Source organism: Actinosynnema sp. NPDC023794 (genome assembly GCF_040639675.1).
Classification (GTDB): Bacteria; Actinomycetota; Actinomycetes; order Mycobacteriales; family Pseudonocardiaceae; genus Actinosynnema; species Actinosynnema luteola.
Window position 1 is genome coordinate 461,374 of record NZ_JBFAFR010000001.1, and the last position, 57,358, is coordinate 518,731.

General features: G+C 71.2%; 50 protein-coding genes (2 of these 50 running past the window's edge). 24 read left to right on the forward strand and 26 right to left on the reverse strand.

The window, feature by feature from the left end:
• Together AB0H12_RS02000 and yjfF are read left to right on the forward strand one after the other, a co-directional pair.
• A protein-coding gene (locus tag AB0H12_RS02000) for an ABC transporter permease (protein WP_230572986.1) crosses the window boundary here: on the forward strand, window positions 1-531 show its 3' portion. The gene continues 447 nt to the left of window position 1, outside the view; the window shows 531 of its 978 coding nt (coding positions 448-978); the start codon falls outside the window, past its left edge; the stop codon is at window positions 529-531.
• Window positions 532-563: 32 nt separating this feature from the next.
• Window positions 564-1,553, forward strand: coding sequence for a galactofuranose ABC transporter, permease protein YjfF (gene yjfF, locus AB0H12_RS02005; RefSeq protein ID WP_499620791.1), 990 nt, complete (start codon window positions 564-566; stop codon window positions 1,551-1,553).
• Between the two features lie 69 nt (window positions 1,554-1,622).
• Here the strand turns inward: yjfF and AB0H12_RS02010 are convergent, their stop codons facing one another.
• Window positions 1,623-4,037, reverse strand: a complete 2,415-nt coding sequence (locus AB0H12_RS02010) for an NB-ARC domain-containing protein (RefSeq protein ID WP_499620118.1) — start codon at window positions 4,035-4,037, stop codon at window positions 1,623-1,625.
• A 155-nt stretch (window positions 4,038-4,192) separates the two neighbouring features.
• Between AB0H12_RS02010 and AB0H12_RS02015 the strand changes: the two genes are divergently transcribed.
• The 3 genes from AB0H12_RS02015 to AB0H12_RS02025 all read left to right on the forward strand — a co-directional run bounded on the left by AB0H12_RS02015 (window position 4,193) and on the right by AB0H12_RS02025 (window position 9,929).
• Window positions 4,193-4,366 carry a hypothetical protein gene (locus AB0H12_RS02015; protein ID WP_499620119.1) on the forward strand — a complete coding sequence of 58 codons (174 nt, stop codon included), beginning with the start codon at window positions 4,193-4,195 and terminating at the stop codon, window positions 4,364-4,366.
• 210 nt (window positions 4,367-4,576) lie between these two features.
• Window positions 4,577-8,407 (forward strand): galactose-binding domain-containing protein, encoded by a 3,831-nt coding sequence (locus tag AB0H12_RS02020; protein ID WP_499620121.1) that lies wholly within the window; start codon window positions 4,577-4,579, stop codon window positions 8,405-8,407.
• A 196-nt stretch (window positions 8,408-8,603) separates the two neighbouring features.
• The gene (locus tag AB0H12_RS02025) at window positions 8,604-9,929 is read left to right on the forward strand and encodes an esterase/lipase family protein (protein WP_499620122.1); all 1,326 of its coding nucleotides are present in this window, start codon (window positions 8,604-8,606) and stop codon (window positions 9,927-9,929) included.
• Between the two features lie 115 nt (window positions 9,930-10,044).
• Here the strand turns inward: AB0H12_RS02025 and AB0H12_RS02030 are convergent, their stop codons facing one another.
• The 11 genes from AB0H12_RS02030 to AB0H12_RS02080 form a co-directional block, all read right to left on the reverse strand.
• Window positions 10,045-10,983: a pectate lyase family protein gene (locus AB0H12_RS02030; protein WP_499620124.1), complete on the reverse strand. Its 939-nt coding sequence runs from the start codon at window positions 10,981-10,983 to the stop codon at window positions 10,045-10,047.
• A gap of 83 nt (window positions 10,984-11,066) precedes the next feature.
• Entirely contained in the window at window positions 11,067-12,218 is a 1,152-nt protein-coding gene (locus AB0H12_RS02035; protein ID WP_499620125.1) for an enolase C-terminal domain-like protein, read from the reverse strand.
• A gap of 329 nt (window positions 12,219-12,547) precedes the next feature.
• Window positions 12,548-13,834, reverse strand: a complete 1,287-nt coding sequence (locus AB0H12_RS02040; protein ID WP_499620127.1) for an ABC transporter substrate-binding protein — start codon at window positions 13,832-13,834, stop codon at window positions 12,548-12,550.
• Window positions 13,835-13,842: 8 nt separating this feature from the next.
• A complete protein-coding gene (locus AB0H12_RS02045; RefSeq protein ID WP_499620128.1) occupies window positions 13,843-14,733 on the reverse strand; it encodes a carbohydrate ABC transporter permease in 891 nt (296 codons plus the stop codon).
• Window positions 14,730-15,605, reverse strand: coding sequence for a carbohydrate ABC transporter permease (locus tag AB0H12_RS02050; RefSeq protein WP_499620130.1), 876 nt, complete (start codon window positions 15,603-15,605; stop codon window positions 14,730-14,732). Before AB0H12_RS02050 ends, AB0H12_RS02045 begins: the two co-directional genes overlap by 4 nt.
• Window positions 15,602-17,593 carry a pectinesterase family protein gene (locus tag AB0H12_RS02055; RefSeq protein WP_499620131.1) on the reverse strand — a complete coding sequence of 664 codons (1,992 nt, stop codon included), beginning with the start codon at window positions 17,591-17,593 and terminating at the stop codon, window positions 15,602-15,604. Before AB0H12_RS02055 ends, AB0H12_RS02050 begins: the two co-directional genes overlap by 4 nt.
• A gap of 467 nt (window positions 17,594-18,060) precedes the next feature.
• A complete protein-coding gene (locus AB0H12_RS02060) occupies window positions 18,061-19,221 on the reverse strand; it encodes an NsdA family TPR-like regulatory protein (protein WP_499620132.1) in 1,161 nt (386 codons plus the stop codon).
• A 257-nt stretch (window positions 19,222-19,478) separates the two neighbouring features.
• Window positions 19,479-19,886 (reverse strand): DnaJ family domain-containing protein, encoded by a 408-nt coding sequence (locus AB0H12_RS02065; protein ID WP_499620133.1) that lies wholly within the window; start codon window positions 19,884-19,886, stop codon window positions 19,479-19,481.
• A 210-nt stretch (window positions 19,887-20,096) separates the two neighbouring features.
• On the reverse strand, window positions 20,097-21,182 hold the full coding sequence (locus tag AB0H12_RS02070) for a cellulose binding domain-containing protein (protein WP_499620134.1): 1,086 nt from the start codon (window positions 21,180-21,182) through the stop codon (window positions 20,097-20,099).
• Window positions 21,183-21,193: 11 nt separating this feature from the next.
• Window positions 21,194-22,807, reverse strand: coding sequence for a cellulase family glycosylhydrolase (locus tag AB0H12_RS02075; protein WP_499620136.1), 1,614 nt, complete (start codon window positions 22,805-22,807; stop codon window positions 21,194-21,196).
• Window positions 22,808-23,219: 412 nt separating this feature from the next.
• Window positions 23,220-24,245, reverse strand: a complete 1,026-nt coding sequence (locus tag AB0H12_RS02080) for a LacI family DNA-binding transcriptional regulator (RefSeq protein ID WP_499620138.1) — start codon at window positions 24,243-24,245, stop codon at window positions 23,220-23,222.
• Window positions 24,246-24,348: 103 nt separating this feature from the next.
• On the opposite strand from AB0H12_RS02080, the gene AB0H12_RS02085 reads away from it, so the two are divergent.
• A complete protein-coding gene (locus tag AB0H12_RS02085) occupies window positions 24,349-25,317 on the forward strand; it encodes an acetylxylan esterase (RefSeq protein ID WP_499620140.1) in 969 nt (322 codons plus the stop codon).
• Window positions 25,318-25,374: 57 nt separating this feature from the next.
• On the opposite strand, the gene AB0H12_RS02090 is transcribed toward AB0H12_RS02085, so the two are convergent.
• Genes AB0H12_RS02090 through AB0H12_RS02100 form a run of 3 tightly spaced genes read right to left on the reverse strand, consistent with a single transcriptional unit; the run spans window position 25,375 to window position 31,769 of the window.
• Window positions 25,375-28,404, reverse strand: coding sequence for a glycosyl hydrolase 115 family protein (locus tag AB0H12_RS02090; protein WP_499620141.1), 3,030 nt, complete (start codon window positions 28,402-28,404; stop codon window positions 25,375-25,377).
• A 51-nt stretch (window positions 28,405-28,455) separates the two neighbouring features.
• Entirely contained in the window at window positions 28,456-30,786 is a 2,331-nt protein-coding gene (locus tag AB0H12_RS02095; RefSeq protein WP_499620142.1) for a beta-xylosidase/alpha-l-arabinosidase, read from the reverse strand.
• Window positions 30,780-31,769 carry a LacI family DNA-binding transcriptional regulator gene (locus AB0H12_RS02100; RefSeq protein ID WP_053716050.1) on the reverse strand — a complete coding sequence of 330 codons (990 nt, stop codon included), beginning with the start codon at window positions 31,767-31,769 and terminating at the stop codon, window positions 30,780-30,782. Before AB0H12_RS02100 ends, AB0H12_RS02095 begins: the two co-directional genes overlap by 7 nt.
• Before the next feature lie 229 nt (window positions 31,770-31,998).
• Between AB0H12_RS02100 and AB0H12_RS02105 the strand changes: the two genes are divergently transcribed.
• The 5 genes from AB0H12_RS02105 to AB0H12_RS02125 all read left to right on the forward strand — a co-directional run bounded on the left by AB0H12_RS02105 (window position 31,999) and on the right by AB0H12_RS02125 (window position 37,330).
• A complete protein-coding gene (locus AB0H12_RS02105; RefSeq protein WP_499620144.1) occupies window positions 31,999-33,258 on the forward strand; it encodes an extracellular solute-binding protein in 1,260 nt (419 codons plus the stop codon).
• Window positions 33,258-34,112 carry a carbohydrate ABC transporter permease gene (locus AB0H12_RS02110; RefSeq protein WP_230572967.1) on the forward strand — a complete coding sequence of 285 codons (855 nt, stop codon included), beginning with the start codon at window positions 33,258-33,260 and terminating at the stop codon, window positions 34,110-34,112. Before AB0H12_RS02105 ends, AB0H12_RS02110 begins: the two co-directional genes overlap by 1 nt.
• On the forward strand, window positions 34,109-34,927 hold the full coding sequence (locus AB0H12_RS02115; RefSeq protein ID WP_233823539.1) for a carbohydrate ABC transporter permease: 819 nt from the start codon (window positions 34,109-34,111) through the stop codon (window positions 34,925-34,927). The genes AB0H12_RS02110 and AB0H12_RS02115 overlap by 4 nt, the downstream gene beginning before the upstream one ends.
• 24 nt (window positions 34,928-34,951) lie before the next feature.
• Window positions 34,952-35,980, forward strand: a complete 1,029-nt coding sequence (locus tag AB0H12_RS02120; RefSeq protein WP_499620146.1) for an endo-1,4-beta-xylanase — start codon at window positions 34,952-34,954, stop codon at window positions 35,978-35,980.
• Window positions 35,981-36,286: 306 nt separating this feature from the next.
• Window positions 36,287-37,330: a LacI family DNA-binding transcriptional regulator gene (locus AB0H12_RS02125; protein ID WP_499620147.1), complete on the forward strand. Its 1,044-nt coding sequence runs from the start codon at window positions 36,287-36,289 to the stop codon at window positions 37,328-37,330.
• Between the two features lie 10 nt (window positions 37,331-37,340).
• Here AB0H12_RS02125 and AB0H12_RS02130 read toward each other — a convergent pair whose 3' ends face one another.
• Together AB0H12_RS02130 and AB0H12_RS02135 are read right to left on the reverse strand one after the other, a co-directional pair.
• Window positions 37,341-37,886 (reverse strand): hypothetical protein, encoded by a 546-nt coding sequence (locus AB0H12_RS02130; RefSeq protein ID WP_499620148.1) that lies wholly within the window; start codon window positions 37,884-37,886, stop codon window positions 37,341-37,343.
• Window positions 37,886-39,073: a lytic polysaccharide monooxygenase gene (locus AB0H12_RS02135; RefSeq protein ID WP_499620149.1), complete on the reverse strand. Its 1,188-nt coding sequence runs from the start codon at window positions 39,071-39,073 to the stop codon at window positions 37,886-37,888. Before AB0H12_RS02135 ends, AB0H12_RS02130 begins: the two co-directional genes overlap by 1 nt.
• A 234-nt stretch (window positions 39,074-39,307) precedes the next feature.
• Between AB0H12_RS02135 and AB0H12_RS02140 the strand changes: the two genes are divergently transcribed.
• Entirely contained in the window at window positions 39,308-40,201 is an 894-nt protein-coding gene (locus AB0H12_RS02140; protein ID WP_499620151.1) for a PfkB family carbohydrate kinase, read from the forward strand.
• On the opposite strand, the gene AB0H12_RS02145 is transcribed toward AB0H12_RS02140, so the two are convergent.
• Entirely contained in the window at window positions 40,178-40,723 is a 546-nt protein-coding gene (locus tag AB0H12_RS02145; protein ID WP_499620152.1) for a Scr1 family TA system antitoxin-like transcriptional regulator, read from the reverse strand. The two genes, AB0H12_RS02140 and AB0H12_RS02145, sit on opposite strands and share 24 nt — an antisense overlap.
• A gap of 146 nt (window positions 40,724-40,869) precedes the next feature.
• Between AB0H12_RS02145 and AB0H12_RS02150 the strand changes: the two genes are divergently transcribed.
• The 4 genes from AB0H12_RS02150 (at window position 40,870) to AB0H12_RS02165 (ending at window position 43,821) form a co-directional block, all read left to right on the forward strand.
• On the forward strand, window positions 40,870-41,745 hold the full coding sequence (locus tag AB0H12_RS02150; RefSeq protein WP_499620154.1) for a helix-turn-helix domain-containing protein: 876 nt from the start codon (window positions 40,870-40,872) through the stop codon (window positions 41,743-41,745).
• Entirely contained in the window at window positions 41,745-42,107 is a 363-nt protein-coding gene (locus AB0H12_RS02155; protein WP_499620156.1) for a DUF397 domain-containing protein, read from the forward strand. Before AB0H12_RS02150 ends, AB0H12_RS02155 begins: the two co-directional genes overlap by 1 nt.
• 196 nt (window positions 42,108-42,303) lie before the next feature.
• A complete protein-coding gene (locus AB0H12_RS02160) occupies window positions 42,304-43,308 on the forward strand; it encodes a C40 family peptidase (protein ID WP_499620157.1) in 1,005 nt (334 codons plus the stop codon).
• Between the two features lie 165 nt (window positions 43,309-43,473).
• Window positions 43,474-43,821: an STAS domain-containing protein gene (locus AB0H12_RS02165; RefSeq protein ID WP_499620158.1), complete on the forward strand. Its 348-nt coding sequence runs from the start codon at window positions 43,474-43,476 to the stop codon at window positions 43,819-43,821.
• Between the two features lie 12 nt (window positions 43,822-43,833).
• Here AB0H12_RS02165 and AB0H12_RS02170 read toward each other — a convergent pair whose 3' ends face one another.
• The 3 genes from AB0H12_RS02170 to AB0H12_RS02180 all read right to left on the reverse strand — a co-directional run bounded on the left by AB0H12_RS02170 (window position 43,834) and on the right by AB0H12_RS02180 (window position 46,357).
• Window positions 43,834-44,598 (reverse strand): ATP-binding protein, encoded by a 765-nt coding sequence (locus tag AB0H12_RS02170; RefSeq protein ID WP_499620160.1) that lies wholly within the window; start codon window positions 44,596-44,598, stop codon window positions 43,834-43,836.
• An 83-nt stretch (window positions 44,599-44,681) separates the two neighbouring features.
• Window positions 44,682-45,509 carry a sunset domain-containing protein gene (locus AB0H12_RS02175; RefSeq protein ID WP_499620161.1) on the reverse strand — a complete coding sequence of 276 codons (828 nt, stop codon included), beginning with the start codon at window positions 45,507-45,509 and terminating at the stop codon, window positions 44,682-44,684.
• Between the two features lie 200 nt (window positions 45,510-45,709).
• The gene (locus AB0H12_RS02180) at window positions 45,710-46,357 is read right to left on the reverse strand and encodes a hypothetical protein (RefSeq protein WP_499620163.1); all 648 of its coding nucleotides are present in this window, start codon (window positions 46,355-46,357) and stop codon (window positions 45,710-45,712) included.
• A gap of 116 nt (window positions 46,358-46,473) precedes the next feature.
• On the opposite strand from AB0H12_RS02180, the gene AB0H12_RS02185 reads away from it, so the two are divergent.
• Together AB0H12_RS02185 and AB0H12_RS02190 are read left to right on the forward strand one after the other, a co-directional pair.
• Entirely contained in the window at window positions 46,474-46,818 is a 345-nt protein-coding gene (locus AB0H12_RS02185) for an ArsR/SmtB family transcription factor (RefSeq protein ID WP_053716034.1), read from the forward strand.
• Window positions 46,815-47,432 (forward strand): SRPBCC domain-containing protein, encoded by a 618-nt coding sequence (locus AB0H12_RS02190; protein ID WP_499620164.1) that lies wholly within the window; start codon window positions 46,815-46,817, stop codon window positions 47,430-47,432. Before AB0H12_RS02185 ends, AB0H12_RS02190 begins: the two co-directional genes overlap by 4 nt.
• Before the next feature lie 4 nt (window positions 47,433-47,436).
• Here AB0H12_RS02190 and AB0H12_RS02195 read toward each other — a convergent pair whose 3' ends face one another.
• Together AB0H12_RS02195 and AB0H12_RS02200 are read right to left on the reverse strand one after the other, a co-directional pair.
• On the reverse strand, window positions 47,437-47,577 hold the full coding sequence (locus AB0H12_RS02195) for a hypothetical protein (RefSeq protein WP_499620166.1): 141 nt from the start codon (window positions 47,575-47,577) through the stop codon (window positions 47,437-47,439).
• Window positions 47,574-47,954: a hypothetical protein gene (locus AB0H12_RS02200; RefSeq protein ID WP_499620167.1), complete on the reverse strand. Its 381-nt coding sequence runs from the start codon at window positions 47,952-47,954 to the stop codon at window positions 47,574-47,576. The genes AB0H12_RS02195 and AB0H12_RS02200 overlap by 4 nt, the downstream gene beginning before the upstream one ends.
• Window positions 47,955-48,070: 116 nt before the next feature.
• Between AB0H12_RS02200 and AB0H12_RS02205 the strand changes: the two genes are divergently transcribed.
• The gene (locus tag AB0H12_RS02205; RefSeq protein ID WP_230570656.1) at window positions 48,071-48,391 is read left to right on the forward strand and encodes a DUF3140 domain-containing protein; all 321 of its coding nucleotides are present in this window, start codon (window positions 48,071-48,073) and stop codon (window positions 48,389-48,391) included.
• A gap of 3 nt (window positions 48,392-48,394) precedes the next feature.
• Here the strand turns inward: AB0H12_RS02205 and AB0H12_RS02210 are convergent, their stop codons facing one another.
• A complete protein-coding gene (locus AB0H12_RS02210) occupies window positions 48,395-49,702 on the reverse strand; it encodes an NAD(P)/FAD-dependent oxidoreductase (RefSeq protein ID WP_499620169.1) in 1,308 nt (435 codons plus the stop codon).
• A gap of 71 nt (window positions 49,703-49,773) precedes the next feature.
• Between AB0H12_RS02210 and AB0H12_RS02215 the strand changes: the two genes are divergently transcribed.
• The 4 genes from AB0H12_RS02215 to AB0H12_RS02230 all read left to right on the forward strand — a co-directional run bounded on the left by AB0H12_RS02215 (window position 49,774) and on the right by AB0H12_RS02230 (window position 54,705).
• Entirely contained in the window at window positions 49,774-50,490 is a 717-nt protein-coding gene (locus AB0H12_RS02215; protein ID WP_499620170.1) for an HAD family hydrolase, read from the forward strand.
• Window positions 50,491-50,513: 23 nt separating this feature from the next.
• Window positions 50,514-52,898, forward strand: a complete 2,385-nt coding sequence (locus AB0H12_RS02220; RefSeq protein WP_499620792.1) for a glycoside hydrolase family 65 protein — start codon at window positions 50,514-50,516, stop codon at window positions 52,896-52,898.
• Between the two features lie 334 nt (window positions 52,899-53,232).
• Entirely contained in the window at window positions 53,233-53,397 is a 165-nt protein-coding gene (locus AB0H12_RS02225; protein ID WP_499620171.1) for a hypothetical protein, read from the forward strand.
• A 210-nt stretch (window positions 53,398-53,607) separates the two neighbouring features.
• Window positions 53,608-54,705, forward strand: coding sequence for an extracellular solute-binding protein (locus AB0H12_RS02230; protein ID WP_499620173.1), 1,098 nt, complete (start codon window positions 53,608-53,610; stop codon window positions 54,703-54,705).
• A gap of 415 nt (window positions 54,706-55,120) precedes the next feature.
• Here AB0H12_RS02230 and AB0H12_RS02235 read toward each other — a convergent pair whose 3' ends face one another.
• Complete coding sequence (locus tag AB0H12_RS02235) at window positions 55,121-55,918, reverse strand: hypothetical protein (RefSeq protein WP_499620175.1); 798 nt, start codon at window positions 55,916-55,918, stop codon at window positions 55,121-55,123.
• 62 nt (window positions 55,919-55,980) lie between these two features.
• Here AB0H12_RS02235 and AB0H12_RS02240 point away from each other — a divergent pair, with 62 nt between their 5' ends.
• The gene (locus AB0H12_RS02240; protein ID WP_230570650.1) at window positions 55,981-56,490 is read left to right on the forward strand and encodes a DUF2087 domain-containing protein; all 510 of its coding nucleotides are present in this window, start codon (window positions 55,981-55,983) and stop codon (window positions 56,488-56,490) included.
• Between the two features lie 84 nt (window positions 56,491-56,574).
• Here AB0H12_RS02240 and AB0H12_RS02245 read toward each other — a convergent pair whose 3' ends face one another.
• Window positions 56,575-57,358, reverse strand: the 3' portion of a protein-coding gene (locus tag AB0H12_RS02245; RefSeq protein ID WP_499620176.1) for an aldo/keto reductase. It continues 41 nt past the right edge of the window; 784 of the gene's 825 nt are visible here — the last part of the coding sequence; its start codon lies beyond the right edge, outside the window — the gene reads right to left on this strand; it ends in the stop codon at window positions 56,575-56,577.

The window sequence follows — 57,358 nt, forward strand, 5'->3', positions numbered from 1 at the left end:
ACCTTCCGCGAGGTGGGCGCGGGGTTCGTGGTGCTGCCGATCGCGATCCTGATCAGCCTGGCGGTGCTGGGCCTGGTCGCGCTGGTGACCCGGCGCACGGCGCTGGGGCTGCTGATCGAGTCGGTCGGGGTGAACCCGTCGGCGTCACGGCTGGCCGGCGTGCGCGCGCGCACGATCATCTGGACGGTGTACGTGTTCGCGGCCCTGTGCGCGGCCGTGGCCGGGCTGATGATCAGCTCCAACGTGAGCGCGGCGGACGCCAACAACGCCGGCCTGTGGATCGAGATGGACGCCATCCTGGCCGTCGTCATCGGCGGCACGTCGCTGGCCGGCGGCCGGTACTCGCTGACCGGCACCCTGCTCGGCGCGTTGATCATCCAGACGTTGACCACGACCGTCTACACCATCGGCATCGCACCGGAGATCACGCTGGTCTTCAAGGCGGTCGTGGTGATCGCGGTGTGCCTGGTGCAGGCACCGGTCCGGATCCGGGTTCGTGGGGTTCGTGGGAAGCAAGGAGTGCCCGCGTGAAGCAGCAGACAGTGGTCGTGGAACCGGAATCGGTGGCGGTGCCGGGCGCGCCGGGTCGGTCCCGCGGACGCGTGACCGTGCCCAAGCGGTTCCTGCCGGTGATCGCCACCTTCGTGGTGTTCGTGGCGACCTTCGGCGTCGGCTCGGTGCGGTACGAGGGGTTCGCCTCCGGGCAGGTCATGGCGAACCTGTTCATCGACAACGCCTTCCTGATCGTGCTCGCGGTCGGCATGACCTTCGTGATCCTCACCGGCGGCATCGACCTCTCGGTCGGGTCGGTGGTCGCGCTGTCCACGATGATCGCGGCGGCGGCGTTGCAAGCCGGGTGGCCGGTGTGGCTGGTCGTGCTCACGGTGCTCGCGGCCGGATCCGGGCTCGGACTGGCGATGGGCTGGGTCATCCACCGGTTCGGCGTGCAACCGTTCATCGTCACCCTGGCCGGCATGTTCCTCGCCCGCGGCCTGTGCTTCGTGATCAGCGTCGAGTCCGTGTCGATCAAGGACCCGACGTTCCGCGACCTGGCCACCGGCTCGATCGAACTGCCCGGCGGCGTGACCATCACCTACGGCGTCGTCATCGCGCTGGTGGCGGTGCTCGCGGCGGTCTACGTGCTGCACCTGACCCGATTCGGGCGCACGGTCTACGCCGTGGGCGGCAGCGAGTCGTCCGCGCGCCTGATGGGCCTGGCGACCACACGGGTGAAGATCGGCGTCTACGTGATCAGCGGGTTCTGCTCCGCGCTGGGCGGACTGCTGTTCAGCCTCTACATGCTCTCCGGCTACAGCCTGCACGCGGTCGGCATGGAGCTGGACGCCATCGCCGCCGTGGTCGTCGGCGGCAGCCTGCTGTCCGGCGGGGTCGGGTTCGTGATCGGATCGGTCGTGGGCGTGCTCGTGCTGGGCACCATCCAGACGCTGATCTCGTTCGAGGGCACCCTGTCGTCCTGGTGGACGAAGATCGTGATCGGCGCGCTGCTGCTGGCGTTCATCGCCCTGCAGCGGATCATCGTGCGGCGGACCTAGGTTCCCGCTCGTGCCAACGCGAAGACCCGCCGCCCGTCAGTCCGGGCGGCGGGTCTTCGCGTTGGCGGGTCAGGTGGTCTGCCAGCTCGCGAGCAGGTCTGCGGCTTCCCTCGTCCGCGGGTGGTTGTCGCCCTGCACGGCGGACATCTCCGCCAGCACGGCGCGCAGTTCGTCGACCGCCTCGTCGGTGTGGCCCGCGCGGTGGAGGAGTTGGGCTCGTTGTTGCCTGATCCGCAGTGCGCGGGGGTGCTGGGAGCCGAAGGTCCGCTCCACCGAGTGCCGCAGGGCGGTCAGGTGGTGCAGTGCCTCCGGGTCGCCCGCCACCCCCTGCCAGAACACCAGGTTCGAGCGGTAGGTCAGGGTGGTCGGGTGGGTTTCGCCCAAGGCCCGTTCGGCGTCGGCACTGGCGGTGGCGAATTCGGTAATGGCTCGGGGCAGGTCGCCGGCGACGGCACGCCAGTAGGCCAGGTTGTGGCGCGCGATGAACGTGTCGTGGTGGCCTCGGCCGGCCACGGCCTCCAGACCGTCGACGGCTTCTTGGTAGGTGGCCACGGCGGTGTGCGCGTCCCCCGTCTCGCCGATCCAGCGGCCCAGGCCCAGCACGACGCGCAGCGTCTGCTTGTGGCGCGGGCCCAGTTCCCGGCGCAGGGTGGTGACGAGGTCGTCCGCGGCGTCGCGGGCGGCGGTGAGGTTGCCGGACAGGCCCAGGCACAGGACGCGGTCGTCTTCGGCCATGACGCGGACCGGGTGGGCGGCGGGCAGGCCGCAGGAGTCGATCAGGGAGGTCAGCTCGGCGAGGGCCTGCTCGATGAGGCCGGTCTCCAGGCGGTAGTTGGCCTGGTGGAAGCGGGCCCACAGGGTGTCCTCGTCGGTGAGCCCCAGGGTGTCCTCGGCGGTGGCGCGGATCTCGGTGAAGTGGGCGAGCGCGGTCTGCGGATCGCCGAGGTCCCCGATCGCCTTGGCGACCTGGGTGCGCAGCGCGATGACGTCCCGCGGGTCGGTGGCGTGGGTGAGCAGTGCCGTGGCCACGTCGCGGGCGGCGGCGGGACGCCCGATCTCGGCCAGGTACCGGCCCAGGCGGCGCAGGACGGGGTGCATGCCGCCGGTCCACAGGTGCTCGCCGGCGACGGTCCGGAGCACTTCGGCGTTGCGGTAGAGGGCCGCGGCGGTGTCCGGGTCGGCGGTCGACCACTCGCGTTCGATCGCGTCGGCGGCCGTGACGGCAGGCGTGGCCAGGTCGGGCAGCAGGTCGCGGGCGGCGCGTTGGACGAGGGCGTGCACCTCGACCCGGCCGTGGTGGGTGACGAGGTTCAGCCGGTGCAGCGCCCGCAGTGCCGGGAGGTGGTCGGCGAGCAGTGACTCGGGGATGCCGTCCGAGGCGAGGACTGAGATCAGGCCGAGCGCGTCGACGGCGTCGGCGGCCAGGGTTCCGGCCCGTTCCACGGCCAGTCGGACGGTGCCCGCGACCGTGTCGTGGTGGTCGTCGGCGGGCGAGGTGGGCGGGAACAGGTCGGCCACGCGCTGGCGGCGGTCGGCCAGGAGGTCCAGGTAGGTGGGGACGTCGGTGCCGCTGTCGATGAGGAACGCGGCGGCCTGAGAGAGCGCCAACGGGAAGCGGCCCAGCGCGTCGGCGAGGGTGGCCAGGTCGGCGGGGTCGTGGCGCGGGTCGACGGAGAGGCGGGCCGACAGGTAGGCGGTGGCCTCGTCCGCGGTGAACATGCCGACGGTGACGACCCGCGCGTCCGGGCGTAAGAGGGACGCGTCGCGGCGCTGGGTGGTGATCAGCGTCCGCCCGTCGCCCGCGGGCCAGAGGCCGGCCAACTCCGCCGGGTCGTCCACGTCGTCCATCACCACGAGCCAGGACGTGGTGGTGGAGCGCAGCCAGGCGAGGAACAGGTCGGCTTGGGTCTCCTCGTCGGCGTCGGCGGCCTTGGCCAGTGCGCGCCAGGCGCGGGCGTAGCCGGTGAGCACGGACTGCCTGGTGCGGGCGCCCACCCAGACCAGCACGTCGGCGCGGGCGCGGTGGAACGCGGCGGTGGCCAGTTGGGACTTGCCGACACCGCCCGGTCCCGTGAGGAGGACCTGGCGGACGTCGGGCGCCCGCAGCGCGGCGTCGATCGCGTCGGCCAGGTCCGGGCGGTCGCGCAACGCCGCCGCGTCGCTCGGCGGCCGACCGACGACCAGCCGTCCCGACTTCGGCGTGGCGCGGCGGTCCCGGTGGGCGGCACGCCAGAGGTCGCGCAGCTCGGTCGGCTTCGGCACGCCGCCGGTCGCCATGGCCACCGCCAGCACCACGTCGAAGTCCCGGGGCACGGACTGGCCGCCGACCCACTCCCCCAGCCGCCGGGCGTTCACGGCCACGCGACGGCCGGACGGCAGCACGACCGCGCTCGCGCGCCGGGCCACCGCCTCGTCGGACACGTCGGGCAGCCGTTCGCGCAACCGCGCCAGCGCCTGCGCGAACGCCGCTTTCGGGTCGCTCACCGCCACCTCCAGATGATCACGCAGTCTAGATCCCCGCAACGGCCCGGAACGGGGACCTGGGCACGGCTTCCCACCTGTGTGAACCCGTTGCGGGCCGCGCGGCGCGGCCGGCCGCGTGGCTGGCTTGCGGCCGAAGTCGAGCGGAAGGAGCGGACGTGGCGCGACAGGACGGGAACGGTGCGGTGGTGTGGAGGGTGCTGCTGCTGCTCGGCGTGCTGCTGAACGGCATCGGCCTGGTGGCCGGGCTGCCGTTGCTGCCGCTGGTCGGCGCACCGCTCGCGATCGCGGGGCTGATCGGCCTGCTCGCCGCCCGGCGCAAGGCGTCCTGACACAGGACGTCGGACACGACGAAGGCCGCCCCCACGCCACAGGGGGCGGCCTTCGTCGTGTTGGTGCGGATGGCCTACTCGGGCGCCCGACCGTTGACTTTCCCGCCGGGGCTCTGCAACGCTGCGATCCGGTTACGCAAGAAATTGACAACTACGCGGAACTTTCTAACAAGATGCCGGAACAGCCCTAAGAGAAGGGCCAGCACGACCATGTCAACGACGACACGCGCCCGCTCGCGCCTTGCCGCCTCACTGCTCGCACTGAGCCTCACGGCGTTCACCCTGAGCCCCCCTGCCGCTCAGGCCGCGCCCTCGGCCGGGGTGCTCGACCTCGGCAGACCGACCCGCATCGACCAGGTCCGCCTGTCGTTGCCGGACGACGACGCCACGTTCTCCGTCCAGACCAGCCTCGACGGCAAGGGGTTCGCCACCCTGGTGCCGTCCGCGCCACGCCACGGCGAGGACCAGGCGTTCGACTTCGACCCCACGCTGGTGCGCTACGTGCGCGTGGACGGCGCGCAGGTCCGCGACATCGACGTCCGCCGGGCCGCCGACGTCACCGCCGAGCTCGCCGCCACGTACAGCGCGAGCAGCCACAACGACGTCTACCAGGCGTCCAACGCCGGTGACGGCAACCAGGCCACCTACTGGGAGAGCGCCAACAACGCGTTCCCGCAGTGGCTGCGCGCCGACCTCGGCGCGGCGGTCAAGGTCGACCGGGTCGTGCTCAAGCTGCCGGCGGCGGGCTGGGGCGCGCGCACCCAGACGTTGGCCGTGCAGCACAGCACCGACGGCCAGAACTTCGGCGACCTCGTCCCGTCGGCGCCGCACGCGTTCAACCCGGCCTCGAACAACGCGGTGACGATCCAGTTCACCGCGACCACCACGCGGTTCGTGCGGCTGCTGATCACCGGCAACACCGCGTGGCCCGCCGGTCAGGTCGCGGAGTTCGAGCTGCACGGGCCGACCACCGGCGACACGCAGGCGCCGTCCGCGCCGACGAACCTCGCCCACACCTCGCCGCAGTCCGGGCAGATCAGGCTGACGTGGTCGGCGTCCACCGACAACACCGGCGTCACCGGCTACGACGTCTACGCCAACGGCGCGCTGCGCACGAGCCTGCCGGGCACGGTGCTGACCTACACCGACTCCCAGCCGGACGGGGTGGCGGTCACCTACCACGTGATCGCCAAGGACGCGGCGGGCAACCAGTCGCCGCCCAGCAACTCCGTCACCCGGCCCGGCTCGCCCGGCTCCGGCGCGAACCTGGCCAAGGGCAGGCCGATCACGTCCTCCTCCCACGTGTTCGACTTCGTGGCCACGAACGCCAACGACGACGACGTGAACACGTACTGGGAAGGCGCGACCTACCCGAACGCGCTGACCACGCAGCTCGGCTCGAACTCCGACCTCAGCTCGGTCGTGCTGAAGCTCAACCCGGCGTCGGCGTGGGGCGCCCGCACGCAGAACATCCAGGTGCTGGGCCGCGAGCAGAGCGCCTCGGGCTTCACGACCCTGGTGTCCGCGCGCGACTACGCGTTCAACCCGGCGTCCGGCAACACGGTCACCATCCCGCTGTCCGCACGGGTCGCGGACGTGCAGCTGCGCATCACGTCCAACACCGGCGCGCCCGGCGGCCAGGTAGCCGAGTTCCAGGTGTTCGGCGTGGCCGCGCCCAACCCCGACCTGACCGTGAGCGCGACGTCGTTCACCCCGACGAGCCCGGTCGAGACGAACCCGATCACCCTGTCCGCGACCGTGCGGAACGCGGGCACGGCGGCGTCCGGCGCGACCGACGTGACGTTCTTCCTCGGCGACGACGCCGTCGGCACGGCCCAGGTCGGCGCGCTCGCGGCGGGCGCGTCGGCGACCGTCGCCGCGAACATCGGCCCGCGCGGCTCCGGCTCCTACGCCTACACCGCGAAGGTCGACGAGACGAAGAAGGTCGTCGAGCAGAACGAGGCCAACAACGCCCGCCTGCACCCGAGCGCCCTGGTCGTCACACCCGTGCCCAGCTCGGACCTGGTCGGCGCGCTGAGCTGGTCGCCGAACAACCCGGCCAACGGCCAGAGCACCACGTTCACCGTCGTGCTGCGCAACGAGGGCTCGATCGCCACCGCGAGCGGCGCGCACGGCGTCACGCTCACGCTCCTCAACGCCACCACAGGCGCGACCGTGCGCACGTTCACCGGCGGCCACACCGGCGCGATCCAGCCGGGCCAGTCGGCCGCGCCGATCACGCTGGGCTCCTGGGCCGCCGTCAACGGCAAGTACACGCTGCGCACCGAAGTCGCGGTGGACGCCAACGAGATCGCCGCGCGGCAGGCGAACAACCTGACCTCGCAGTCACTGTTCATCGGCCGCGGCGCGAACGTGCCGTGGCAGCACGTCGAGGCCGAGGACGCCGTCACCGCGGGCGGCGCGCAGAAGATCGGCCCGAACCGCACCATCGGCGACCTCGCCGGCGAGGCGTCCGGCCGGCGCGCGGTGACGCTCACCAGCACCGGCTCGTCGGTCGAGTTCACCACCGGCGGGCCGACCAACACCCTCGTCACCCGCTTCTCCATCCCGGACGCCGCGGGCGGCGGCGGCATCGGCGCCACGCTGAACGTGTACGTCAACGGGTCGTTCCACAAGGCGATCGACCTGCACTCGCGGCACATCTGGCTCTACGGCAACGAGGCCTCACCGGGCAACTCGCCGGGCGCGGGCGGGCCGCGGCACATCTACGACGAGGCGAACGTGATGCTCAACGGCACGTTCCCGGCGGGCACGAAGATCAAGCTGCAGAAGGACGCGGCCAACACCACCAACTACGCCATCGACTTCGTGAACTTCGAGCACGCGGTGGCGCGGGCCAACCCCGACCCGGCCCGGTACGTCACGCCGACCGGGTTCGGCCACCAGGACGTGCAGAACGCGCTGGACCGGTTCCGCATGGACACCAGCGGCACCCTGCTCGGCGTGTACCTGCCGGCCGGCACGTACACCACCTCGCAGAAGTTCCAGGTGTACGGCAAGCCGGTGCGGGTGATCGGCGCGGGGCCGTGGTTCACCAAGTTCGTCGTGCCGACCACGCAGGAGAACACCGACGCGGGCTTCCGGGCCGAGCAGTCGGTGAACGGCTCGACGTTCAGCGGGTTCGCGTTCTTCGGCAACTACACCTCCCGCATCGACGGCCCGGGCAAGGTGTTCGACTTCTCGAACGTCTCCAACATCACCATCGAGGACATCTGGGCCGAGCACATGGTGTGCCTCTACTGGGGCGCGAACACCGACTTCATGACCATCAAGGACTCGCGGATCCGCAACATGTTCGCCGACGGCGTCAACATGACCAACGGCAGCACGGACAACCGGGTGGCCAACATCGAGGCGCGCTCGACCGGTGACGACAGCTTCGCGCTGTTCTCCGCGATCGACGCCGGCGGGGCGGACGAGAAGAACAACGTGTACGAGAACCTGTCGTCGTTGACGACCTGGCGCGCGGCCGGGTTGGCGGTGTACGGCGGCTTCCTGAACACGTTCCGCAACATCTACATCGCCGACACGTTGACCTACTCGGGTGTCACGATCAGCTCGCTGGACTTCGGCTACCCGATGAACGGCTTCGGCCCGGAGCCGACGACGTTCAGCGGGATCACGCTGGTGCGCACGGGCGGGCACTTCTGGAACGGGCAGACGTTCCCGGGGATCTGGATGTTCTCGGCGTCGAAGCCGTTCCGGGGCATCAGGGTCGACGACGTCGACATCATCGACCCGACGTACTCCGGGATCATGTTCCAGACCAAGTACAACGGGACGACGCCGGAGAACCCGATCCAGGACACCGTCCTGACGAACATCTCGATCTCCGGGGCCCGGTTGAGCGGCGACCAGTTCGAGCACAAGTCCGGTATCGGCCTGTGGGCCAACGAGATGCCGGAGGCCGGCCAGGGGCCCGCGGTCGGCTCGGTGACCTTCAGCAACCTGCGGTTCAGCAACAACAACGAGGACATCCGCAACCGGACCTCGACGTTCACCATCAAGATCAACCCGTAGTCCGCTCCAGTCGAGGCGCCGGCCCCGTCCCCCTGGGGCGGCGCCTCGCGCGCGTTGTGCGCCCGGCTCGTCCGGACACCGTCGAGCGGGTCCTTGTAATGGCACGGCGCTCGCCATCGATCTCGACTGTGACGTCCGGTGACCGCTCGCGCCGCCGGGCGGGGGTTTGTCCTGCTCGGCTGGGTGAGGGGCGACGGTGACGGACGTGGTGAGGGTGTCGGCGCCCGAGGCGCCGGTGCTGGACGTGGTGTTCCTGCACGGGCTGGGTGGGAACGCCCGGACGACGTGGTCGGCGGGCGAGGCGTTCTGGCCGGGTTGGCTGGGCGCGGACGTGCCAGGGGTCGGGGTGTGGTCGGTGGGGTACGACGCGTCGCCGTCGGGGTGGTTGGGGCGGGCGATGCCGATCCAGGACCGCGCGGTGAACGTGCTGGCGCGGTTGCAGAACGAGGGCGTCGGCGAGCGTCCGCTGGTGTTCGTGACCCACAGCATGGGCGGGCTGCTCGCCAAGCAGGTGCTGCTGCACGCGGAGGGCAGTCCCGCGTACCGGTCGTTCGCGGAGGCCGCCCGGGGCGTGGTGTTCCTGGCCACCCCGCACACCGGCGCCGACATGGCCGGCTACCTCAAGCGGTTGGGGCTCGGACTGCGCCTGACCGCGGCGGTGGCGGACCTGGAGCCCAACAGCGCCTACCTGCGGGACCTGAACGTGCGGTACCGCGACTGGGCGCACCGGTCCGGCGCGCGGAACCTGGTGTTCTTCGAAGCGCACACGACCCGGGGCGTGCGGATCGTGGACGCGGGGTCGGCCGACCCCGGCCTGGTCGGCGCGGGGCCGATCCCGGTGGACGCCGACCACTTCGCGATCTGCAAGCCGGCCGACCGGGACGCCCTCGTCTACGGCCAGGTCCGGCGATTCCTCGCCGGGATCCGCGACGCCCTGCCCGCCGATGCCCCGACCCGGGAGAGCACGCCCACGCCTTCGACGCCGACGCCGGACGAACCCGCGGCGAGTGCCGTCTACACGTCGAAGCAGATCGCCGGGCGCGTGGGCGACCTGCTACGGCAATTCGATCGCGACCAGCGGCGGTTCCACGTCGACTCGGCCGCGAGGGCCGCGGCGCACCGCTTCGCCATTCCCGAACTCGACCCCGACGAGAAGATCATCGGTTTGGTCGACTGCTGGGAGTCCACGGTGCAGGACTGGTTCAACGGGGTCAAGCCGAACTCCTTCTACCTGTTCACCGACACCGCCCTCCACTACAGCGGCTACCTGCACACGAGCAAGGGGTACTACCGCGGCGAGGAGATCGTGCGGATCCGGCTGCCCTACGCGCGGATGGGCGAGTTCAGCTTCACCCACCGGAGCGCCGGGGCGCCTTCGGTAAGAAGACCCCCGTCGAACTGGATCGAGATGACCTCGGCGAGCGGAACGACGAGGTTGATCCTCTTCGGCTGGAGCGCGAAGGAGTACCGGAGAGTGGCGAACCTGCTGCAGAACATCTCCGACTTCGTCTCGGGGCGGTGACCGCCGACCGACGTCGCACCGGTTCGCCCAGCCGCCCGGTCACGCGCGGGAGGCGGCCCCTGGCGGGGAGAGTCGCCAGGGGCCGCCGATCCGACACCGGTCGCGAGCCGAAGGCTCAGCCGACCTTGCCCACGCCCGCGCCGCTGGTCACGACGGACTTCACGCCGGAGCAGGAGTCGAGCACGTAGCCGTACGGGATCGCCTTGACGGAGCCGCCCTGCTGGCCCGAACCCGAGTTCACCATGTGGTTGTTGCGGGCCACGAGGTTCGCGGCGGGCGAGGAGCCCTCGCCGCGGTGGAACGGGTCCTCGGTGTTCTCGAAGTAGTTGCACTCCACGAGCACACCGGCTTCCATCGTGGAAGCGACGCCGTACGACGTCACGCCACCGTAGTAGTTGTTGTAGACGTGCACCGGGTTGCCGAAGCGGACCCGCGGGTGGCGCTGGTTGGTGCCGTCGAACCAGTTGTGGTGGTAGCTGACGCGCAGCTTGCCGCGGTCCTCGCTGCCGTTGCCGTCGTCGTGGCCGAGCAGCATGGACTTGTCGTGGTCGCTGATCTTGTTCCACGACACCGTCACGCAGTCGGACGCGCGCTTGATGTCGATCGCGCCGTCGTTGCCGTTGCGCAGGCTGTTGTGGTCGATCCAGACCCTGGTCGAGTACTGGACGTTGATCGCGTCGTCGGACCAGTCCCTGAAGTTCAGGTTCCGGATGATGACGTTGGACGCGTTGGCGACGTTCAGCCCGTGCCCGGCGATGGTGGCGCCCGAGCCGACCCCGATGACCGTCTTGTTCGACGCGACCTTGGTCATGCTGGACAGCGTGATGGTGCCCGAGACCCGGATGGTCTGAGTGGTGGTCGACTTGGCCGCGTTGATGAACGACGTCGCGTCGCTCACGGTCACCGTGCCTCCACCGGAACCACCGGTGGTGCCACCGCACTGCGTACCCCAACCCTCCAGGTTGAAGTGGGCGGCGCCGGCCGAGGGCGCCATGATCACGGACGCGGCCAGGGCCGACACCGCGAGCAGCGCGCGGGAGATCTTGCGGGACATGCGGTTTCCTCCATACGACTGTGGATGAAAAGGGAACCGGCGGCGGGATTGCACGTGGCGGCGACCGAAGGCCTACACCGGACTCACCACCTCTCCACGGTGTGCTTGCGGATGTGCTCGACGTCGAACTCGTCACCGAGACCGGGAGAGGACGTCAGGGTGACGTGCCCGTCCGCGTCGAGCGGGTCGGCCATCGCGAGCCGGTGCGGCGGCACGCGGTCGAAGTCGTGCAACGGGTGCAGCAGGCCGCGCTCGTACCAGCGGCCATTGTCCGTGCCGCCGAGCACGGCCAGGCTCGCCGAGCCGTCGCCGTGGATCTCGCAGTCCACGTTGAACGCCTCGGCCAGGTGCAGCGCCTTCACCGTCGGCGAGATGCCGCCGACGTCGGTGGGGCCCGCGCGCAGGATGTCGCACGCGCCGGAGGTGATCCACTCGGCACGGGTCAGGTGCTTGCCCCACGCCACTTCCGGGCCGATCACCGGGATGGACAGCTGCTCGGCCAGCCACCGGTAGGAGCTGATCGACGCCTCCTCCATCGGCTCCTCGAACCAGTAGAAGTCCAGCTCCTCCAACGCCCGGCCCAGGGCCAGCGCCTCGGTGCGCGAGTACCAGTGGTTGGCGTCGAGCATCAGCTCGACACCGGGCCCGACGGCCTCCCGCACCGCCTCGCACGCCGCGATGTCCGCGCGCACGCTGGGCGCGCCGGGCACCGGCGGCATCCACGTGTGCAGCTTGATCGCCCGGTAGCCGCGCTCCACCAACTGCTTCGCGAACGACGCGTAGTCGCCGGGCGTGCTCAACCCGCCGGGGATCTCGTCGCCGCACATGGTGCTGGCGTAGGCCGGGACGCGGGACCGGGCGCCGCCGAGCAGCTTCCACACCGGCTGCCCGACCTTCTTGCCCACCAGGTCCCACAACGCGGTGTCGACGTAGCCGAGCGCCCGGTCGGTGAACCGGCCGTGGGAGCCGCGCTGCTTGCGCGCCATCTTGCGCCACAGCCCTTCCCGGTCCCACGGGTCCGCGCCGATCAGCACGGGCTTCACGATCGAGTCGAGCACGGCGGGGCGCACCTGGTCGGGGTGCACCTGGACGCGTCCGACGACGCCGTCGGAGTCGGTGATCTCGAGCAGCGCCTCGCGGACCTCGTGCTCGGCGCTCGGGTGGCGGTGCCCGTGCGGGTCCACCGCCGTCCACGCGGTCGTCGTGAACACCGACACCTCGACGCGCTCGATCACCGCGACCTCCGCAGGCTGTCGCGGCCTTCGGCGTGACGACCGGTCTCGACCGGGTGGGACGGAGCCCTGTTCATGACATCCCCTCGCTCAGGTGATCAGTGTGCGAACGGCGTGCCGGTGCCGCGGTCGGCCCGATTCCGGGCGGGCGGCCACGGTGACGCGCACGTTCGGCCGCGGGCGCCACACCCGCTGCGCCGCGGCGGAGGACACGCCGGTCGCCGCGGGCGGAGCTGACGTGAGCCGGCACGTGTCCCTGCCCTCCGCGGTCGGTGGTGGATCCTGGAGCCCTCCCCGCCGGCGGGAATCGCCTCCCGCCGGCGGGGAAGGAGTCACTTGCGGTCTTCCCACTCCTTCTGCGCCTCGGTGAGCTTCTTCGCCATGTCGTCCAGGAACTGCTGGCCGGTCAGCTCGCCGAGGAGCACCTTCTGGTACTGGGGCTCGCTGTCGGTCTTGGTGATGGACGAGTACTGCGGCAGGTAGACCGGCGCGGGCACGAGGACCGTGGCCGGGTCTTCCAGCACGCCGAGCGCCATCTTCACGTGGGCCGCGGAGTCGATCCACGCCGCGCTGCGCACGTCGGTGTTGGCGGGGATCTGGCCGACCTTCTCGTTCCAGTAGCTGTTGGACTCGGCCGAGGTGAGGAACTCGGCGAACTTCCAGGCCGCGTCCTGCTTCTCGCTGTTCTTGAACACCGCGAAGCCGTCGGTCGGGTTGGGCACGACGGTCCGCTTGCCGCTGGGGCCGACCGGCAGCGGCATCGCGGCGACCTTGTCGCCCAACGCCTTGGTGACGTCGCTGTAGGAGCCGAGGTTGTGGTGCATCATCGCCACCGAGCCGCCGGTGAACTGGGCGATCATCTGGGTGAAGTTGTTGTTGACGTCGGCCTCGGGGGTGGCCTTCTTGTACAGGTCGGCGACCTTGTCGACGAGTTCGGCGTTCGCCGGGTCGTTGAGGGTGCTCTTGCCGTCCTTGAAGAAGCTGTCCACGCCGGAGTACGCGTAGGCCTCGGTGATCAGCTGGAACACGGAGCCCGCGCCGCCGCGGATGGTGTAGCCGTACTTGTTCGCGCCCGTGTCGGTGAGCTTGGTGGCCGTGGTGATGAACTCGTCCCAGGTCTTCGGCGCCTCCAGGCCCGCGTCCTTGAACCAGTCCGTGCGGTACCAGACGATGTCCATGTTGGCCGAGGACGGGACGAGGTACAGCTTGCCGTCCGGCGCGGTCTGGCGGACGGTCTCGACGAGCGACGGGAGCAGCTTGTCCTTCAGCGGACCGCTGTTGATGCGGTCGTCGAGGGGCGCCAGCGCCTCCTGACCGACCAGGTGCGCGAGGTACGACGTGGTCACGCCGCCGACGTCGGGCGTCTCGCCGCCCGCGATGGCGGTGTCGTACTTCTGCTGCACCGACGCGCTGGGGATGCCGACGTACTCGACCTTGATGGTCGGGTTCGCCTTCTCGAAGCGCGAGATCAGCTCCTTGTAGATCGGCTCGCGGGCAGGCCCGCCGTTGTTGTCCCAGAACGTGATGGTGACGTTCCCGTCGGCGCCCGCACCTCCCTCGGACGAGCAGGCGGACAGCGCCAGGGCAGCGGCGGCCACGGCGACCAGCAGTTTTCTCATGATGCTCCCTATCCCTTGACAGCCCCGGCGCTGAGCCCCTGCACCAGGAACCGCTGCACGACGGCGAAAACCAGGACCACCGGCACGGCGGCGACCACGCCACCGGCGGCGAGTGCTCCGAAGTCGGTGTTGAACTCACCCAACGTGTAGCTCAGGCCGACCGGCAGGGTGAACTTGTCCTGCTTCGTCGCGAACATCAGCGCGAACAGGAACTGGTTCCAGGCGCCGATGAACGCGAACGACCCGACCGCCACCAGGGCGGGCTTGAGCTGCGGCAGGACGACCGCGAAGAACGCGCGCAGGCGCGAGCAACCGTCCACCATGGCGGCTTCTTCGAGTTCCACCGAGATGTTGCGGATGAACCCGCTCATCAGGATCAGCGACAGCGGCAGCTGGAACGCCACCTCCGCGATGACCAGGCCGGTGATGCTGTTGAGCAGCCCCAACCCCTTGAAGATCACGAACAGCGGGATCAGCATCATCGCGCCGGGGATGAACTGGCTGCACAGCATGGCCAGCAGGAACGCCCGCTGGCCGCGGAACTTGAACCGCGCCAGCGCGTACCCGCCCATCACCGACAGGATGGTCACGAACACGAGCACGCCCAGGCCCATGACCACGCTGTTGTAGAAGAAGATGCCGAACCCGATGTCGTTCCACACCGTGTCGAAGTGCTCGAACGAGATCGGCCACGGCACGAGCTGCGTGGAGCCGGCGGGCCGCACCGCGAACACCAGCATCCAGTAGAACGGGATGAGCGTGAACAGCAGGTACAGCGCCAGCGGCACGTGGATCATCCACGGCTTGCCCGGTTCCTCGGCCACCGCCCGGCGACGCCGCTTGGTCGGCTGCCGGGGCGGCGCGGTGTCCACCGGCGGTCGGGTCAACGTCTCGGTCATGCACGACTCCCGAACTTCGACAACCGCAGGTAGGCGATCGAGAAGAACAACAGGATCAGGAACCCGGCCACGGTGAGCGCCGAGCCGTACCCGAAGTTGTGCGAGTCGACGGCCTGCCTGGCCACGTACAGCGGCAGCGTGGTGGTCTGGTTCGCGGGACCGCCGCCGGTGAGGGTGTAGATGAGGTCGACGTTGTTGAACTCCCACACCGCGCGCAGCAGCGTCGACAGGATGATCGCGTCCTTCAGGTGCGGCAGGGTGACGCTGGTGAAGCGCCGCCACCGGCTCGCGCCGTCCACGGACGCCGCCTCGTAGAGGTCCTTGGGGATGCTCTGGAGGTCGGCGAGAAGCAGGATCGCGAAGAACGGCACGCCGCGCCACAGCTCGGTCACCACGAGGGCCTCGAACACCGTGTCGGGGTTGCCGAGCACCGAGGTGCCCGGCGAGCCGAAGCCGAGGTTCGACAGCTCCTGGAAGATGCCGGTCGACGGGTTGAGCAGCAGGATCCAGATGCCCGTGGTGAGCACGCCGGACACCGCCCACGGCGAGAACACCAGCGCCCGCGCCATGCCCCGGCCGATGAACGTCTCGTTCACGATCAGGGCGAGCACGAGGCCGAGCAGCAGTTGCAGGCCGACTTCGACGACCACCCACTTGGCGCTGAACGCCAGGCTCTGCCAGAACAGCGGGTCGTCGAACAGCATCTGCTTGAAGTTGTCCAGCCCCGCGAAGCCGTTCTTCCACGGCTGCGTGACGTTGTACCGCTGGAGGCTGTAGTAGACGACGCTCCCGATCGGGTAGACCAGGAAGATCGCCATCAGCACCAGCGTCGGTGCGATCAGCGCGTAGGGCGTCCAGGTGCGTGTCCTCATGCGGGGTTCCAGTCGCCGAGGTACGCGCGCAGGGTGTGCTGTGCCGCCTGGTCGTGGGTCAGCTGCGGCCGGTCGGGGCCGGCGGTGGCGCCGGGGCCGGAGTTGCGGAACTCGGCGAACCGGGCGTCACGCCAGGAGAAGCCGGACATGTCGGTCCACGGCGCGGTCTTCACCGCGGCGGGCAGCTTGGTGTCGCGGATGACGACCGAGGCGATGGCGTCCGGGTCGCCGCCGGGGTGCCACGGCCGGCCGAGGTAGTAGGTGCCCGCGGGCGCGTCGCTCAGGATCGTGGAGTTCATGATCAGGAAGCCGTGCGGGTTGTCGCGACGCGTGCTGGCGGCCGTGAGGTAACCGTTGGGGTCGCCGCCCCGGTCGAGCGCCTTGATCGTGACCTGGTCGAACACGGCGGTGGCGCGGCCGAAGATGAAGTCGACGTCGCCGACGACCTCGCCGCCCCGGTAGTACTGGCGGGCCTTCGTGCCCACGGCGCGCGTGTCGGCGTACAGGGTGTCCTGGTGGCCGAGGAACCGGACGCGGTCGTAGTACTGCCGGTCGCCGGTCGCCTTCACCGCGACGGCCTGGGTGTTGGTGATCTCGGGGTGGGCGGCGCGGTCGAACGAGTTGCTGAACGTGAGGTCGCGCGCGGTGAAGCCGTCGGCCTCGATGGTCGCGGTGGCCGAGCCGGTGGTGCCGTAGGTCGTGCCGTCGGGCTTCTTGGTGCCGTTGGCGTTGTCGTAGTCGATCACGACGTCGCGCGCGGTACCGGTGGAGCCCTTGAGGGTCAGGTCCGGCTTGGTCGCGGGCACCCGGATCACCTCGCGGTACACGCCCTTGCCGATGGTGATGGTGGTGCCCGGCGGCGCGGCGTCGATCGCGGCCTGCACCGTGTCGAAGTCCGTGCCCTTGGCCACGTGGTAGCGCTCGCGCTGCTGCGCGCCCGCCTTGAGGTTCTTCACCCGGGACGTGGCCTCCAGGCCGCGGGTGAACTCGGGCGTCCAGCCGGCGTCGCCGGCGAGCGGCGCGGTCGGGTCGGCCGCGTTGAACGCGTCGAGCACGTCGACCGGCCGGCCGTCGACCAGCGTGCCGACCTCGGTGATGGCCGTGCCGCCCCAGTTGTAGATCAGGTCCTCGACCGCGCCGCCGTTGGCGAGCTTGACGTAGTTGTTCTCCACGTACAGCTTCGACTGCACGCCGACGCCCCACGCGTAGCTGAACGTCGGTCCGGGCTCGTACAGGTTGTTGTAGACGTGCACCTGGCCGAACCGGACGCGCGGCAGGCGCTCCTCGACGTTGCGGAACACGTTGTGGTGCACCGAGATCCGCAGCTTGCCGGGATCGGTGGTCGAGGTGTTCGACGAGCCGATGAGCATCGTCTTGCCGTGGTCGGTGAACAGGTTGTACGACGCGGTGACCAGGTCGGTGCCGTTGGTCATGTCGAGCGAGCCGTCGTGCTGCTGGAAGGGGCGGCCGAAGTAGGTCGGCGCCGCGCTGTCCGGGGACGGCTGGTCGGTGAACGTGTTGTGGTCGACCCACACGTTCGTGGCGCGGTTCAGCGAGACCGCGTCGTAGTCGGAGTTCCAGTTGCCGGTCGCGCCGTCGGTCGGGTCCCACTGCGGGAAGCAGTCCCGCGTGTCGCGGAACGTGAGGTTGCGGACGATCACGTTGCTCGCGCCGTGGATGCGGATGTTCGCGCCGGTGATGCCCGCGCCCTTGCCGTCGCCGACGATCGTGGTGTCGGAGCCGACGTTGAGCGCGATGGCCTCCGCCTGGCGGCGGGCGGACGCCGCGCGGGCGTCCTCCAAGGGGCCGCTCGGCTCGGTGTCACGCCCCCAAACGGCGGGGTCGTATGCGGCCAAATAGCCCGCGAGCGTGTAGCCGTCCGTGGCATACGTTGCGCAATCAGCCCTGAAGTCGATTACGCCGCGCACCTTGATGAGGCGTGGCGCGGGCGACGCCAGGGCTGCCCGCAGCTCCGCCGCCGTGCGCACGACGTGCTCGGTGGCCGCGGCCGACCCACCGGTCGTGCCGGCACCGCTCGAAGCCCAGCCGTCACCGGGTTGGAGAACCTGTCTCCCCAGGTCATGGCCTGCGTGCGCGGGTGCCGCCGCGATCACGCCAAGGGCGCAGGAAAGCACGAGCGCAGTACTGAGTATCCGCATGACGAGGGGCCTTCCCCGGCGAATTTGTTCATAAATGTGAACACGTTCCAGATGTGCGAACAGAGTATTGCGAAAGTGTCCGGCACACGTCAACGACGTAACTTCGTTCGACGGCCGTTCGACGACCCGGTTCGACGCGCCGTCGAATTCGAGTCGAATTCGATGGCGCGACCGGACCACTGGGGCGTCCGGCCGGACGCGAGCCGCTCCCGACCCTGGGCGGGTCGGGGGCGGTGTGGACGGTGGAACCGGTGCCGGCGGGACGCGGGCGAGGCCGAAGCGGCGCCGGTGGGGCGTCAGACCGGCGGGGTGAAGGCGCCGATCCGGGCGGACAGGGCTCGGGCGTGCGGGTTGCCCGGGTGGCGGTCGGCCAGGTGGCGCAGCGGGCGCAGCCGGTCGGCGACGCGCGTCGAGCGGATCGTGGCCGCCAGCGCCAGGGCCCGCCCGCCCACTTCGGCCGCGTGGTCGAAGTCCCCGTCCACCAAGTGGTTGGCGGCCAACGCCATCAGGCTGAACGCGCGGCTGCGCGTCATGGCCTCCGAGTAGCCGGCCACGGCGGCGGTGAGCGAGTCGATCGCGGGCGCGGTGCGCGACGGGTCGACCGTTCGGGCCAGGTCGGTCAGCACCACGCCGGTCAACCCGCACAGGTCCGTCTCGTCGAAGAAGCGCGCCCATCCCGGTGCCGGGTCGGACGCGCGGGCGAACTCGTCGTGCGCCAGGGCCAGCAGCCGCACCGCCTCGTCCTTGTGGCCCAACCCCGCGTGCGCCCACGCCTGGTTGGCGCGCAGCATCGCGACGGCACGCCGTGAACCCGCCCGGCGGGCCGCGACCAACCCGGCTGCGAACGCCTCCAGCGCCTCACGCCGCCTGCCCCCGTGCAGCCGCATCCGGCCGACGCGGTAGTGGACGTTGGCCGCCAGGTCGTGGCGCCCCGCTTCCACCGCCATGCCCAGCGCCCGGTCCCAGTGGCGCGAGGCCGCCACCTCGAAACCGGTGTCGAAGCACGTCCACGCGGCCAGGTTGTGCAGGTCGGCCAACGCCACCAGCAGCCGCTCGCGCACCGCGCCCGAAGCGGCGACGTCGAGCAGCCGGTCGTAACGCGTCGCGCACTCGACCGCCGAGTCGCGGCACGCGCCGCCGCCCCGCCGGTAGTCCACGTCGCGCAGGCGTTCGGTCTCGGCCGCCAAGCGCTCCACGTCCTCGACCCCGATGTGTGCCGGGACGTGCTGAGGTTCTGCCATCGCCGCACCTCGCAATTCCACTAGAGCGGTGGAAGGGATCCAACTGGCATGTGGCTGCGGGGTACCCAGGGTGACAGCACCGCCACCCTGACGGGAGCCGCCGTCAGGGGCGCGCATTGGCCCCTGCGCCGTCGCCCGGATGCTGCGCTCGACCCGCGCGGTCCGGGTGAGCGGTGAGTCCACTGTGGACCGGTCAGTGCCGCTTCCGAGCGTCACGACGCCGCGCTGCTCCCCGGACGGCGGCGCACCGCGCGAGCGGATCCTGCACGTGTTCCACGCGCAGGACGGGCTGACCGGGCAACCGGCCTACCGCGGCTGCCCCCTGGTCGCCACGGCGACCGAGCTCGAGGTCGCCACCCACCCAGGCCAACGCCGTGGCCCGCCGGCACAAGCAGGCCGTGACCGACTTCTTCGCCGCCGATGGACGACGCCCCAGGACCGCTGGAGGAGTTGGGCGTCGCAGAGTGGCCCGGTCAGCCCCGGTCGACCTGGTCGGCCCGCCACTGCCGCACCACGTGCTCGACGTCGTACGGCATGAGGTTCAGCGGCGGTCCCGACATCGGCTTGCGGATCGCCTCGACGATCTTCGCGTTGATGTCGGCCAGGACCGACCGCACCTCGGCCTCGGTGCGCGCCCTGCCGGCGGCCTCGCGCGCGGCGGCGGCCTCCTTGCGCAGCAGCAGCGTCGGCGGGAGCGCGGTGCCCTCCTCGCGGCGCAGCTTCTCCTTCACCCACCACAGCTCGTCGTGGGGCTCGTGCAGCCCTTTCAACGGCCGGCCCGCACCCGGCAGGTCCTCGAAGTCACCGCGGTCCTGCGCCTCGCGGATCTGCCGCTCGATCCAGGTCTCGAAGCCGACACCGGCCGGTTTGCGCTCGGTCACGACGCACCACCCCCTACCGAGGGTACCGGCTGTGGTCACACCGCCCACCGCGCGCGACGTCGGCGCGAGTAGCCGAGGCAGGCTTCAGCTCTGGTGGCAGCGCCGGATGGCGGCACGGGAACGGCGCCACCAGCGTGTCGTCCCGGTCCTCACGTCGCGGGGTGACGGCTCGCGGGTGTGCCCGGTGCCGGGCACACCCGCGAGGTCCGGTCAGGACAGCGTGCAGATCGGCACCGGCACCCAGCCGGTGGCGTCACCGGTGCCGTTGAACCCGACCTTGGTCGAGCCCGCCGGCGGGATGCCGCCGTTCCAGGACGTGTTGGACACCGTCACCGCCGTGCCGCTCTGGGTGAAGGTGCCGTTCCAGCCCTGGTTGAGGGACATCCCGGCGTTGAACGTGAACCCGATGCGCCAACCGCGGCTCGGCGAGGTGCCGCCGTTGCGGATGGTGATCTCCACCGTGAACCCGCCCGGCCACTGGTTGACGACCTTGATCTCGACGTCGCACGACCCGCCGGGGACGGAAGTCGTGGTGGTCGTGGTCGTCGTGCTGGTTGTCGTAGTGGTCGTGGACGTGGGCGTGGTGCCGTTGAGCGCGGACACCACGGCCGGGATCCACTTGTTCGCGATCTTGCGATCACCGGACGCGTTCGGGTGAACGCCGTCGTAGGTGTCAGTGGCGGTGTTGAACCCGGCCCACTGGTCGACCACGGTGATCGGCGACTGGGCGGTGGACTTGCCCGCCGCCCAGCCCGTGATCGCCGCGTTCAGGTCGACCACCCGCTGGGGGCACTCCGCGCAGGCGCTCGCCGCCATCGGGATGATCTTGGCGACGACCACCTTCATGCTCGCGTTGTTGGCGCGCATCTGGTCGACCAGCTTGCCGTACGCGGCCAGGATGGTCGCGGTCGACCGGTTGCTCCAGACGTCGTTGGTCCCGAAGTGCATGAGCACCACGGTCGGGTTGGTGGCGGCCAGCCACCCGACGAGCTGGTTCTGGTCGGCCACCGCCGTGACCAGCGCGCCGCCGTGGCCCTCGTTCTCGCCGTCGTAGGCGAAACCGCAGCCGTCACCGGCGCGGGTGCCCACGAAGTCGATGTTCGTGTGCCCGGCCGCGCGCAGGTCGCGGTCCAGCAGGGCGCGCCAGCAGCCCGGCGAGCCCGTGATCGAGTCGCCCAGTGCCATGATCCGCGTCGGCGCGGCGGCCTCGACCGCCTGACCGGGTGCGGCGACCAACAGGCCGACGAGCGTGGCCAACGCCGCTGACAACGCCGCTACAGCGGCCCTTCTCGACATCGCGGTCTCCTTCAGGCCGTCGTGCAGGTGGCGCCGTTGAGGGTGAACGCGGTGGGCGCCGAGTTGGTGCCGTTCCACGACCCGATGAAGCCGAAGCTGACCGAGCCGTTCACCGGGATGGCGCCGGTGTAGGACACGTTGGTCGCGCTCAGCGTGGAGCCGGACTGGGTCGTGGTGGCGCCCCAGGACTGGCTGACCGTCTGGCCGTTGGCCCAGGTCCAGCGCAACGTCCAGCCGTTCACGGCGGTCGTGCCGGTGTTGGCGATCTTCACGTCGCCCTGGAAGCCGCCCTGCCACTGGCCCGCGACCTTGTAGGTGACCGCGCAGGCGCCCGTGCCGCCGCCGGCCTGGGTGGTGACGTTGACCGTGCCGGATCGGGTGGAGCGGTTGCCCGCCGCGTCGCGGGCGTAGACGGCGAACGTGTAGGTCGTGCTCGCCGACAGGCCCGTGATGGTCGCGGTGGTCGTGGCGGAACTGGCCGCCGCGGTCTCCGTGGTGCCGTTGACGCGGACGACGTCGTAGCCGGTCACGCCGACGTTGTCGGTGGACGCGGCCCAGGACAGGGTGACGCCGGACGACGTGACGCCGGACGCGGTCGGGGTGCCGGGGGTGGACGGCGGGGTCGGGTCGGTCGTGCCGCCGCCGTACACGCTGGCTTCGCGCGAGGTCGCCTTGATGCCGTTGGCGCCGTTGATCGCGCGCTGGCCCCAGCTCGTGAGCTGGGAAGCGTTGAAGCCGGTCACCATGTCGAGGTACTCGACGCCGCCGCCGTTGCCCGACCAGGACCACGCGAGGTAGCCGAGCTTGAGCGACTGGGTGGTGGCGAAGATCGTGTCCTCGTCCGGGTTGCCGTCGGAGTGGTCGTGGCCGAACTCGCCGACCACGATCGGCAGCTTCGCCGTGACGAACCGGTTCAGGTAGTCGTTGATCTCGGCGGCCGTGTCGAACACGCCGTACATGTGGATGGAGAACACCGTGTTCTTCTGGGGGTCGGCGGCGAACACCGAGGCGGCGTTGTCGCGCATGGTGAAGGCCCAGTCCTGGCCCCAGTTCGGCGCGTCCACCATGATCGTGTGCTCGAAGCCGGCCGAGCGCAGCGAGGTGATGGCGTCCTTGGTCGCCTGGGTCCAGCCGGTGTAGCCGGTGTTGCCCCACGGCTCGTTGCCGATGTTGAGGATGACGTACTTCTCCTGGCCGGCCATGGCGCTCTTGATGCTCTTCCAGTACTCCACGGCGCGGGCCAGGCTGACGGCGCCGCTCTGCTCCTGGTAGCCGGTGGTGTCGTGCACCTCCATCACGCAGATGAGCTTGTTGGCCTTGCACTGGCTGATGACGTTGGTGACGTCGGAGGCGGTGTTGAGGGTCCACCGGTCGCCGGAGCTGAGGACCACGCGGACCGTGTTGGCGCCCGTGGCCTTGATGTCCTTGAGCGCCTGGGTGGTGCGGTCGGCGTACCAGGTGTGCGCGTGGTTCACGCCACGCATCACGAAGTCGTTGCCGTTGGCGTCGAGCAGACGCCCGTTGCTGACGGTGAACCCGGCCGCGGCGTGTGCCGGCGTCACGGTCAGCAGTGACAGGACCAAGGCGGCGACGGCGGCGCCCACCAAGGCGAATCGCTTGCGCATGGATGTACCTCGCGTAGTTGTCGACGTTGACGTAGCGAGCGCAGGGCAGCGCGCCTGCCTGCGGCAGGCCTCAACACCAAAGCAATTAACCGCTTAAGTGTCAACGGTGTCATCGTCACCGACTCCCACCGCTCCCCCATCCCGACACCCCGCCAACGGACACACCTCAGCGACCTTCTGGAACCGCTCCCAGAACGCCACCGCCAGTCTCCCCCACCCCGCCCCGCCACACCACCCCCACCACCGCGAGAGTCCTCCGCTCAAGCCGCGAGAGTCCTACGTTCAGGACCCCTGAGTTCAACGCTCACGCCACCCGACCTGGAGCATCGGGCGGGAACTGGCACGTCCGAGCGTTGAATTCACGGGTCGCGAACGTAGGACTCTCGCGACGCGAACGTAGGACTCCCGCGGGTCAGGAGAGTGGGGGGTGGGAGGTGCTGGAGCGGGGGACCAGTTCGGGGTCCGAGGTCTTCACCTGTTCCGGAGGGGCGCCGTTGATCACGTCGAGGAGCAGGCGCACGGCGGCGGCGCCGCGTTCGGCGATCGGGCGGCGGACCGCGGACAGGGCCGGGCGGACCAGGCGGCACAGGGCCGAGTCGTCCCACGCGACCAGGGACAGCTGGTCGGGCACCGACAGGCCCAGCTCGTGGGCCACGCCCAAAGCGGACACGGCCATCACGTCGTTGTCGAACACCAAGGCCGTGGGCGCGATGCCGCTCGTCAGGACCCGCCGCGTCACGCGGGCGGCGGCCTCGTCGGAGTAGTCGGCGTGCACGACGCGGGCGTCGGGCAGGCCCAGGCGCGCGGCGGCCGTGGTGAACGCGCGGGAACGGGTCTGGGTGTGCACGAACTTCGTCGGCCCCGCGACCCGGACGATGCGGCGGTGCCCCAAGGCGACCAGGTACTCCAGCACCTCTGCCACGGCCAGCTCGTCGTCCGTCCACACGCACGGCAGGTCGGGCACGACCGGCTCGCCGAGCACGACCGCCGGCAACCGCAGCTCCCGCACCAGATCCACCCGCGGGTCGTTCTGGACCAGGTCGACCAGCAGCACGCCGTCCACCCGCCGCTCGCCCCACCACCGCCGGTACGCCGCCAGCTCGGCCGCCGAGTTGTCCGTCACCTGGAGCAGCAACGACGTCGGCCCGCCCGCGAGCGCGTCCTGGATGCCGGAGATCAGCTGCATGAAGTACGGCTCGACGCCGATCACCCGCGCGGGCCGGTCGACCACCAGCCCGATCGCGTTCGCCCGACCGTCGCTCAACGACCGCGCGGCGCTGCTGGGCACCCAGCCGAGGCGGTCGGCGATGTCCATGATCCGACGACGTGTCGGCTCTGAGACGCCCGGCCGGTTGTTGAGCGCGTAGGAGACCGCGCCGGTGGACACGCCCGCGGCCTTGGCGATGTCCGAGATGGTCGGACGCTTACCACCTACCACCCGCGCCTCCTCGGTCGGTGATCATCGAGTCTAGCCGCGGTGCGCACGGCTCAACCCGGTAGGGTAATTAAGCGCTTAACGGATTCTGCGAAAGGGGACCGCCGTGCCCTGGTTCGACCTCTCGGAGCGGGAGTTGGCTCTGTACCGGACCGACACCGTCGAGCCGGACAACCTCGACCTGTGGTGGAAGGCCCGGCTGGACGAGGCGCACGCCGCCGCCCTGCCACCGGTCCTCACCCCGTACGCGGCCGACGCTTACGGACCGCTCGCGGTCTGGGACGTCGAGTTCTCCGGGTACGGCGGCGACCGCGTGCGCGGTTGGTACATCCGGCCCGCCGGCGCCGGCGTCGAGGCGCTGCCGACCGTCGTCTGCTACATCGGGTACGGCGGCGGGCGCGGCCTGCCCTCGGAGCACGCGCTGCTGCCGTCGGTCGGCTACGCGGTGTTCGTGATGGACACCCGCGGCCAGGGTGGTCGGTGGACGCTCGGCGCCACCCCGGACTCCGGCTTCGCGGGCCCCGAGCACCCCGGCGTGATGACGCGCGGCATCGCCAGCCCCGAGACCTACTACGTCACGCGCCTGATGGTGGACGCGGCCCGTGCCGTCGAGGTGGCCGCTTCCCTGGACGGGGTGGACGAGACGCGGATCGCGGTGTCCGGCGGCAGCCAGGGCGGCGGGCTGGCGCTGGCCGCCGCCGCGCTCAACGGCGAGGCGGTCAAGGTCTGCCACGCGGACGTGCCGTTCCTGTGCGACTTCCAGCGGGCCATCACCCTGACCGACGCCGAGCCGTACGCGGAGATCGCCAAGTTCCTGGCGCAGCACGTCGACCTGATCCCCGCCGCCCGCGACACGCTGCGGTACGTGGACGGCGCGTTGCTGGCCAAGCGGATCACCGCGACGTCGCTGCTGAGCGTCGGCCTGATGGACGAGGTGTGCCCACCGTCCACGGTGTACGCGGCCTACAACGAGATCACCGCGCCGAAGGAGATGGCGGTGTTCCCGTTCAGCGGCCACACCACGCCGCGGGTGCACGACGAGCGCAAGCTCCGCCACCTTCGCGCTCACCTGTGAGTCAAGGCGGGACGTGAGGGGGACCACCGCCATAGCCCCCCTCACGCCCCAGCCCGGTCAGTGGACTCGGCGGCTCTCCGGAGGCCCCAGGTAGCTCGACCTGAGACCTCCCGTGTCCACGACCAGCTTCTGGACCACCACGGTGGGGTCGACCATCCAGAACTTGAGCGTGTGCGCGCCCGCGTCCAGCCGGTGCCCGGTGGCGGTTCTGTTGACGTTGTCCGAGGTGTTGCGCTCCCACTGGCGGTTCATGGTGGTGTCGTTCGCGCCGGTGGCCGCGGTGATGTCGACGACCTGCGGCGGCTGGTCGTCGAACGACACCGCGTACCGCAGTCCCGGCCCGGACAGCACCGGGTTGCGCGGCGACAGGTACGCCCACACGGTCACCGGCCCGTCGGCCCGCACGGTGAGCTCGTACTCCAGCCGCGGCCCGGTCGGCGACCCGGGCTCACGGCTCGGCGCGGTCACCGGGAACGGCTCCATGCCGTCACCGGTGCGGCCGATGTCGGGGATCCGCCGCCACCGCACGCCGTCGCCGTCCACGACCCGGGTCGCGTTGGCGGCCTCGATCGACACGTAGCCGTTGGCCTCCACGAAACCCCGCGGCGCCACCAGGTCGTTCTCGACCACCGCCCGCACGGTCACCAACACGCCCGCGCCGGTGATCGTGATCGGCGCCTCGACGCGCCCCTTCGGCGCACGCGACCAGTCGACGCGTACGGTCAGCCGGACCTGGTCGTGCACCGTGCCGTGCGGCCGGTCGACCTCCAGCCACGCCGCGCCCGGCGTCGCCCAGTAGTCGAACGGGATCGCGCCCCGGTTGAACACGTCCACGTACTGCCCCGGCTGGGACTGGTACGGGCTGAACGCGGGCAGCGTCGCCCGACCGGGTGCGGCCGGCCACCACTGGTCCGAGCCGTCGACCGCCACGCCCATCTCCGCCACCCGCGGCAGGTCGACCCGCTTGACGGCGGGGAACACCTCGTCCGGCAGCACCTCGTGGTCCCGTTCCGGCTGCTGCCACGGCGCGTTCGGCCCGTACCGCGCGACGTCGCCGTAGCCGATCTTCGGCTGGGTCTGGAAGCCGTTCCACTTCCCGCCCGCGAGCACGGTGTTGTAGTGGTCCGACATCGCCTGGTCCTCGGCGAACCGCGCGTCGGTGGCGTCCGCCAGCGGGTTCGCCGACGCACGCCCCTGCCTCGCGTAGAGCAGGTTGGTGAACTCGGCCAGCCGCAACGCGTACAGGTTCGCCGTCGCCTTCACCTGGTAGTGCACCAGCTGGTGGTAGGCGTCGCGCGACGCGGGCGGCAACGTGCCGCGGATCCGCTCGGCCTCGTCCGCCAACCGCTGCCACTGCCCGGTGACGCGTTCGACCTCGCGGTAGTCGGTCAGGCTGAACGGTGACGCCTGGTCGTCGTACGTGATCGCGGTCCCGACGGCGGTCGCCTTGCGGTTGAGCAGTTCCGGCTTGCGGTCGGACTGGAGCTTGGCGTACTCGCGCAGGACCGACGCGATCTCACCGGCCCGCCGCGAGCCGAAGTTCTGCGCCGCGTAGCGCTCCTCCCACTCCCCCAGCTTCTCCACCGGCCAGCGCCCCGGGTCCCAGGCGTAGTCCAGGAAGAACTGCAACGGCAGCTCGTTGCCCTTCACGTCGCCCGCGTTGACGACCCACAGCCGGTCGACGCCGTACTCGTAGGACTGGTGCAGCTGGTCCCACACGTTCGGCAGCAGGTTGGTGTCGACCCACTTGTAGTTGCGCCCGCCACCCACGTAGTCGAAGTGGTAGTAGAGGCCGTAACCACCGGCGCGCTCGGGCAACGACGGGTCGGGCAGCTTGCGCATGTTGCCCCAGTTGTCGTCCGCGAACACGACGGTCACGTCGTCCGGCGGGCGCAGCCCTTGGTCCCAGTAGCGCTGGACCTCCTTGTAGAGGGTCTGCACCTGCGGGACGTCGGACATGCCTTCCGCGGCCAGGATCTCCCGTTGCGAGGCGAGGATCTCGCGCATCAGCTCGATGCCGTCGCCGTCGGGCAGGCTCACGTCGCCGTTGCCGCGCATGCCGAGGGTGACCACGCCCTCGAAGCCCTCGTCCTTCATCCGCCGCACGCCGTCGGCCCAGTACCGCTCGACGGCGGCGCGGTTGCGGCGGAAGCTCCACTCGCCGTTGCCGCCGTACGGGTCGCCCGTGCCCGCTTTCGCGTGCCGGTTCCACTCCTCGATGCCGCGCATCATGGGCGCCTCGTGCGAGGTGCCCATGACGACGCCGTACGCCTTGGCGGTCGCGTGGTTGAGCGGGTCGTCCTCGGCGAACGCCCGGCCCCACACCGCGGGCCACAGGTAGTTGGCCTTGAGCCGCAACACGGTTTCGAAGACCTTGGCGTAGAAGTGGTGGTTGAAGCCGGCCGGGAAGCCCGGCGCGTGACCGGCGCCGAAGTGCTTCGGCGCCCAACGGCCCAGCGCCGGGTTCTCGTCGTTGATGAAGAACCCGCGGTACTTCACCGCGGGCGTGCCCTGGCCGTGCCTGCCCGGCAGGACGTGCAACTCGGTGCGGTGGGCCGGGGGGACGTCGGCCCACCAGTACCAAGGTGACACGCCGATCTCGCGCGAGACGTCGTACGCGCCGAAGATCGTGCCGCGCTGGTCGCTGCCGGCGATGACGAACGCGCGCCGCACGCCCGGCATCGGGTTGTGCACGACCTGCTGGAGCGAGGTCTCCCACCGGCCCTCGATGCCCGACACGTCGAGCTTGCCGCGCTCGACCAGGTCGTCGATCAACGGGCTGTGGCCGACCGTGCCGACGATCACCACGTCGCCGCGCGGCGCCGAGGTGATCTCCGGCCGCACGCCGGTGACGCGCTCGACGTCGTCACGCAGGTCGCCGACGACCCGCACGACGCCGGGGTGGTCGGCGTCGCTGACCACGAGGGCGGCGGCCTTGCCCCGGGACGCCAACGGGAAGCGTCCCGGTCCCGGTCGGTCGACGACGTACCCCTCGACCCCGGTCGGGCCGTTCGGGGCTGGTGTCGCCGCCGCCGGCGCCGCCGGCGCGAGGAGCGCCAGCGGCACCAGCAAGGGCACTAACCTCATGGTCACCTCATCGTGACGTGGTGGTCACCGGGGGTCGACAGGGTCAGCAGGTCAGCGGGACGTGGTGGTCACCGGGGTCACCAGCACGCGGTCGTGCCCGACCACGCGCTGCTCGCCGGTGACCGGCACCGAGTGCTCCCAGCGGATGTCCTTGCTCGAGCAGCCGACCTGGAGCACGACCTCGCCGGTCTCCACGATCCGCTTGCCGTCGCGGCCGGTGAACGAGGTGCGGTCGGCGTGCAGCCGGAACGTCACCTCGGTGGCTTCGCCCGCCGCCAGCTCGACCCGGGCGAAGCCGACGAGCTGGCGCACCGGACGGGTCACGCTGGCGACCGGGTCGTGCAGGTAGAGCTGGACGACCTCGGCGCCGGACCGGTCGCCGGTGTTGCGCACCAGGCACGACACCTCGACCTCGCCGTCGGCCGGGAACTCCGCGCCACCGGTGAAGTCGGACAGCTCGAACGTGGTGTACGACAGGCCGTGCCCGAACGGGTAGGCGGGCGACGGGTCGACCGAGCTGACCCCGCCCGGACCGCCCAGCGGCGGGTGCAGGTAGGTGGTCGGCTGGCCGCCGGAGCCGCGCGGCACCTGCACGGGCAGCTTGCCGGACGGGTTGACGCGCCCGCTGAGCACGCCGGCGACGGCGCCCGCGCCCTCCTCGCCGGGGAAGAACGCCTGGACGACCGCGGCCGGCCGCGCGGCCTCTCCCGCGGGCTCGACGTAGCGGCCCAGCGCGTACGGGCGGCCGGTCAGCAGCACGAGCACGACCGGCACGTCCAGCGCCAGCAGCAGCTCCAGCAGCTCGCCCTGCACGCCGGGCAGGTTCAGGTCCTCGGCGTCGCAGCCCTCGCCGGACGTGCCGCGGCCGAACAACCCGGCCCGGTCGCCGAGCACGGCCAGCACCACGTCGGCCTCGCGCGCCACCGCGACGGCGTCCTCGATGCCCGACCGGTCGGCGCCGTCGACCTCGCAGCCCTTGGCGGTGGAGACCTCGGCGTTCGGGAACTCCTTCAGCACGGCCTGGACCATCGTGTCCATGTCGACGCCGAGCGGCACGTCCGGGTGCTGCACGCCCACGTGGTTCGGGAACGCGTAACAGCCCATGAGCGCCAGCAGGTCGTCCGCGCACGGCCCGACGACGGCGAGCTTGCCGGTGTCGGCCAGCGGCAGCAGGTCGGCGGCGTTGTCCAGCAGCACCACGGAACGCTCGGCCATCGTGCGGGCCAGGTCGCGCAGCGCGGGCGGGTCGAGGTCGACCGGCTCGCCGCGCAGCACCGCGGGCGAGTCCGGCTGCCAGCCCTCGTCGAGCAGGCCGAGCTCGCACTTCTGGGTCAGCACGCGGACGACCGCGCGGTCCACCAGCGCCTCGTCGACCTGGCCGGACCGCACCAGCTCGGCCAGCGGCTCGCCGTAGCAGCGCACGCTGGGCAGTTCGACGTCGATGCCGGCGGCCAGCGCCAGCGCGGCGGCCTCACCGGGCGAGCCCGCGACGCCGTGCGCGGTCTCCAGGAACGACACCGCGAAGTAGTCGGCGACCACGACGCCGGTGAAGCCCCACTTGTCCCGCAGCAGGTCGGTGAACAGGGTCGGGTCCGAGCCCGCCGGCACGCCGTCGACCTCGGCGTAGGAGTTCATCACCGAACGCGCGCCACCCAGGCGCAGCGCCATCTCGAACGGCGGCAGCACCACGTCGGCGAACTCGCGCGGGCCCATGTGCACCGGCGCGTGGTTGCGCCCGCCGCGCGAGGCCGAGTAGCCCGCGAAGTGCTTGAGCGTGGCGACGATCCCGCTGGACTCCAGGCCCTTGGTGTAGGCGGCACCGAGGAGACCGACGAGGTACGGGTCCTCGCCGATGGTCTCCTCGGTGCGTCCCCACCTCGGGTCGCGCGACACGTCCAGCACCGGGGCCAACCCCTGGTGGACGCCGACGTCGCGCATCACGAGACCCACTTCGCGTGCCATCCGCTCGACCGTCACCGGGTCGAACGAGGCGCCCCACGCGAGCGGGATGGGGAACACGGTGGCCTGCCACGCGGTGAAGCCCGCCAGGCACTCCTCGTGCGCCATGGCCGGGATGCCGAACCGGGTGTTCGCGACCAGCTTGCGCTGCGTCTCGGCCAGCACCTTCGCGCCGACCAGCGGCTCGACCGGCCCGGTGCCGAACACGCGGGTCAGCTGGCCAAGGCCGGGCTTGGTCAGCTCGTCCCACGGCGGCAGCGGCTCGGCGAACTCGTGCTGCGCGGGGGCGACCTCCTCACCCTCGGAGATTCCCACCCACACGCCCACCAGCTGGGCCAGCTTCTCCTCCAGGGTCAGCTCGGCCAGCAGGGCGGCGACCCGCTCACCGGTCGGCCTTCCGGGATCGGCCCAGGGGTTCAGCACGGCGGCTCCTTCGTTGACGATCGGACGACGAGTTCGGTGGCCAGTTCCACCCGTTCGGTCTCCACGGGGCGACCCGCGATCAGGTCCGCGAGCATGCGGCCCGCGTGGCGGCCCATCTCGGTGAGCGGCTGGCGCACGGTGGTGAGGGCGGGCGAGGACCACACCGCGACCGGCAGGTCGTCGAAGCCGACCACGCTCAGGTCGTGCGGCACGGACAGCCCGACCACGCGGGCCGCCTCGATCACGCCCAAAGCCTGCTCGTCGTTGCCGGCGAAGATCGCCGTCGGCCGGTCCGGCAGCGCCAGCAGCTCGGCCGCGCGGCGGAACCCGCCCTCGTGCTTGAAGTCCCCGTGCTTGACCAGCTCGGGGTTGAACGCGATGCCCGCGCGGTCCAGCGCGGCGCGGTAGCCGTCGACCCGCGCGCGGCTGCACAGCATGCCGGCCGGTCCGCCGATGACGCCGACCCGGCGGTGGCCGAGGCGCAGGAGGTGTTCGGTGGCGGCCAGGCCACCCGCCCAGTTGGTCGCGCCGACGCTGGGCACGTTCGGCTGCGGCAGGTCGACCGGGTCGATGACCACGACGGGGATGCGGGAGTTGGCCAGCACGCGGCGGTCGGCGGCGGTCAGCTGGGAGGTGACCAGGAGCGCGCCCGCGCGCCTGGCCTCGACCAGCGACGCCGCCCACGACGTGTGCTGACGGGGTTTGTCGGTGGACGACACCACGACGTGCAGCCCGGTGTCGACGACGCCACGGATGATCTCCACCGCCCAGGGGCTGTCCAGGGCGGTGAACACGAGGTCCACCAGCAGGTGGCCGGAGGCCCTCCGGGACCCGACCGGCACGTAGTCATACTCGGCTAGGAGCTGCCGCACCCGGGCCCGGGTCTCCGCGCCGACGTCGTCCTTCCCGTTGAGGACTTTGGACACCGTCGGGAGAGACACCCCCGCTGCTGCAGCAATCGTGGCCAACGTGGCTCGACGCATGGTCCGATAGTATCGAAACTCGATCGAAACACAAGAGTGACCTCCTGACGTGCGAAAACATCACTCGGACACGCCGAATGGTGACGCTTGACACCGGTTGGACGCGGGCCTAAGGTCTGCGCAAGTCGTGGATGTTTCGAAATGTTTCGATGCCACGAACAAATCCGCAGCGTGGCAGAAGGGTGGCGGTCGCATGTCCCGCCGTTCATGGGTGCGTCCCCTCATCGCGATGGGGCTAGTCGCCGTGACAGCAGTGGTGTCCGCGTGTGGCACGTCCGGTCCGGGCGAGACCAACGCCGGCGCACTGAAGATCTGGGCACTGGAAGACCCGGTGCTCAACAAGATCGAGAACAAGTCGATCGACTCGTTCAAGGCGGGCGGCGGCAACGCCTCGCTGGAGACGTTCGGCAACGACCCGTACAAGCAGCGGCTCCGGGTGGCCATCGGCTCCCCGCAGGCCCCCGACCTCTTCTTCAACTGGGGCGGTGGCAACCTCAAGGAGTACGTCGACGCCGGCAAGGTGGCCGATCTCACCCAGGTGCTGAACGACAACAAGGCCGCCAAGGACGCGTTCATCCCGAGCGTGCTCAACGGCGCGAAGCTGGGCGACAAGTACTACGGCGTGCCGATGCGCGGCATGCAGCCCGTGCTGCTGTTCTTCAACAAGAAGGTCTTCAGCGACGCGGGCACGCAGCCGCCGACCACGTGGGACGAGCTGCTCACCGCCGTGGACACCTTCAAGGCCAAGGGCATCACCCCGATCGCCCTGGCCGGCACGCAGGCGTGGACCGAGCTGATGTGGGCCGAGTACGTGCTCGACCGCGTCGCCGGCCCCGAGGTGTTCAAGAACATCCGGGACAAGGGCCCCGAGGGCTGGAAGGACCCGGCCGTGGTCGAGTCCATGACCAAGCTCAAGGACCTCATCGACCGGGGCGCGTTCGGCAGCAACTTCGCCTCCGTCGGCTACGACGCCGGTGGCGCGTCGACCATCCTGGCGCAGGGCAAGGCCGCGATGCACCTCATGGGCTCGTGGGAGTACACCAACCAGCTCGACCAGAGCCCGGACTTCGTGAAGAACGGCGACCTGGGCTGGGTGGCGTTCCCGTCGGTCCCCGGCGGCAAGGGCGACGCGGGCAACCTCGTCGGCAACGTGAGCAACTTCTACTCCGCCACCCAGGACTCGAAGAGCCTGGACGCCGCGAAGAAGTTCGTCACCACCGAGCTGCACAAGGACTCCTACGTCGAAGCGCTGATCGAGGCCGGTGACGTCCCGCCGGTGGTGGGCGCCGAGGAGAAGCTCAAGAAGTCGCCGAACCCGGAGTATGCGTCGTTCATCTACGAGCTGGTGCTGGACTCGAAGAACTTCCAGCTGTCCTGGGACCAGGACCTGCCCGCCGATGACGCGACCTTCATGCTGACCCAGCTCCAGGAGTTCTTCCTGGGCAAGGTCTCGCCGCAGCAGTTCGTCGACGCGGTGGCCGCGCGCTGATGTCGTCCCAGCGGCCTTCGGCCTGGTATGCCGTGCCGGCGTTCGCGTTCTTCGCCCTGTTCGCCGCGTTGCCCATGCTGCTCGTGATCTACCTGAGCTTCACCGCTTGGGACGGTCTGGGCTCACCGGCGATCAACGGGGGCGAGAACTGGTCCCGGCTGCTCGAAGACAGCGAGGCTCGGGCCTCGGTGTGGCGGACCCTGGTGCTGATGGTCGTGTCGTGGCTCGTCCAGACCCCGATCGCGTTGCTGATCGGGGTCTGGGCGGCCGGCAAGCAGCGGTCCCGGGCGGTGCTCAGCTCGATCTTCTTCCTCCCGCTGCTGCTGTCCACGGCCGCCATCGCGTTGTTGTGGCAGGCGCTGCTCGAGCCGAACTTCGGCGCGTTCGTCGGCGGACCGCTGTTCCTGGGCGACCCAGACATCGCGCTCTACACGGTGGTGCTCGTGATCTCGTGGCAGTTCATCCCGTTCCACACCCTGCTCTACCAGGGCGCGGCGCGGGCGGTGCCTGCTTCGCTGTACGAGGCGGCGACCATCGACGGCGCCTCGCGGGTCAGCAAGTTCCGGCACATCACGCTGCCGCAGCTGCGGTACACGATCGTCACGTCGTCGGTGCTCATGTTGGTCGGCTCGCTGACCACGTTCGACACCGTGCTGATCCTGACCAACGGCGGACCGGGCACCGCGACCCGCATCCTGCCGCTGCACATGTACATCACCGGCTTCAGCGGGTTCGAGATGGGCTACGCGAGCACGATCGCGGTCGTGCTGGTCGTGCTCGGCACCGCGCTGTCGCTGGCGGTCATGCGCTGGAGCGGGTTCCGCCAGATGAGCAGCCAGCAGGAGGGGTCGTGAAGTCTCGTCCCAACTGGCCCGCCGGGATCTTCGCCCTGGTGTGGCTGGCGATCGTCGTCGGACCGCTGCTCTACCTGGTCACGGTGTCGCTGCGCACGCGTGCCGAGTACCTCGGCAAGAGCGTGTGGGAGATGCCCGACGCGTTGTCGCTGGACAACTACGTCACCGTGCTGACCGGCGGCTTCGGCCAGTACCTGCTGAACAACGTGATCGTGACCGTGGCGACGGTGGCGATCGTGGTGCTCGTGACCGTGCCCGCCGCGTACGCGGTGGTGCGCAACACCAGCCAGTTCGTGCAGCGCGGGTTCACCCTGCTCCTGATGGGGTTGGCGATCCCCGCGCAGGCCACGATCATCCCGGTGTACCTGATGATCACCCGGATGCAGCTGTACGACACGTTGACCGCGATCATCCTGCCGACGGCGGCGTTCGCGCTGCCGGTGGCGATGCTCGTGCTGGTCAACAGCCTGCGTGACGTGCCGCGCGAGCTGTACGAGGCGCAGGCGATCGACGGCGCGGGCCCGATGCGGGTGCTGGTGTCGCTGGTCCTGCCGCTGGCCCGGCCGGCGATCATGACCGTCGTCGTCTACACGGCGCTCAACGCGTGGAACGGGTTCCTCTTCCCGTTGGTGCTCACCCAGTCGGAATCGTCGCGGGTGCTCACGCTCGGGTTGTGGGACTTCCAAGGGCAGTTCGGCACGAACGTGCCCGCGCTCCTCGCCGCCGTGACGTTGTCCGTGCTGCCGATCTTCGTGGTGTACCTGATCGGGCGACGGTTCCTGCTCAGCGGCCTCACGGCCGGTTTCGGCAAGTAGCACGTCCGGACTGGAGGGACGCTCATGCCCGACGACCCGCCCGTTCCGGTCACCGGTTCCGCCGCCGTCGCACCCGCGGCGGCGGCGGAACCCCCGCTCCGCCGGCTGGCGGCGCCGCACGGCCTCGCGTTCGGCACGGCCGTCAACCTGACGGCGTTGGCGGAGGACCCGGCGTACCGGGCGTGGGTGGCGGCGCAGTTCGACACCGTCACGGCCGAGAACGCCATGAAGTGGGCCGAGCTCGAGCCGGACCGCGGCCGGTACGAGTGGGGTCCGACCGACGCGCTCTTCGCGTTCGCCGAGGCGAACGGGCAGCGCGTGCGCGGCCACACGCTGGTCTGGCACAACCAGAACCCGGCGTGGCTGGCGGACGTGGCGCCCGACGAGCTGGGCGACGTGCTGAAGACCCACGTCCAGACCACCGTGCGGCGGTTCAGGGGCCGGGTCTGGCAGTGGGACGTGGTGAACGAGGTGTTCGAGGACGACGGGACGCCGCGCGACACCGTCTGGCTCCGGGCACTCGGCCCCGGCTACGTCGCGGACGCGTTCCGGTGGGCGCACGAGGCCGACCCGGACGCGCTGCTGTTCTACAACGACTACGACATCGAGGACGTCAACGCCAAGAGCGACGGCGTGTACGACCTCGTGCGCGAGCTGAAGCGACAGGACGTGCCGATCCACGGCGTCGGCGTGCAGGCCCACTGCTCGGTGGAGAGCCCGCCGACGACGCTGCCGGAGAACCTGGGGCGGTTCGACGCCCTCGGGTTGCACACCGCGCTGACGGAAGTCGACGTGCGGATGGTGATGCCGTCCGATCCGGTGAAGCTGCAGGCCCAGGCGAACGTGTACCGGTCGCTGCTGCGCGCCTGCCTGCAGACGCCGCGTTGCCTGTCGTTCACGGTCTGGGGGTACACGGACAAGTACTCCTGGGTGCCAGGGTGGTTCGAGGGTGCAGGTGCGGCCGACATCCTCGACGAGAACTTCGCCTCCAAGCCCGCTCACCGGGCCCTGCGCGACGACCTCTCGTTCGGCGGCGCACGCCGCCGGAGCTGACCCGACCGGGCTCGGGCCCGTCACTCTCCCGACGGGCCCGAGCCTCCCCAACGTTGAACGCGAGTGTCCTACGTTCAGGACCCCCGAGTTCAACGTTCAGGACGTCTCATTTCGGCGGTCGGGCACGGGTCACGGTGCGGTAACCTCGGTGTGCGGCTGGGTGGGAGCAAACCGGACATTCGACAGTTTCGATTCAAATATCGATTGTTTCGAACGTGTTACGGACACTCCGAGTGACGAACAACCCACCACCGCTCCCCCGCGTCTAGCGGCCGGAACTGGGCGGGGCTGCCGTAGACTGCCCCCATGCCGACCAAAGCCGACCCGTCACCCTCGGATGGCACAGCCTCGGGCAAGATCACCATTGCCGCCATCGCGGCAGAGGCCGGGGTCTCGGTTCCGACTGTTTCGAAGGTAATGAACGGGCGCGCCGACGTCGCGCCGCACACCCGGGAACGGGTCGAGGCGATCATCAGGCGGCACGGCTACCAGAGGCGGGCGGACGAACGGTCGCGGCGGTCCAACCTGGTGGAACTGATGTTCCACGAGCTGGAGAGCGCCTGGGCGCTGGAGATCATCCGGGGCGCCGAGCAGGTCGCCGCCGAGCAGGGCCTCGCGCTCGTGCTGTCGGAGTCCCAGGGCAGGCTCACCCCCGGCCACGGCTGGCTCGAAGGCGTCATCGCGCGCAAGCCGCTCGCCGTGATCTCCGTCTTCTCCGACCTCACGTCCTCGCAGCTGGCGAAGCTCCGCGCGCGGGACATCCCGGTCGTCGTGGTCGACCCGATCGGGGAACCCCAGCTGGAGACGCCCTCGATAGGGGCCACCAACTGGAACGGCGGCCTCACCGCCACCCGCCACCTGATCGAACTCGGCCACCGCCGCATCGCCATGATCGGCGGCCCGGAACGGGTCCTGTGCAGCCGCGCCCGCGTGGACGGCTACCGCGCCGCGCTGGAGACCGCGGGCCTGGCCTACGACCCGAACCTGGTCCGGTACGGCGACTTCCACGTCGAGTCCGGACGCGCCCAGTTCGCGCCGCTGCTCGACCTGCCGGACCCGCCCACGGCCGTCTTCGCCGGGTCGGACCTGCAAGCCCTCGGCGTCTACGAGGCGGCACGCGCCGCCAGCCTGCGCATCCCGGAAGACCTCAGCGTCATCGGCTTCGACGACCTGCCGGTCGCGCAATGGGTGGGCCCGCCGCTGACCACGGTCCGACAGCCGCTGCAGGACATGGCCGCGGCGGGCACCCGTCTCGCCATCACGCTGGCACGTGGTGAAGAGCCCGAACACCGCCGAATCGAGCTTGCCACCACGCTGGTGGTGCGTCAGAGCACCGCCGCGCCACGCTGACGAGCCGCCTCTAGTGGTGGTGGCCTGGTTTCTGGACGTAGGTGCACCCCTCCGCCTCCGCGGGCAGGGTGTGCCCCACCTCCTCGCCGGGTCCCACCGGTGTGCAACGCAGTTCGTGCAGTCCCAACAGCTCCAGGCCGAGCGTGCCGCTCAACGCGAAGCCGTTGCCGAACCCGAAGTCCGGGTTGTCCGACACCTCGCCGCCCGCCAGCGCGCCCTGCCACGAGCGCTGGAAGTCCGGCAGCTTCTCGCGCTGGAACACCACCAGCCCGAGCCGCTCGTACGGCCCCGCCTCGCACGTCGCCCACTCCGCCACGTACGGCGCGTAGAGCTTCGCCCGCAGCGGGCCGACGAACTCGGCGAACTCGTCCATCGTCCGGGACACCACCTCGTCGCACTGCCCGGTCTTCTCCCGCACCCACTCACCCACCTCCGCCGACGTGGCCAGCGGCGGGCCGAGGGCGTTGGAGCCCAGGCCGGTGGGGTCGGTCGCCGCCGAGGAGCAGGCGACCGACCCCACCAGGAGCGCGACCAGGGCCGCGCACCGCCCCAACATCAGGCCGCGGCGCAGGAAGCGCCGTTGAGGGCGAACGACGACGGGTTCGTCGGCGTCCCCTGCGACGTGCCGTTGAACCCGAAGCTCACCGTCTGGCCCGGCTGGATGTTCTGGTTCCAGCTGGCGCCCTTCGCGGTGGCCTTGCCCGCCGCGACGGCGACCTCCGCCGACCACGCCTGGGTGATCCCCTGACCCGCCGGGACGTCCCAGACCAACTGCCACGCGCTGACCGCGCTGGTGCCCGTGTTCTTCACCGACACGTTCGCGGTGAAGCCACCGGACCACGAGCTGGGCACGTTGTACGTCACGGCGCAGGCGCCCGGCGTCGTGCCGCCGGTGCTGGTCCGCACCGACACCGCGATCGACGGCGACGAGGTGTTGCCCGCGACGTCCCGCGCCACCACGTAGAACTGGTACGCCGTGTCCGCGCTGAGGCCGGTGACGGTGGCCGTGGTGCCCGAGGTCGTCGCGACCGACACGTCGGTGGCGCCCGCCTCGCGGTACACCGTGTAGCCGCTGACGCCGGTGTTGTCCGAGGCCGCGGGCCAGCTCAACGACACCGAGTTCGCCGTCGCGGTCGCGGTGGGCGTGCCCGGTGCCGTCGGCGCCTGGGTGTCACCGCCGCTGTTGCCCCCGCTGAAGATCACGTCCGAGCAGCTGTAGAACGCCTCGGGGCTGTCGTTGCGCTGCCAGATCGAGTAGATGATGTGGCGGCCGGACTTGTTCGGCAGGGTGCCGTGCCACGAGTACTCGCCGCCGGACGCGACCGGGTTGGTGATGCTGTCGAACGGCGCCGGCTCCAGGTCGGACCACTTCAACGGCTGCGTGACGTCGAAGCCGTCCTTGGTGACGTACTGGTCCCAGGTGCCGGGGTGCGGCGCCCACGCGTTGTACTTGAAGTTGATCCGCGCGCCGGCCTGCAGCGTGGTCACGGGCCAGTCGCTGCGGGCCAGGTTGTAGGCGTCGTACTTGGTCGTGGGCCCGCACAGGTCGCCGTCGGCGATGATCTCGCGGTGCTTGCCGGCGGCCTGGCTGATCAGGTTGCCGTACCAGTCCCACAGCGGCTGCTTGCCACCGATCTGCACCGCGGCGACGCACGCCGGGTTCGTCGGGTTCAGGTCGCCACCGCCGCTGCCGGCCCTGCCGTCTTCGTAGCAGGCGTAGGTGCGGCTTGGGGGGTACGTCATCGACCCGTGTGCCACCGCTACGCCGCTCTGGACGAAAACGCTGGTCACACCGACGATACCGAGCGCGGCAACGGCCAACGCCCCAAAGCGCTTGAGTCGCAAGGACCTTCTCCTTCAGATCGACGGTGATCTGTGAACCACGGACTGGGAGCGCTCCCAGAATTACGATCGCATTACCGGTGACGCCACGTCAACGACCCGTTTCAACTGGTGGCCACCGGGTACCGCTCGACCATGCGGATCGCGGTGGTCGGTCAGATAGCCCGTGACCTGGTCTTGGTGGTGCCGGAGGTGCCCGGATCCGGTGCCCGGGCGAGCGTGCTGGAACGCCGCGAAATGCTCGGCGGGAAGGGCGCGAACATCGCCCGGGGCACGAGGCAGCTCGGCGCAACGGCCGCGGTGGTCGGCGTCGTCGGGGACGACCGGGAGGGCCGTCTGCTGGTCGAGCGGCTCGACGCGGACGGCGTAGCGACGGCCGCCGTGGTGTGCCGGCAGGGCGTCCGGACGGCGCTGCTCGTGGACGTCGTGTGCGACGGCGCCTACCGGTACCTGGAGGACGTCCCCGGGCCGACCCTGCTGACGGCGGAGGACGTGCGGGCCGCGTCGGCGATGCTCGGCGGGGCGGACGCGGTGATCGTGCAGTTGCAGCAGCCGGCCGACGCGGCGCTGGCGGCGGCCCGTGCGGCGAACGGGCTGGTCGTGCTGGACGGCGCGCCGGGCGGGCGTGCGGCCGAGCTGCTGGCCGCGGCGGACGTGGTGCGGGCCGATCACCGCGAGGCGGAGGCGTTGACCGGGCGGTCGATCACCGGGACGGACGCGGCCGTGCGGGCGGGACGCGAGCTGCTGGCCAGGGGTCCGTCGGTGGTGGCGCTGGAGGTGCCGGGTGAGGCGAACGTGCTGACGTGGGACGGGAATTCGGCGGTGATCCCGTTGACCGAAGAGGACGTGGTGGACACGACCGGTGGCGGCGACGCGTTCGTGGCCGCCCTGACCGTGGCGCTGGTGCGCGGTGACGACCCGGGTGACGCGGGTCGGCTCGCGACGGCCGCCGCGGGTCGCGCGGTGGGCCACCCCGGTGGGCGCACGGACCTCACCGGGCTCGCGCTAGGCGCGCGTCAGTTCGGCTAGGCGTCGGAAGAACTCCTGCGCCGACCGGAGGTGGCGCGGGTCGTCGGTGAACATCGCGCCGTGCAGGTAGGCGTAGAACACGACGGCCGGGCCGTCCGCGAGGACGAACCGGGTCAACGGGTGTTCGACGCCGGGGCAGTGGCCCGCGCCGGGCGGGATCACGCGGACCGAGACGTCGGCGCGGTCGACGGTGACGCCCTCCAGGACGTAGGCCGTGCAGCGGTCGGCGTCGAGCTGTTCGAGGGACGGGTGCACGCCCAGCGGCGCGAAGACGTCGATCCGCTCGGCGGTGCGGCACAGCACGTTGATCACGGTCGTCGCCTCGGCGCCCCAGGCGCACCACAGCGTCGGGTCCGGTGCCGGTGTCGGCGAGGCGGCGATGCCGTCCTCCAGCCGCTGGATCCGCTGCGGGCACTGCTCGGTCCGCGCGGCGAGTTCGGCCACGGTCAGGCCGGAGGCTTCGCGGACCCGGCGCAGTTCCCGGCCGAGCAGGCGGCCACGCAGCGTCGGCTTGTGGTCCATCGGGTCATCACCTCGAACCGCGAGACACTTCACGTCCTTGACCTGAAGCTATATTGATAATTATCCCGGTGTCGACTCATCGGACGGGTGCGGTGTCGCTACGCTCTGTATCGCTCCGGGCCACAAGATCCGACGGGACGAAGGACATGGGCGACGATGCCCCGATCTCCAGCACGGTGCAGGCGTGGGAACTCGGGCTGAGGCTCCGGGAACACCGGGAACGCCTCGGGTTCACGGCGGCGGCGGTCGGCAAGACGACGGGCATCGGCGGCACGAACCTGTCCGCGATCGAGTCCGGCAAGCGCCGGCTCACGGCGGCGAAGCTCGGTGACCTGGCCGACGCGTACGAGCTGGCCGAAGACGAGCGCGCCGGACTCGAAGCGCTGCGGGCGCAGACCGAGCGGCGGGAGTGGTGGTACGACTACGCCCGTCTCTACTCGGACGAGTTCCTGCGGTTGCTGGGCTTGGAGGCGGGCGCCGACAAGGTCTTCGAGTACGCGCCGGACATCATCCCCGGACTGCTCCAGACCGCCGACTACGCGCGGGCGGTGGTGCGGGCGGGCACGCCGTACATCCGGCCGGTCGACGTCGGCCCGAGGTTGGAGACGAGGCTGGCGCGGCAGGGCCGCTTGGCCGGCGACGACCCGTTGCGGCTCGACGTCGTGCTGGGCGAGGCCGCGTTGCGGCAACTCGTCGGCGACGCCGGCGTCATGCGGCGGCAACTGGCGCACCTGCTGGACGTCCTCGACCGCAAGGGTGGTCACGTCCGGGTGCGGGTCATGCCGTTCGCGGCGGGGGCGCACCCGTTGCTCGGCGCGGCGTTGAAGATCCTTTCCTTTCGCTCCAACAGGCTCGGCGACCTGCTGTACCAGGAGACAGCGATCAGCGGTGTCATCATCGACAAGCGCCAAGTGATACTCGAGTCGACGGCGAGCTTCGCGGAGACGTTCGACCGAGCGCTCGACGACCGCGACTCGCGCGGGTTCATCGACGCGGTCTACCACGAGATGGAGCGGTTCTGATGCCTCACACCCCCTCGGCCACTTGGTTCAAGAGCAGCTTCAGCACGGCGTCGGGCGACTGCGTCGAGGTCAGGTTCGACGGTGGCGTGGTCCAGGTGCGGGACACCAAGGACCAGGGCACGGGACCCGTGATCACCGTGGAGGCCCCGGCGTGGGATGACTTCCTCCGCCGGTTGGTATCGGGTTCGGCCGAGGCGGACGGCGCGTTGGCCGTGCTGCCCGGACCGCGCGGCGGCGCGATCCTCCGCGCGCGCGATGGTGAGGCGGCCCTGCGCTACACGCGCGGCGAGTGGGAGATGTTCATGCGCGGCGTGCGGGCGGGCGAGTTCACCCACTCCGCCGTCGTCGCGCGGGCGAGCTGACCCACCAGACCGTTCCGCCGCGACGGGTCGTCCGACATCGTCCCTCCGCGGGCGAAGAGGAACGGCGGACGTCCCGGGAACCGGTGGAAGTGGACCCCTTATGGACTGGCTCCGGCGGGTTCCGTAACCTGTCCGAGACCCTGGGCGGGTGTAACTCGTTCGGGGCCCAGCCGGCTCAAGGAGGATTGCGCGAACCGTGGCGTCGAAATCCGCTCAGCGCACCGTCCGCGCAGCCCTGACGGCCACGGCCGTCTCCGCGCTGCTCGGGGCCGCCGTGCCCCTCCCCCAGGCCTCCGCCGACCCTGAGACGCCCTCCGACGCCTCCGCGGCGTTGAAGAAGTACACCGACCTCTCCCACCAGGCCGAGGCGCTGAACGAAGAGCACCTGCGCGCGCAGGAGACGCTGGCCAACGCCCAGGGCGCGCTCGACCAGGCCAACCGCGACATCACCAGCGCCCAGCAGGCGCAGGAAGCGCTGCGCGGCCAGGTCGACCTGCTCACCGAGGCCTCCTTCGAGGGCGCGCGGTTCGGCCAGCTGTCCGCGTTGCTGGTCAGCGACTCGCAGCAGGACTTCCTCAACCGCATGTCCGCGCTCGGCGTGCTCGCGGGCGACAACGCGGAAGCCCTGCAAGGGCTCAGCGACGCCGTCGACCTGGCCAACGACGCCGCCCGCCGCGCGAACGAGGCCGCCGACACCGCGAACAAGGCCATCGCGGACATCGACCAGCGCAAGGCCGCCCTGGACGGGCAGATCACCCAAGCCCGCGAGGCCTACCGCTCGTTGAGCTCGGCGGAGCGCGCGGCGCTGAACAACGCGGGCGACATGAGCGCGATCCCCGTCCCGGCGGGCAAGGCCGGTCAGGCGCTGGCGTTCGCGCTCTCCCAGCGCGGCAAGGACTACGTGTACGGCTCGAACGGCCCGAACACCTGGGACTGCTCCAGCCTCATGCAGGCCGCGTACCTGTCGGTCGGCATCGCGATCCCGCGCACCACGTACGGCCAGGCCACCATCGGCCGGTCGGTGTCGCGCAACGACGTGAGGGCCGGCGACCTGATCATCTACTACTCCGGCCAGACGCACGTGGCGATGGCGATCGACGGCCTCCGCGCCGTGCACGCGTCCACCGAGGGCGTGCCGGTGAAGGTGCAGGACATCGAGTCCATCGGACCCGTGGACGTCATCCGGCGCGTGGTCGGCTGAGCCCACCGCGACGGCCGACCGAGGACGCTTTTGGGTGGACGAGGTCGCAGCCTGGTCGGAGGGCGAGTTGCACCGGTCCTGACGGGCGCTCACAGTTCTCCTGGGCCTAGGCTGAACGCGGTTGAGCAGGCAGCCGCACTCTGCCGACCACACCCAGGGGTGGACATGGAAGATTTCACCGACGCCGTCACGCTCGCGGCGCGCGAGGTGTCCGCTGGGGTGGTGGTCGTCGTCGTGGCCGGTGAGCTCGACATGGCGACGGCGCCGGTGGTGGAGGAGTACGTCCACCGCAGGCTCGGCGACGCGAGCCGGGCTCTCGTGCTCGACCTCTCCGGGGTGACGTTCCTCGGGTCGACCGGCATCAACCTGCTGATCGCGCTGCGGTCGGCGTGCGAGTCGGTCGGCGCGGCGCTGCGGTTGGTCGCGACGACGAAGGTCGTGCTGCACCCGTTGGAGCTGACGGACCTCCTCGACCACTTCACGATCGTGTCGGCGGTGAGCGAGGCGAGCTGACGGGCTCGGCGTTCAGTCGCCGAGGACGGCCCAGACGACCTTGCCGCCGTGCGGCCACGGGTAGCAGCCCCACGTGCGGCTCAGCGACGACACGATCGTGAGGCCCCGGCCGCCGGGGCGCAGCGGCTCGGCGGCCGGGGCCTGGGGTGGGTCGGGGCTCTCGTCGCGGACCGCGACGGTCAGCCGGTGACCCCGGAGTTCCAAGCGCAGCACCGGCGCGGAGCGGGCGTGGCGGACGGCGTTCTCGACGAGCTCGGTGGCGATGGTGACCGCGTCGTGGACGAAGTGGGTGACCTGCCGGCGTTGGCACGTCTCGCGCACGAAGTGCCTCGCCAGCAGACCGCTGAGCAGCGAGGCGGGCAGTTGCGTTTCGTCGCGCGTGCGTTCGGACGGGCGTTCGACGGCGGCCAGGGCGGAGTTCAGCGCGGTGAACACGGGCACCGCGCCCGTGGCTCCTGCCGCGAGTGCACGGCGGTGGCCGGGCGACTCGCCGACCAGCATCAACGGCACGCCCGGCCACTCCGACACGCGCAGCCCCACCGTGGTGAAGACCGACATGAACGCGGGCGTGACGCACTCGAAGTCGTCGTCGAGCCGCACGATCACGGCGGTCGGCTCGTCGACGGCGCACTTGAGCAGCCCGTCGCGCAGTTCGCGATAGGTGGTCAGGTCGAGCCGACCGGTCGGACGGACCACCGCCGCGCCGTCGACGTCCGTGCGGTGGAGCGCGAGCGCGGCCACGGTGCGGATTTCCCGCTCACCATCTCGCGTTGGCATCAAGTCACCCCGCTCGGTGGATACCCGAGCGGTGTAACGCTATTCGCCTGATCGCGACTCGCGGTTGGTCCGGACGCCCTACCTCATCGCGCGGGTGAGGCGACCTTCGGCTTCGGGGTCCACTGGGTGTAGCCGGCGCGCTCGGCCTCGGCGACCGAGCTGAAGGTGACGTCGCCCTTCATGCGCTTGTAGTACGGCGAGTCGGGGGTGTGGAAGATCATCGACTTGGAGTTCGCCTTGACCTCCAGCGACCCCTCGGCGGTGTCTGCGACAACGGGCGCGGAGGTGGGCGCGGCGGGCGCGGGGGCGGCAACGGGCGCAGTGGTCGCGGCGGCAGAGGCGGCAGGCGCGGGGGCGGCAGTGGTGGGCGCGGGGATGGGGTCTGCGGCGGCGACTTCCTCGGCAGGCTCCTCGACCGCGACCGGCTCCTCGATCGCGGCGGGCTCCTCAGCCGGCTGGGCGACCTCCGCCTCGGCGGCGGCTTCCTCGGAGGCGACGGGCGCGGCTTCCTCGGAGGGCTGCACGACCGGCTCGGCGACCTCGGCCTCGGCGGCTTCCTCGATGGCCTGGGGTGCTGCGGCTTCCGCCGCGATCTCGTGCTCCTCGGCGGTTTCGGGTTCGACCGTCCTGGAAGCCTTGGCTGCCACGGGTTCCTCGGCGGCCTCTGCGGTCTCGGTGGCCTTGGCGGGCTCCGGAGTGGGTTCGGCGGCAGGGGTCGCGGTGGCGGGAGTCTCGGTGGCGGAGGTGTCAGCGGCGGTCGTGGCGGGAGTGTCGGTGGCGGGCTTGGGGGCGGCCGACTGGTCCAGGCGGGCGCGCAGGTCGCGGATGGTGGGGTCGAGGCGCAGCCAGACGACGGCCGCGCCGGCCAGGAATGCCGCCACGCACAGGATGATGGTGAACAACCAGGACACTGCCAACTCCTACGGCCACAGCTTGCGGAACAGGGACGTCGACCGGACGCGTCACGACAGGCCGCGCGCAGCTCGGTCCGCAGGCCGGGCGCCACGGGCGTTGCCACCCGAAGTCACGACGCCACACCACCAGCTCGACCCGAACGCACACGACCCGTCGGCCGAATTCACCGTGTCGGGTACCACAGACTAAGGACGCGTCAAGCGGCGTTCGGCAGCACCCCCTGCCGGCAGCCGCACCGACTGCACACGGGGTGCGCCGGCAGCCGCACGTCGGCCAGCAGTTTGCGGGCGTCGTCGAACGTCGGCACCCGTTGCCCCTGCACCAGCAGCCCGTCCAGCACCTCCTGCCGCCGCCGCGCCAACTCGCGCGACCGCTCCACCGGGTCCTTCAACCGCGCCCGCACCCGCTCCCGCGACTGCTCGCGGGCCAGGCTGCCCGCCGTGCTCAACGGCCGCCGGGCACGCGGCTCGGTCAAGCGGGCGTTGCGCCGGTTGATGCGCCACCAGGCGCCCAGCGTCATGCCCGCCACCGGGGGGCGCGCACGCCGCGCGCCCCCCTGCCACCACGACCTCAGCCGCGCACGGAGGAAGTCGTGCGCCACCTGGTCGCGGCTTCTCGGGCTGCCCTGCCTGGTGCCGTCAGGCCTGCGGTCGACCGCCGCCAGCAGGGCATCGACGCTCCACCCCTCGGCGAACCAGGGCTCGACGACCCGGCGCACGGCGGCGCGGTGGGCATCGGGCCAGGTCGCACGCAGGCAGAGCGCCTCGACCGCCGTGTCGATCTCGGCGTCGGTCTCGGGGATGACACGGCCGGGCCACTGACGGGGATCTAGTCGAACTCGCATCGCATGGCTCCCTTCGAACGCGTACCGAACATCCGTTCGAGATAGTGCCACCGACCACCGACAATTCCCGAGCCTTAGATTTGACTTATATAAGCCCAGACTGAAAGATGCTGGTCGTGCACGCGTTCGACGTCCTCGGCGACCCGGTCCGTCGCCGCATCTTGGAGCTGCTCGCCGACGGCGAGCAGACCTCCGGCGCGGTCACGGAGGTGGTCCGCCGGGAGTTCGGCATCTCGCAACCCGCGGTCTCCCAGCACCTGCGGGTGCTGCGCGAGAACGGCTTCGCCCGCGTCCGCGCCGAAGGCACCCGACGCCTCTACGCGGTGGACGACCAAGGCCTGCGCGAGGTGGACGAGTGGCTCGACCGGTTCCGCCGGTTCTGGAGCGGGCACCTCGACGCGCTGGCCACCGAACTCGCGCGCGGCAAGCGCGAGAGGCGACTCAAGGAGGAACAACAGTGATCGACATCGCCGACCAGCTCAAGGCCATCCACCGGGAGGTGAGCGCGGGCTCGGACGAGACGATCGGCGTGCTGCTGCGACGCACGTACGACGCGGCGGCGGCGGACGTGTGGGACGCGCTCACCGACCCGGACCGGCTCAAGCGCTGGTTCCTTCCGGTCAGCGGCGACCTGCGGGAGGGCGGGAGCTTCCAGGTGGAGCACAACGCGAGCGGCACCGTCCTCACCTGCGCGCCGCCGAAGCTGCTGCGGCTGACGTGGGGCGCCGAGACCAGCATCGTCGAACTGCGCCTGACCGAGGACGGCGACGAGCGGACGACGGTCGAGCTGGAGCACACGGTGCCCAAGGCGATCGCGGGCAGCGGCGCGGGCGCGCTGTACGTCGGGCCCGGCTGGGACGGCGCGTTCCTCGGCCTCGGCCTGTACCTCGCGGGCGAGGTGGGCGACGACTTCGACCCGATCGCCGCCGCCAACTCGCCGGAGACCCAGCGGTTCAACGTCGGGTCCATCGACGCGTGGACGGCGGTCGTCGGCGAGTCGGGCACCGCCTCGGAGGAGGAGCTGGCCGGGGCGGTCGCGGTGGCGAAGGCGCAGTACACGCCGGACGTGGGCTGACGCCCTACGGCTCGGAGACCTCGGCTTCGACGGCGTCCAGCGTCGTCTCGATCCCGTCGAAGCCGGGGTCCGCGGGCGGCGCACCCTCGGCGCGGCACCCGGCGAGGGCGAACAGCAGCACGACGGCCGCGACCAGCGCCCTCACTTCACACCGCAGTGCGACGCCTGGAACTCGTCCACGCGCCGCTGCGCGTCGCCGAGCCTGGTCGACTGCCCCTCGCGCCGCTCCAGCCGCCGCTGCAACCGCTCGGCACGGGCGGTGTTGCCCGCGTCGCGCGCCTGCTGCGCCTGCGCCCGCAACCACGCCGTCGACCCGGCCACTTCCGGACCGCCGTTGATGCGGGTGGTGAGCCGGGTGACGCGCTCCTCGATCCGCGGCGCGCGCTTCTCGCACAGCTGCTTCACCTGGTCCGGGCTGATCGTGACGGGCGAGTAGCTGCTCTCCTGCGCGGCCGCGACCCCGCCCGAGCAGAGCCCGAACGCGGCGGTGACGACGACGGCGAGGCGAATCGGTGTGTTCATGGCGACCACGATCACCGGTCACGGTGTGGAGCGCGTGCGGCGAATGTTCGGATCGCGCAAAGAACGCGCCGCGGGCCCGCGTTTCACCCCCTGCCGCAGCGGCAACCCTCTCCCCCATGACCGACAGCTTGTGGGACGACTTCCACCGCGTGGTGAACATGACCTCGCACGAACTGGAGGACTGGCTGCGCACCCGCTCGGCCGACGAGGACAGCGAGACCGTGCCCGACCAGGCGGGCACGCCGACCGGCCAGGACGTGCTGCGCGTCCTGCGCAAGCGGCGCACCGACCTGACCACCGAGGACGTCAAGGTGATGCAGAAGGTCGTGGACCGGGTGCGGGCGCAGCGGCGCGACGACCTGGAGCCGACGGCGGGCGAGGCGCACTGGAGGCACCGGCTGATGTCCATCGGCCACGACCCGCTCAAGCCGGCTTGAGCCTCACCCCCGGTTGGCGACGCCGGCTTTCTCGGCGTCCCCCAGCCGCACGCCCGCCTCGGGGACCAGCCCGAACTGCACGACCTGGCGGCGGGCGAGGAGGTCGGTGAGCCAGTCGACGGCGACCCGCAGCCGGTTGCCCGGCATCGCCAGCAGGTGGTAGCCGCGCGCCACGACCTTCGCGGGCAGGCCGGTCAACGGGACGTGCAGCGGGTTGGCCACCGCCTGCGCGCCGGCCAGGTCGACCACGAACCCCAGGTCGCGGTGCCGGTACGTGCCCACCGGGCCGTGGCCGAGGGAGGCCGCGACGTTGCGCCCGGCGAGCTTGCCCTGGCGCTGCGCGTGCTGCGCGGTCATCGGGGTCGGCTCGCCGTCGTTGAACACGTCCGGCACGGCCGCCACGTCACCGGCCGCGAACACGTGCGGGTGCGTCGGCACGGCCAGCGTGGGGTCGACGACCACCCGCCCCTTCACCGTGGCCAGCGAGACCGACTCCACCAACGGGTCGGGCCGCACGCCGACGCACCACACGAGCGTGCGCGTCGGGATCTCGCTGCCGTCGGTCAGCTTCGCGCAGTTCGCGGTGACCGCCTCGACGCTGGTCTCCAACCGCACGTCCACGCCGCGCGACCGCAGCACCCGCGCGGCGGGCCCGGACAGCCGCTCGTCCAGCCCGGGCAGCACGCGCGGCGCCAGGTCCACCAGCACCCACTTGACGTCGGACTCCGCCAACCCGCTGCGCCCGCGCAACGCCGACCGGGTCAGCTGCAGGCCCTGCGCCACCAGTTCCGTGCCCGTGTACCCGGCGCCGACCACGACGAACGTCGCCCGCGCCGCCCGTTCCGCCGGGTCGTCCGCCTGCTCGGCCAGCTCCACCTGCCGCAGCACGTGGTCGCGCAGGAACACGGCTTCGGCGACCGACTTGAACCCGAACGCGTGCTCGGCGACGCCGGGGATCGACATCAACCGGGTGACCGAACCCGCCGTCAGCACGAGCCGGTCCCACTCCAGGACGTGCTCCCGTCCCTCGACGTCGACCGCCGTGCACGTGCGCGCGGCCAGGTCGAGCCCGGTGGCGTGCGCCTGCACCAGCCGCGTGCGCGGCAGCTTGGGCCGCAGCGGCACGGCCACCCGACGCGGGTCGAGCGAGCCGCCCGCGACCTCCGGCAACAGCGGCACGTAGAGCATGTAGTCGGTGGGGTTGACCGCCACCAGGTCGGCGGCGTCGGCCGGGAGCACGCGTTCCAGCGTGCGCAGGCAGTGGTAGCCCGCGAAGCCCGTTCCGACGACCAGCACGCGCGGCTTGCCCATGTCTCGATCCCTCCGCCGGTGTCCGTTCCGCCAGCGGGTACCCGGGACGGAGAAGGGGTAGACAACTGGGCATGGCCCTGGGACTGCCCGACGCGATCACCGCCTGCCTCTTCGACCTCGACGGCGTGCTGACGAGCACGGCCGTGCTGCACCGCCGCGCGTGGCGGCGCACGTTCGACGACTTCCTGCGCCCGCACGGCGAGCCGCCGTTCGCCGAATCGGACTACCTCAAGTACGTGGACGGCCGGCCCCGCTACGACGGCGTGCGCGAGTTCCTGGCCTCGCGCGGCATCACGCTGCCCGAGGGCGAGCCGGACGACCCGCCGGACGCCGACACCGTGCACGGCGTCGGCAACCGCAAGAACGCCCTGCTGGAGGCGATCATCCGGCACGAGGGCGTGACGCCCTACGCGGGCACGGCGCCGTACCTGCGCGCGGTCGAGGCCGAGGGGTTGGGCATCGGCGTGGTGACGTCGTCGGCGAACGCGCGCAAGGTCCTCGACGCGGCCGGCCTGAGCCCGTTCGTGCAGGCCTTGGTGGACGGCGTGGTGATCAGCCGCGACGGGCTCAAGGGCAAGCCCGCGCCGGACTCCTTCCTGGCGGGCGCGCGTCTGCTCGGCGTGAGCCCGGAGCACGCCGCCGTGTTCGAGGACGCGCTGGCGGGCGTGGAGGCCGGGCGCGCGGGCGGGTTCGGGCACGTGGTGGGCGTGGACCGGACCGGGCAGCGGGAGGCGCTGCGCGCGCACGGGGCGGACGTCGTGGTCGAGGACCTGGCGGAGCTGCTGTGACCGGTTGGGAGATCCACCCCTGGATGGTGCGCTGGGACGGCCTCGCGGTCGACCAGCTGCGCCGGACCGAGTCGGTGTTCGCGCTGTCCAACGGGCACCTCGGCATGCGCGGCACGCTGGACGAGGGCGAGCCGCGCGGGCTGCCCGGCACCTACCTCAACGGCTTCTACGAGGAGCACGCGCTGCCGTACGGCGAATCCGGCTACGGCTACCCCGAGGCCGGGGAGACCGTCGTCAACGTCACCGACGGCAAGGTGATCCGGCTGCTGGTCGAGGACGAGCCGCTGGACATGCGCTACGGCCGGGCGCACGCGCACCAGCGGGAGCTGGACTTCCGCACCGGCACGTTGCGCCGCTGCACGGAGTGGGAGTCGCCGACCGGCCGCCGGGTGACCGTGCGCACCGAACGGCTGGTGTCGCTCACGCAGCGGGCCGTCGCGGCGATCCACTACGAGGTCGTGCCGACCGAGGACCTGCAGCTGGTGGTGCAGTCGGACCTGCTGGCCAACGAGCCGGTCGAGAACGAGGGCGACGACCCCCGCGTGGCCGCGGCGCTGAACGAGCCGCTGGTCGCGGACTTCGCGCACGCCGAGGACTACCGAGCCGTGCTGGCGCACCACGCGCGCAACTCCGGGCTGCGGATGGCCGCCGCCATGGACCACGAGCTCGACGTCGAGGACGGTGTGCGCACGGAGATCCGCGCCGAGGGGGACCTGGCCCGCTTCACCGCGGCCGTGGACGTGCCGGCCGGCGGGCGGCTGCGGCTGGTGAAGTACCTGGGCTACGGCTGGTCCGCGCAACGGTCGGTGCCCGCGCTGCGCGCGCAGGTCGAGGCGGCGCTGGCGGGCGCGCGGCAGACCGGCTGGGAAGGGCTGCTGGCCGAGCAGCGGCGGTTCCTGGACGACTTCTGGGAGGTCGCGGACATCGAGCTGCACGGCGACGACGAGCTGCAGCAGGCGCTGCGGTTCGCGCTGTTCCACATCATGCAGGCGGCGGTGCGCGGCGAGACCAGGGCGATCCCCGGCAAGGGGCTGACCGGGCCGGGGTACGACGGGCACGCGTTCTGGGACACCGAGATGTTCGTGCTGCCCGTGCTGGCCTACACCGTGCCGGAGGCGGCGCGGGACGCGTTGCGGTGGCGGCACTCGACGTTGGACAAGGCGCGCGAGCGGGCCGGGGTGCTCGGCCAGCTCGGCGCGGCGTTCCCGTGGCGGTCGATCAGCGGCGCGGAGTGCTCGGCGTACTGGCCCGCGAGCACGGCCGCGTTCCACGTCAACGGCGATGTCGCGCACGCCGTGGCGCAGTACGTGAACGCCACCGGCGACCAGGCGTTCGAACGCGAGTGCGGCACGGAGATCCTGGCCGAGACGGCGCGGCTGTGGACGTCGCTGGGGCACCACGACCAGCACGGCGGGTTCCGCATCGACGGCGTGACCGGGCCGGACGAGTACTCGGCCGTGGCGGACAACAACGTCTACACCAACCTCATCGCGCAGAAGAACCTGCGCGGCGCGGCGGACGCGTGCGAGCGGTGCCCGGACGTGGCCGAGCGGCTCGAGGTCACCACCGACGAGGTGCGGGGCTGGCGCGAGGCCGCCGACAAGATGCTGGTCCCGTTCGACGAGCTGCTCGACGTGCACCAGCAGAACGAGGGGTTCACGTCGCACGCCGAGTGGGACTTCGAGGGCACCGACCCCGACGAGTACCCGTTGCTGCTCAACCGGCCGTACTTCGACCTGTACCGCAAGCAGGTGGTCAAGCAGGCGGACCTGGTGCTGGCCATGCACGTGCGCGGTGACGCGTTCACGCCCGCGCAGAAGGCCCGCAACTTCGCCTACTACGAGCAGCGGACGGTGCGCGACTCGTCGCTGTCGGCCGGCACGCAGGCGGTGCTGGCCGCCGAGGTCGGCGCGGTGCGGCTGGCCTACGACTACCTGGCCGAGGCGGCGTTCACCGATCTGCACGACTTGCACCGCAACGTCCACAACGGACTGCACATGGCGTCGCTCGCGGGCGCGTGGATCGCGCTGGTGGCCGGGTTCGGCGGCATGCGCGACCACGACGGCGAGCTGTCGTTCGCGCCTCGCCTGCCGCCGGGGCTGACCAGGATGGCGTTCCGCATGTCGTTCCGCGGCACCCGGCTCGCGGTGGAGGTCGAGGAGGGCTCGGTCACCTACCGGATCGTCGCGGGCGACACGCTGCGCGCGAGCCACCACGGCCAGCCGATCGCGGTGGAGCCGGGCGCGCCGGTCACGATGTCCACACCGGACCCGCCCGAGCCGCCCGAGCTGCGCCAGCCGCCGCACCGCGCGCCCGCCCGGAGGTCGCCCTCGGTCCGCGGGTCGTTCACAGTCGTTCCGGGGGGTCCCGGAACGGAAACCACGGCGTCGCAACAAGATCGACGATGAGGTGCCCGGCCGGACTCTTGGGGGGAGGGGAGCCCGGCCGGGACTTGTCAGGCGGCCTGCTGGGGGGCGGCAGCCGCCTACGGCCTCATCGTAGGGGCGGGTACCCCTGTTACCGGGGTCCAATCAGGGAATCCGATAGCGGCCACGTGATCCTCGTCATCACGGTGCCCGCACGACCGTTCACGCTCGCCCGGCAGGCCCGGTGACCAGCGCGGACGATCTCCGCACCACCAGGACGGCGGCGCGCTGCCCGCCGGTCCGCCCCGAGCGGTAGGTAACCCACAGGAGTGAGAGGGGCAGCGCCGCGGGCCGCGGCCGGACAGGATGCCCAAACGTGAGCTCAACACCGATCTACGACGAGTTGGCGGCCACGTACCTCGCCGACCTCATCCCCGCGCCCGGCGAGCCCGCCGGGCCGGAGCAACCGGACGGGCAGGCGCCCGCGCCCACCACCGGAGCACCCGACCGGCCGCAGCCACGCCCCCGACCGAAGGTCTGAACCACCTCCGATCTTGACATCGCCTCACGCAGCGGAGTAGGACGAGCGCAGCCCGTAAAGGTCGCCTACCCCGAAGGGTGGAGCGGAATGCGTGGACGAGCGCTGCTCCTGGCAGCGATCCTGTTCGCCGCCGGTGCGTGCAACGCAGAGCAGACTGAGACCCCCGACCAGGTGACACTGACCTGGTGGGACTACCTCAATCACTCCCCCATGGCGAACGAGGCCGTGGACAGCCTCCTCACCCGTTACCGGCAGGAGCACCCCGACGTGCGGATCGAGCGCACCTCCCTGCCCTACCCCGAGTTCCAGGCCAAGCTCGCCGAAGCTACCGCGTCCGGCGTGTTCCCCGACATCGCCGCGGTCGACTCCACCGACCTGCCGCGCCTGGCCGAGGGGAAAGCCCTGGCCGACCTCACCGACCGCTTCGACCGGTGGGACTTGGCGGACGAGTTCCTCGCGCCGGTGCGTGAGAGCGTCACCCACGGGGGACGCGTCCACGGCGTGCCGCTGCGCAGCACCACCACCGCGCTGGTCTACGACCGGGACCACTTCGCCTCGGCCGGCCTCACGGACCCGCCGACGACGTGGGAGGGGCTGCGGACCGCCGCGAAGGCCCTGACCACCGCCGACCGGGCCGGCCTGTGCTTCGGCGCGAAGGGCGACGACCTGACCGTCTCGTTCCTGCCGCTGCTGTGGCAGGCGGGCGGTGACGTCGACGGGATCGGCGACCAGGCCTCGCTCGACGCCCTCGCCCACCTGGACGGCCTGGTGAACACCGACCGCAGCACCCCGGCGGAGGCGCTCGGCTGGACGGACGCCGACGCGCGGCAGCGGTTCGCCGAGGGCCGGTGCGCGATGGCGATCACCGGGCCCGCCGCGATACCCGCCCTCAACCAGGCGGGGTTGGACTGGGCGGCGGCGCCGCTGCCCGACGGGGCGGCGGGCGGCGCGGGCCAGCTCGGCGGCGAGGCGTGGGTGATCGGCCGCAACGGTCGGGTCGACCGGGCGTGGGACGTGCTGGCGTGGCTGGCCGAGCACCCGGACAACGCCACCGAGTTCGGCGGCGGCCTCGGCGCGCTGCCCAACCGCGCGGACACCGTGGACGACCTGGCCTGGCAGTGGGATCCGAACGTGGCAGGCTTCACCGGACAGCTGCGGTCGGCGCGGACCCGCACCGCGTACGGCGCGAAGTACCCGGAGATCTCCCGAGCCCTCGCCACCATGGCCACGCGGGTGCTCACCGGGGAGCGCCGACCCGATCAGGCGACCGCGGAGGCCAGGGCGGAGATCGACCGGCTACTGCGCTAGTGCCGCGCCGGTGCAGGTGACACGCGGAGCCGCGACCCGTGACCCGCGGATTAGCCGTAATGCCGGAGCGTGTTGGGCGATATGCCCCGTAGGGGGAAGCGGTTGGCGGCGAGGATGAGCCGAACGGGCGCGGGTAACCCCAGGTCATGCGGAACGAGGCGGCCGTGCGTGAACGGCGGACAGGGAAGAAGGCCGGACAACGGCCCGAGGCAGGCGAACGCGGCTTCAGCCGGGCACAGCTGCTCGCGCTCGTGGTCGGCCTGCTCCAGGTCGTCACGGCCTCCATCCCGTTCCTCCCGATGGGCGACGGCGCCATCCACACCCTGTACGTGTGCACGGGCCTCGCCGGCGTCGCGCTCGCGTGGCATCACCTGCACGCGCGGTGCTACGGGGTCCTCCTGCTGCTGCTCTACGGTCAGATGTTCATCACCGACGCGGAGGACACCGGGGCCATGGGCCTGCCCACGTGGGAGACGCTCGCGTACGGCCGGGCCGCCCTGGCGGGCGTGGTGATCGCGCTGATCCCGGCGTTCAAGCGGCGGTAGTCGCCCGCGGTCATCGTGCCGTCCGGGTGGAAGCGCAGCTTGGCGTCGCCGCTGAGGGCGATCGACTCGAACATCGCGAGGTCGGACTTGGTGGTCGGCCGCCAGTACATGTGCGCGCCGTGGGTGACGCCCATGTCCATCGACATCATGGTCGCCACCGCCCGGTCGTACCGGCGGCGGCTCAGGTCCGCGCCACCGGAGGCGCGGATGTCGAACACGTCGTGGTCGCCGGTCAGGGGCCGCAGCCAGCCGCGCCGGTCGACACCGTGCACCACGCCGTCGCGCACGACGTACTCACCCCGTCGTTCGAACCGGTCCATCTTGTCGCGCAACGCCTCGAACTCGACGCGCCGCTGGTCGTACCGGCGCAGCAGCCGGTCGTGGAGGTCGTGGCGGGGTAACTCGGGCCGGAAGTAGCCGACGAGACCCCGGTGGCGGCGGGCCGCGCCCAGTCGGACGTCGAGGTCGTCGATGGTCTTGGCCTTCACCGCCTCGGGTTTGGGCAGCGCGCCCTCGCGCAACCACGCCACCGCGTGCGGGTTCGTGGCCCGCACGTCGATGACGAGGTCCTGCTCGGCGGCCACCTGCTGGAACTTGCGGGCGTTCTCGGTCGGCATGCCGAAAACCGACTCCACCGACGCCAGGGGGAAGAGGTGATCAGTGCGCACGGCTATTAAGGTCCGCCCGAAATGGGCGTGCACCAGACCGCGGGGTTCGGTTAGCTCGAAGCGTGACCCCTGATTCACTGATCGGACTGCTGGCCGAACCCGAGCGGTTGCGCGTGGCCGCCGCTCTGGTGCTCGGCGCCCGCACAACGGCGGACATCGCCGCGGCGACCGGGTTGGACGCTCGGCGGGTCGAGAACTCGTTGCGCCGGCTGCGGTCGGCCGGTCTCGTCGTGACCGACGGTTCGGGCTTGCGGTTGCGCGAGGAGCTGTTCAAAGAGGCCACCCGGGTCGAACAGGCGAACCGGGTCCAGGAGGACCCGTTCGTGCGAGATGGGCGGCTGGTGAAGCTCCCCGCGCAGCGCGGGCGCAGGCGGGCGGTGCTCGAACAGGTGAGCACCGCGTTCGAGCCGGGTAGACGGTACCCCGAGCGGGACGTCGTGGACGTGCTGAAGCGGTGGTGCGAGGGCGGTGAGGTCGACCACGTGACCGTGCGCCGGTACCTCGTGGACGAAGGACTGCTCAGCCGGGACGACGGCGTGTACTGGCGTACCGGCGGCCCGGTGAGCGTCTAGCGGTCGTCGACACCCGTGGCGTGATGTCTTTCGGACGTGTGGTCGTGTGTCGTTCGGTGGTGGGATCGTCGGGTGTCCGGCCGGTCAGCCGAAGGTGTCGGGATCGGGACCGGTGCGCTCGCCCCGGTCCAGTTCCCCGATCCGGCCCATGTCCTCGTCGTCGAGCTCGAAGTCGAACAGGGCGAAGTTCTCCGCGATCCGGCTCGGCGTCACGGACTTGGGGATGACCACGTTGTCCAGCTGCACGTGCCAGCGCAGCACGACCTGCGCGGGCGTGCGGCCGTGCTTGGCCGCGATCCCGGTGATGACCGGGTCGGACAGCAGCGCGCCCTGCGCCAGCGGGCTCCACGCCTCGGTCGCGATGCCCAGCCGGGCGTGGACGGCGCGCAGCTCCGCCTGCTGGAGCCGCGGGTGCAGCTCGACCTGGTTCACCGCGGGCACCGCGCCGGTCGCCTCCACGATCCGCTCCAGGTGCGCGGGCTGGAAGTTGGACACGCCGATCGCCCGCACCCGGCCGTCGGCGTGCAGCTTGGCCAGTGCGCGCCAGGTGTCGACGTACCGGTCCTGCTTGGGCGCGGGCCAGTGCACCAGGTACAGGTCGACCCGGTCGAGGCCGAGCCGCTCGGCGCTCGCGTCGAACGCGCGCAGGGCCTCGTCGTAGCCCTGGTCGGAGTTCCACAGCTTGGTGGTCACGAAGATCTCGTCGCGCGGCACGGGCGAGTCGGCGATGGCCCGGCCGACCTGCTCCTCGTTGCGGTAGGCGGCGGCCGTGTCGATGCTGCGGTAGCCGACCCGCAACGCCTCGGCCACCGCACCGGGGGTGTCCTCAATGGACACCTGGAACACGCCGAAACCGAGCTGCGGCATG

Coding starts and splice junctions, on each gene's coding strand:
- AB0H12_RS02020 (WP_499620121.1), top strand. CDS start 4,577: ATGTCAACGACGACACGCGCCCGCTCGCGCCTTGCCGCCTCACTGCTC.
- AB0H12_RS02030 (WP_499620124.1), bottom strand. CDS start 10,983: ATGTCCCGCAAGATCTCCCGCGCGCTGCTCGCGGTGTCGGCCCTGGCC.
- AB0H12_RS02040 (WP_499620127.1), bottom strand. CDS start 13,834: ATGAGAAAACTGCTGGTCGCCGTGGCCGCCGCTGCCCTGGCGCTGTCC.
- AB0H12_RS02045 (WP_499620128.1), bottom strand. CDS start 14,733: ATGACCGAGACGTTGACCCGACCGCCGGTGGACACCGCGCCGCCCCGG.
- AB0H12_RS02050 (WP_499620130.1), bottom strand. CDS start 15,605: ATGAGGACACGCACCTGGACGCCCTACGCGCTGATCGCACCGACGCTG.
- AB0H12_RS02070 (WP_499620134.1), bottom strand. CDS start 21,182: ATGTCGAGAAGGGCCGCTGTAGCGGCGTTGTCAGCGGCGTTGGCCACG.
- AB0H12_RS02075 (WP_499620136.1), bottom strand. CDS start 22,807: ATGCGCAAGCGATTCGCCTTGGTGGGCGCCGCCGTCGCCGCCTTGGTC.
- AB0H12_RS02090 (WP_499620141.1), bottom strand. CDS start 28,404: ATGAGGTTAGTGCCCTTGCTGGTGCCGCTGGCGCTCCTCGCGCCGGCG.
- AB0H12_RS02100 (WP_053716050.1), bottom strand. CDS start 31,769: ATGCGTCGAGCCACGTTGGCCACGATTGCTGCAGCAGCGGGGGTGTCT.
- AB0H12_RS02105 (WP_499620144.1), top strand. CDS start 31,999: ATGGGGCTAGTCGCCGTGACAGCAGTGGTGTCCGCGTGTGGCACGTCC.
- AB0H12_RS02110 (WP_230572967.1), top strand. CDS start 33,258: ATGTCGTCCCAGCGGCCTTCGGCCTGGTATGCCGTGCCGGCGTTCGCG.
- AB0H12_RS02120 (WP_499620146.1), top strand. CDS start 34,952: ATGCCCGACGACCCGCCCGTTCCGGTCACCGGTTCCGCCGCCGTCGCA.
- AB0H12_RS02125 (WP_499620147.1), top strand. CDS start 36,287: ATGCCGACCAAAGCCGACCCGTCACCCTCGGATGGCACAGCCTCGGGC.
- AB0H12_RS02130 (WP_499620148.1), bottom strand. CDS start 37,886: ATGTTGGGGCGGTGCGCGGCCCTGGTCGCGCTCCTGGTGGGGTCGGTC.
- AB0H12_RS02135 (WP_499620149.1), bottom strand. CDS start 39,073: ATGACGTACCCCCCAAGCCGCACCTACGCCTGCTACGAAGACGGCAGG.
- AB0H12_RS02140 (WP_499620151.1), top strand. CDS start 39,308: ATGCGGATCGCGGTGGTCGGTCAGATAGCCCGTGACCTGGTCTTGGTG.
- AB0H12_RS02145 (WP_499620152.1), bottom strand. CDS start 40,723: ATGGACCACAAGCCGACGCTGCGTGGCCGCCTGCTCGGCCGGGAACTG.
- AB0H12_RS02150 (WP_499620154.1), top strand. CDS start 40,870: ATGGGCGACGATGCCCCGATCTCCAGCACGGTGCAGGCGTGGGAACTC.
- AB0H12_RS02155 (WP_499620156.1), top strand. CDS start 41,745: ATGCCTCACACCCCCTCGGCCACTTGGTTCAAGAGCAGCTTCAGCACG.
- AB0H12_RS02165 (WP_499620158.1), top strand. CDS start 43,474: ATGGAAGATTTCACCGACGCCGTCACGCTCGCGGCGCGCGAGGTGTCC.
- AB0H12_RS02170 (WP_499620160.1), bottom strand. CDS start 44,598: ATGCCAACGCGAGATGGTGAGCGGGAAATCCGCACCGTGGCCGCGCTC.
- AB0H12_RS02180 (WP_499620163.1), bottom strand. CDS start 46,357: ATGCGAGTTCGACTAGATCCCCGTCAGTGGCCCGGCCGTGTCATCCCC.
- AB0H12_RS02200 (WP_499620167.1), bottom strand. CDS start 47,954: ATGAACACACCGATTCGCCTCGCCGTCGTCGTCACCGCCGCGTTCGGG.
- AB0H12_RS02205 (WP_230570656.1), top strand. CDS start 48,071: ATGACCGACAGCTTGTGGGACGACTTCCACCGCGTGGTGAACATGACC.
- AB0H12_RS02210 (WP_499620169.1), bottom strand. CDS start 49,702: ATGGGCAAGCCGCGCGTGCTGGTCGTCGGAACGGGCTTCGCGGGCTAC.
- AB0H12_RS02215 (WP_499620170.1), top strand. CDS start 49,774: ATGGCCCTGGGACTGCCCGACGCGATCACCGCCTGCCTCTTCGACCTC.
- AB0H12_RS02220 (WP_499620792.1), top strand. CDS start 50,514: ATGGTGCGCTGGGACGGCCTCGCGGTCGACCAGCTGCGCCGGACCGAG.
- AB0H12_RS02230 (WP_499620173.1), top strand. CDS start 53,608: ATGGCGAACGAGGCCGTGGACAGCCTCCTCACCCGTTACCGGCAGGAG.